The sequence below is a fragment of the Flavobacterium bizetiae genome, assembly GCF_024271895.1.
Taxonomy (GTDB): Bacteria; Bacteroidota; Bacteroidia; order Flavobacteriales; family Flavobacteriaceae; genus Flavobacterium; species Flavobacterium bizetiae.
The window spans coordinates 4115143-4172813 of the sequence record NZ_CP091861.1; the positions used below are offsets into that span (position 1 = coordinate 4115143).

The 57671-nt window shown below is 35.5% G+C and carries 43 protein-coding genes (2 of these 43 only partly in view); 18 read left to right on the forward strand and 25 right to left on the reverse strand.

Annotation, left to right across the window (positions count from 1 at the left end; all coding sequences use genetic code 11):
- On the reverse strand, positions 1-78 hold the 5' end (the start) of the coding sequence (locus tag L0669_RS17530; RefSeq protein ID WP_263759076.1) for a DUF1801 domain-containing protein. Its footprint begins 285 nt before the window's first position; only the first 78 of its 363 coding nucleotides appear in the window; its start codon is at positions 76-78; its stop codon lies beyond the left edge, outside the window.
- A 237-nt stretch (positions 79-315) separates the two neighbouring features.
- Positions 316-1266 carry a PhoH family protein gene (locus L0669_RS17535; protein ID WP_072958604.1) on the reverse strand — a complete coding sequence of 317 codons (951 nt, stop codon included), beginning with the start codon at positions 1264-1266 and terminating at the stop codon, positions 316-318.
- Between the two features lie 317 nt (positions 1267-1583).
- Between L0669_RS17535 and L0669_RS17540 the strand changes: the two genes are divergently transcribed.
- The 7 genes from L0669_RS17540 (at position 1584) to L0669_RS17570 (ending at position 8391) form a co-directional block, all read left to right on the forward strand.
- The gene (locus L0669_RS17540; protein ID WP_173972998.1) at positions 1584-2411 is read left to right on the forward strand and encodes an SAM hydrolase/SAM-dependent halogenase family protein; all 828 of its coding nucleotides are present in this window, start codon (positions 1584-1586) and stop codon (positions 2409-2411) included.
- A gap of 355 nt (positions 2412-2766) precedes the next feature.
- Positions 2767-3063, forward strand: a complete 297-nt coding sequence (locus L0669_RS17545; RefSeq protein WP_263759077.1) for a putative quinol monooxygenase — start codon at positions 2767-2769, stop codon at positions 3061-3063.
- A 132-nt stretch (positions 3064-3195) separates the two neighbouring features.
- A complete protein-coding gene (locus L0669_RS17550; protein ID WP_263759078.1) occupies positions 3196-3627 on the forward strand; it encodes a hypothetical protein in 432 nt (143 codons plus the stop codon).
- Positions 3628-3710: 83 nt separating this feature from the next.
- On the forward strand, positions 3711-4436 hold the full coding sequence (gldF, locus tag L0669_RS17555; RefSeq protein ID WP_263759079.1) for a gliding motility-associated ABC transporter permease subunit GldF: 726 nt from the start codon (positions 3711-3713) through the stop codon (positions 4434-4436).
- The gene (gldG, locus tag L0669_RS17560) at positions 4436-6121 is read left to right on the forward strand and encodes a gliding motility-associated ABC transporter substrate-binding protein GldG (protein ID WP_263759080.1); all 1686 of its coding nucleotides are present in this window, start codon (positions 4436-4438) and stop codon (positions 6119-6121) included. Before gldF ends, gldG begins: the two co-directional genes overlap by 1 nt.
- A gap of 106 nt (positions 6122-6227) precedes the next feature.
- Positions 6228-7346, forward strand: coding sequence for a DNA polymerase III subunit beta (dnaN, locus tag L0669_RS17565; protein WP_065448533.1), 1119 nt, complete (start codon positions 6228-6230; stop codon positions 7344-7346).
- A 415-nt stretch (positions 7347-7761) separates the two neighbouring features.
- Positions 7762-8391, forward strand: a complete 630-nt coding sequence (locus L0669_RS17570; RefSeq protein ID WP_263759081.1) for a DsbA family oxidoreductase — start codon at positions 7762-7764, stop codon at positions 8389-8391.
- A gap of 381 nt (positions 8392-8772) precedes the next feature.
- On the opposite strand, the gene L0669_RS17575 is transcribed toward L0669_RS17570, so the two are convergent.
- Together L0669_RS17575 and L0669_RS17580 are read right to left on the reverse strand one after the other, a co-directional pair.
- Complete coding sequence (locus L0669_RS17575; RefSeq protein ID WP_263759083.1) at positions 8773-10545, reverse strand: MutS-related protein; 1773 nt, start codon at positions 10543-10545, stop codon at positions 8773-8775.
- Between the two features lie 65 nt (positions 10546-10610).
- Positions 10611-11444 (reverse strand): universal stress protein, encoded by an 834-nt coding sequence (locus L0669_RS17580; RefSeq protein WP_263759085.1) that lies wholly within the window; start codon positions 11442-11444, stop codon positions 10611-10613.
- A 183-nt stretch (positions 11445-11627) separates the two neighbouring features.
- Between L0669_RS17580 and mnmE the strand changes: the two genes are divergently transcribed.
- Positions 11628-13028: a tRNA uridine-5-carboxymethylaminomethyl(34) synthesis GTPase MnmE gene (gene mnmE, locus L0669_RS17585; protein WP_263759086.1), complete on the forward strand. Its 1401-nt coding sequence runs from the start codon at positions 11628-11630 to the stop codon at positions 13026-13028.
- A gap of 75 nt (positions 13029-13103) precedes the next feature.
- Here the strand turns inward: mnmE and L0669_RS17590 are convergent, their stop codons facing one another.
- The 8 genes from L0669_RS17590 to L0669_RS17620 all read right to left on the reverse strand — a co-directional run bounded on the left by L0669_RS17590 (position 13104) and on the right by L0669_RS17620 (position 23052).
- A complete protein-coding gene (locus L0669_RS17590; RefSeq protein ID WP_263759087.1) occupies positions 13104-13814 on the reverse strand; it encodes a hypothetical protein in 711 nt (236 codons plus the stop codon).
- A gap of 135 nt (positions 13815-13949) precedes the next feature.
- Complete coding sequence (locus tag L0669_RS17595) at positions 13950-14939, reverse strand: TIGR03571 family LLM class oxidoreductase (protein ID WP_263759088.1); 990 nt, start codon at positions 14937-14939, stop codon at positions 13950-13952.
- Positions 14940-14981: 42 nt separating this feature from the next.
- Positions 14982-16205 carry an MFS transporter gene (locus L0669_RS17600; protein WP_263759089.1) on the reverse strand — a complete coding sequence of 408 codons (1224 nt, stop codon included), beginning with the start codon at positions 16203-16205 and terminating at the stop codon, positions 14982-14984.
- A 197-nt stretch (positions 16206-16402) separates the two neighbouring features.
- Positions 16403-16531 (reverse strand): hypothetical protein, encoded by a 129-nt coding sequence (locus L0669_RS23685; protein ID WP_302773258.1) that lies wholly within the window; start codon positions 16529-16531, stop codon positions 16403-16405.
- A 98-nt stretch (positions 16532-16629) separates the two neighbouring features.
- Positions 16630-17202 carry a Crp/Fnr family transcriptional regulator gene (locus tag L0669_RS17605; protein ID WP_263759090.1) on the reverse strand — a complete coding sequence of 191 codons (573 nt, stop codon included), beginning with the start codon at positions 17200-17202 and terminating at the stop codon, positions 16630-16632.
- 112 nt (positions 17203-17314) lie between these two features.
- Positions 17315-18727, reverse strand: coding sequence for a TolC family protein (locus L0669_RS17610; RefSeq protein WP_263759091.1), 1413 nt, complete (start codon positions 18725-18727; stop codon positions 17315-17317).
- Between the two features lies 1 nt (position 18728).
- Positions 18729-21896: an efflux RND transporter permease subunit gene (locus L0669_RS17615; protein ID WP_263759092.1), complete on the reverse strand. Its 3168-nt coding sequence runs from the start codon at positions 21894-21896 to the stop codon at positions 18729-18731.
- Positions 21897-21915: 19 nt separating this feature from the next.
- Entirely contained in the window at positions 21916-23052 is a 1137-nt protein-coding gene (locus tag L0669_RS17620; RefSeq protein WP_263759093.1) for an efflux RND transporter periplasmic adaptor subunit, read from the reverse strand.
- Between the two features lie 198 nt (positions 23053-23250).
- Here L0669_RS17620 and L0669_RS17625 point away from each other — a divergent pair, with 198 nt between their 5' ends.
- The 3 genes from L0669_RS17625 (at position 23251) to L0669_RS17635 (ending at position 25949) form a co-directional block, all read left to right on the forward strand.
- Complete coding sequence (locus L0669_RS17625) at positions 23251-24135, forward strand: LysR family transcriptional regulator (protein WP_263759094.1); 885 nt, start codon at positions 23251-23253, stop codon at positions 24133-24135.
- 171 nt (positions 24136-24306) lie between these two features.
- Complete coding sequence (locus L0669_RS17630) at positions 24307-24663, forward strand: hypothetical protein (protein WP_173971803.1); 357 nt, start codon at positions 24307-24309, stop codon at positions 24661-24663.
- A 236-nt stretch (positions 24664-24899) separates the two neighbouring features.
- Positions 24900-25949, forward strand: a complete 1050-nt coding sequence (locus tag L0669_RS17635) for a serine hydrolase domain-containing protein (protein ID WP_263759095.1) — start codon at positions 24900-24902, stop codon at positions 25947-25949.
- Positions 25950-26009: 60 nt separating this feature from the next.
- Here the strand turns inward: L0669_RS17635 and L0669_RS17640 are convergent, their stop codons facing one another.
- On the reverse strand, positions 26010-26468 hold the full coding sequence (locus L0669_RS17640) for an RNA methyltransferase (protein ID WP_173971802.1): 459 nt from the start codon (positions 26466-26468) through the stop codon (positions 26010-26012).
- A 588-nt stretch (positions 26469-27056) separates the two neighbouring features.
- Here L0669_RS17640 and L0669_RS17645 point away from each other — a divergent pair.
- From L0669_RS17645 to L0669_RS17670, 6 genes are all read left to right on the forward strand, one after another.
- A complete protein-coding gene (locus L0669_RS17645) occupies positions 27057-29441 on the forward strand; it encodes a TonB-dependent receptor (protein ID WP_263759096.1) in 2385 nt (794 codons plus the stop codon).
- Positions 29442-29469: 28 nt separating this feature from the next.
- Positions 29470-30189 carry an HmuY family protein gene (locus tag L0669_RS17650; RefSeq protein ID WP_263759098.1) on the forward strand — a complete coding sequence of 240 codons (720 nt, stop codon included), beginning with the start codon at positions 29470-29472 and terminating at the stop codon, positions 30187-30189.
- Positions 30190-30197: 8 nt separating this feature from the next.
- On the forward strand, positions 30198-31001 hold the full coding sequence (locus tag L0669_RS17655) for an HmuY family protein (protein WP_263759100.1): 804 nt from the start codon (positions 30198-30200) through the stop codon (positions 30999-31001).
- A gap of 16 nt (positions 31002-31017) precedes the next feature.
- Positions 31018-31755 carry a DUF5018 domain-containing protein gene (locus tag L0669_RS17660; RefSeq protein ID WP_263759101.1) on the forward strand — a complete coding sequence of 246 codons (738 nt, stop codon included), beginning with the start codon at positions 31018-31020 and terminating at the stop codon, positions 31753-31755.
- Positions 31756-31836: 81 nt separating this feature from the next.
- Complete coding sequence (locus L0669_RS17665; RefSeq protein ID WP_173969359.1) at positions 31837-32508, forward strand: hypothetical protein; 672 nt, start codon at positions 31837-31839, stop codon at positions 32506-32508.
- 244 nt (positions 32509-32752) lie between these two features.
- On the forward strand, positions 32753-33775 hold the full coding sequence (locus L0669_RS17670) for a hypothetical protein (protein ID WP_263759102.1): 1023 nt from the start codon (positions 32753-32755) through the stop codon (positions 33773-33775).
- A gap of 405 nt (positions 33776-34180) precedes the next feature.
- Here L0669_RS17670 and L0669_RS17675 read toward each other — a convergent pair whose 3' ends face one another.
- Positions 34181-34699: a ClbS/DfsB family four-helix bundle protein gene (locus L0669_RS17675; RefSeq protein ID WP_263759103.1), complete on the reverse strand. Its 519-nt coding sequence runs from the start codon at positions 34697-34699 to the stop codon at positions 34181-34183.
- A 71-nt stretch (positions 34700-34770) separates the two neighbouring features.
- Entirely contained in the window at positions 34771-36090 is a 1320-nt protein-coding gene (locus L0669_RS17680; RefSeq protein WP_263759104.1) for a sugar porter family MFS transporter, read from the reverse strand.
- A gap of 397 nt (positions 36091-36487) precedes the next feature.
- Here L0669_RS17680 and L0669_RS17685 point away from each other — a divergent pair, with 397 nt between their 5' ends.
- Positions 36488-39682 carry a glycoside hydrolase family 2 TIM barrel-domain containing protein gene (locus L0669_RS17685; protein ID WP_263759107.1) on the forward strand — a complete coding sequence of 1065 codons (3195 nt, stop codon included), beginning with the start codon at positions 36488-36490 and terminating at the stop codon, positions 39680-39682.
- A gap of 93 nt (positions 39683-39775) precedes the next feature.
- Here L0669_RS17685 and L0669_RS17690 read toward each other — a convergent pair whose 3' ends face one another.
- The 10 genes from L0669_RS17690 to L0669_RS17735 all read right to left on the reverse strand — a co-directional run.
- Positions 39776-42478 (reverse strand): glycoside hydrolase family 78 protein, encoded by a 2703-nt coding sequence (locus L0669_RS17690; protein ID WP_263759109.1) that lies wholly within the window; start codon positions 42476-42478, stop codon positions 39776-39778.
- A 729-nt stretch (positions 42479-43207) separates the two neighbouring features.
- Entirely contained in the window at positions 43208-45169 is a 1962-nt protein-coding gene (locus L0669_RS17695) for a glycoside hydrolase family 97 protein (RefSeq protein ID WP_263759110.1), read from the reverse strand.
- Positions 45170-45246: 77 nt separating this feature from the next.
- A complete protein-coding gene (locus L0669_RS17700) occupies positions 45247-47427 on the reverse strand; it encodes a GH92 family glycosyl hydrolase (protein WP_263759111.1) in 2181 nt (726 codons plus the stop codon).
- A 31-nt stretch (positions 47428-47458) separates the two neighbouring features.
- Complete coding sequence (locus tag L0669_RS17705) at positions 47459-48889, reverse strand: glycoside hydrolase family 125 protein (RefSeq protein WP_263759112.1); 1431 nt, start codon at positions 48887-48889, stop codon at positions 47459-47461.
- 35 nt (positions 48890-48924) lie between these two features.
- A complete protein-coding gene (locus L0669_RS17710; RefSeq protein ID WP_425250482.1) occupies positions 48925-51237 on the reverse strand; it encodes a GH92 family glycosyl hydrolase in 2313 nt (770 codons plus the stop codon).
- Complete coding sequence (locus L0669_RS17715; RefSeq protein WP_263759113.1) at positions 51233-53041, reverse strand: glycoside hydrolase family 2 protein; 1809 nt, start codon at positions 53039-53041, stop codon at positions 51233-51235. The genes L0669_RS17710 and L0669_RS17715 overlap by 5 nt, the downstream gene beginning before the upstream one ends.
- 179 nt (positions 53042-53220) lie before the next feature.
- Positions 53221-54402 (reverse strand): glycoside hydrolase family 76 protein, encoded by a 1182-nt coding sequence (locus L0669_RS17720; RefSeq protein ID WP_263759115.1) that lies wholly within the window; start codon positions 54400-54402, stop codon positions 53221-53223.
- A gap of 61 nt (positions 54403-54463) precedes the next feature.
- Positions 54464-55588 carry a SusE domain-containing protein gene (locus tag L0669_RS17725; protein WP_263759117.1) on the reverse strand — a complete coding sequence of 375 codons (1125 nt, stop codon included), beginning with the start codon at positions 55586-55588 and terminating at the stop codon, positions 54464-54466.
- A 29-nt stretch (positions 55589-55617) separates the two neighbouring features.
- Entirely contained in the window at positions 55618-57240 is a 1623-nt protein-coding gene (locus L0669_RS17730; protein WP_263759118.1) for a RagB/SusD family nutrient uptake outer membrane protein, read from the reverse strand.
- A gap of 11 nt (positions 57241-57251) precedes the next feature.
- Positions 57252-57671, reverse strand: partial view of a SusC/RagA family TonB-linked outer membrane protein gene (locus L0669_RS17735; protein WP_263759120.1) — the final stretch only. Its footprint extends 2628 nt past the window's final position; only the last 420 of its 3048 coding nucleotides appear in the window; the start codon falls outside the window, past its right edge; its stop codon occupies positions 57252-57254.

The window sequence follows — 57671 nt, forward strand, 5'->3', positions numbered from 1 at the left end:
AATAATTTGTTTCAATGCAAGAAATATTCCTTTTACAGGTTCTTCTTGTTTTAAGTAAAAATCATCTAATTGCTTCATTTTTAATACCTACGTCACACTAAAATTTACCTCAATTCATTTTTTTTTCTACCAATATTTAATGCCTAATGGCGCAGAGCATCTAAAACTATAATTCTTTTATAGATATCTTGTCTAACATTAATCAAAAAAATATTCGTTTTATACAATCCTTATAAAGATATGTATAAAACGAATATCATTAAACATCAAAACACATTTTACGATTTACATTTGACATTTACAAAAATTAAAAACTTAATCGTGATTTTCTATTTGTTTATAAGCATCGATTACCTTTTTCACTAATCTGTGACGTACAATATCTTTATCATCAAGATAAATAATACCAATACCATCAACGTCTTTCAAAACCAGAATTGCTTCTTTCAGACCAGAAATAGTTCTGCGTGGTAAATCGACCTGTCCCGGATCACCCGTAATCATGAATTTGGCATTTTTTCCCATACGGGTCAAAAACATTTTCATTTGCGAATGCGTCGTGTTTTGTGCTTCATCCAGAATTACGAAGGCATTATCAAGCGTACGACCACGCATAAAAGCCAATGGTGCAATTTGAATAATTCCTTTTAAAATGTAATCTTCGAGCTTTTCGTTGGGTAACATATCGCGCAAAGCATCATAAAGTGGCTGCATGTACGGATCAAGTTTTTCTTTCATATCACCAGGTAAAAAACCAAGATTTTCTCCTGCTTCTACTGCTGGTCGTGTTAATATGATCCTTTTTACTTCTTTATCTTTAAGTGCTTTAACGGCCATTGCGACACCCGTGTACGTTTTTCCGGTTCCTGCCGGACCAACTGCAAATACCATATCATTTTTTTTGATGGTATCTACCAATAACTGCTGGTTAGGCGTCATTGCTTTTATTATTTTACCGCCAACTCCATGAACTAATATTTTGTCATGGTCTAATGATTTTCTTTCATCCTGACCATCACTCATAATTACACGTTCAATTACATTATCGTCAATGTTGTTGTATCGGGTAAAGTGAAGCATAAGCCTCTGAAATCTTTTTTCGAATTCATCTAAAACTTCTTTTTCGCCAAATGCTTTCAAAGTCGTCCCTCTCGCTACTATTTTAAGCTTTGGGTAGTACTTTTTAATTATTTCAAGATGAGTGTCTTGAGCGCCCCAAAAGTCTTTTGGAGCGATGTCTATTAGCTCGATAATTCTTTCGTTCAAATGAGATAAATTTAAATTAAAAATAAATTTGTTTTGTAAATCTATTGCTGTCGGGTATTTTTTTAGTTTATCATTTACGATCGCAATCGCAGTTTTTAATATTGATTAAAATTTACTTAAAATTTTAAGTAAAATCAGGTTTTTATTAAAAGACTGAAAACTGAAACCGCAAACTGGGACTACTATATACGTTTACTATAATTTTATCGCAATTTGTCTTTTCTTTCTTTCAATTTGCATTTAGTATTCTTAGATTTGCATTTCTCAAATTTAATGAAAATTAGATTTATATACTACCAATAGTTATAAACAAAATTATGTCAATAATTACCCTTACTACCGATTACGGCTTAAAGGACCACTTTGTTGGTTCGCTTAAGGGTAAAATTTTATCTGAGTATCCAGAAGCTACAATTGTTGATATTTCGCACGACGTTGATCCTTTCAATAATGCAGAGGCAAGTTATATCGTTGGGGCATCTTATTTAAGTTTTCCTAAAGGTACCGTGCATTTAATTGGCGTAGATATTGAGCGCAATAAAGAAAATCAACACATTGCCATGCAATGGAACGATCATTACTTTATATGTGCCGATAATGGAATTTTAAGTATGCTTACGCAGAAAATTGTTCCGCAAAAAATTGTTGCCATCAACATACACGATCGTTTCCCTAAGGAATCAAGCGATCTGGATATTTTTATACAAGTTGCATGCCACATTTCTAAAGGCGGCTTACTAAATGTTATTGGAAAAGAAATCACAGAAATCAAACAAATTACCGAATTGCAACCTGTTATTGCAGCCGATGCCGGTTCGATAAAAGGATACGTGATTTACATTGATCATTTTGGAAACGTGGTGACTAATATTTCTAAAAAACAATTTTTAGAAATTTCCCGAGGACGCCCTTATGAAATCGTAATGAAACCAAGAAGCATCAAAACAATTTTACCTAATTATTCTGCTATTGCGAGTTCCGACAAGTATCCTATAAAAACTTATGAAGGAGAAAAACTGGCTATTTTTAATGAAGCCGGATTTCTTGAAATTGCCATTTTTAGAAGCAATCCTTCTAAAGTAGGTTCTGCGAATAGTTTATTGGGATTAAATTACCGAGATGTAATTACGATTAAATTCAACTAAAATTTTAGAATTTAGATTAAATAGCTCGCAGATTTCACAATTTTATACTCGCGTGATATTGTCTTTCCATTTAGAAATAAAAAAAATAATCAATTACATTATAAACATAGCTCGTGGTTTCAACCACGGGAACGTATTATATATAGCAACATATCTTAAGTACATTGCATCGTCGTGGTTGAAACCACGGACTATATTTGAATATTATATTTATTAGAATCTGAAAAAACGATGATTTTATAATATTTTACTTTTTCCTAAAAAGAACCGTCAATTTTGGTATTTTTGCGCACCTGAAGTAATTTTAGATTCAAAAAAAATCTAAAATCTAAAATCAGCAATCTAAAATTATAATATGTTTGTTAGAATAGTAAAAATGAGTTTTCACGAGGAAAAAATTCCGGACTTTCTGGAAAATTTCGAAAGTGTGAAAGACAAAATACGAAATGCAGAAGGAAATCGTTTTTTAGAATTGTATCAGGACAAAAATGACAAATGCATCTTTTTTACTTATAGTTATTGGGAAACCGAAGAAGATTTAGAAAATTACAGACAATCCGAGCTTTTTAATACGGTTTGGAGTTTTACAAAGCAATTTTTCAATGCAAAACCGGAAGCGTGGAGCGTGGATAAATTGGTCTCTTTAGCTTAAAATTAGTTATTGCTGAATCTGAAAATAGAAATGACTTAACCGCAAAGAACGCAAAGATAATATTCAAGCTTTTTGAAAAACAAAAAGTTCGCAAAGCTAAAAACCGAAACAAAAAACAATTAAACATTAAAAATGCCTTTAAAAAGATGTTCTAATCAAAGTGGTTCTTTAGAAGATTTCTATTCTGAAGTAGCATCTTCAAGCAATACAACTTTATCAAAAATTGGTAAATCGATGCTTGAAGTTGTTAACTTGATTGATAAAACATTCGTTGATACAAAAGTTTTTGGATTAACTTCTCATGAAAATCTTTTACTTTTTTCAGAAGACAACTGGATGTCTGATTGGTATATTGTAATTACTCCAAGCGGACTAGAAGAATATGACCTCGAATACAAAATGACAAAAGAGAGTCAGCCATGGGAAAATGCCTTCGTAAAAGGAGGGACAAAATCTCTTGAAAAGTTCAAAGATCTTATTATAATTGCCATGATTGAAAGCAAAGGATGGCACGAAAGTGAAGAGCTTAAGACATTACACAAACAAATTAAAATCAATCGATAATATTTTAAATAAAATAATCTTTTAAGTTATAAGTTTGCAAAAGAAACCTGAAACAAGAAAAACTTGAAACAAAAATAAGTTACATGAAATCAATCATTTTACGGGAAATAAAATCCTTTTTTGGCTCTCCTATTGGCTATTTGGTCATTGCTATTTTCTTAATTAGCAACGGACTATTTTTATGGGTATTCGAAGGAGACTATAATATACTAAATTCCGGTTACGCAGATCTGACTCCGTTTTTTACATTAGCGCCATGGATTTTAATTTTTCTGATTCCGGCGGTTACAATGAGGAGTTTCTCTGACGAAAAAAAGCAAGGAACATTAGAATTGCTTTTAACCAAACCATTATCAGTTTGGGAAATTGTAAACGGAAAATTCTTCGGTTCCCTCCTATTGATTATTTTGGCTATTATTCCAACATTTATATATGTAAAGGTAATTTCTAATTTGGGTTCTCCTGAAGGAAACATCGATATGGGAAGTACGATTGGTTCATATTTTGGGTTATTATTTCTTATTGCAGCCTATTCAGCAATTGGGATTTTCACTTCTACCCTGTCCGAAAATCAGATTGTCGCTTTTATCATCGCGGTTTTTCTATGTTTTATCTTTTATTTCGGATTCGAAGGTTTGGCAACATTAATTCCGGGATATTCTACTATTATTTCGGCTTTGGGTATGCAGGATCACTTTAAAAGTATGAGTCGGGGTGTGATTGATACTCGTGATGTTATTTATTTTCTAAGCATTACAGTATTATTCCTGTCTATTACCGTTTATCAATTAAAATCTTTTAAAGCGTAATGAAAGCATCTACTCAACAAAATATCAAAACGTTAGGTATAACCGTTTTTGTTTTAATCGTTTTAAATGTTCTAGGAAGTTTATTTTTCCACCGATTTGATTTAACCAAAGACAAACGATATACTTTATCCGAAACTTCTTTGCAGATCATAAAACAGGTTAAAAATCCGTTATCGATCAAGATTTACATGCAAGGCGATTTGCCGGCAGATTTTAAACGCCTGCAACAGGAAACGAGACAATTACTTGAAGAATTTCAGGCCTATAACCGTAATATTGTTTTTGAATTCGTGAATCCGCTAGAAAACGGAGAAGACAACATGGATGTTATAAAATCTCTGTATCAAAAAGGTCTTACCCCTATAAACATTACTGTTGACGATAAAGGAAAGCAATCTCAGGCAATGGTTTTCCCGTGGGCTATTGCGGTTTACAATAATAAAGAAGTTAATATTCCTTTATTGAAAAATATAATGGGCGCTTCGACTACACAAAAAGTTATCGGATCGATCCAGCATTTAGAATATTCTATTGCAGATGCTATCAATAAAATCAGCAAAGACAGGCAAAGAAAAGTTGCTATTATAAAAGGAAACGGAGAATTAAACGAAGTACATATTGCTAAAATGCTAATGCAAATTCGCGAAAGCTATTACATTGGGCCTTTTACTTTAGATTCTGTAGCGAAAAATCCAACAGGAACTTTAGATGCATTAAAAAAATACGATTTAGCGATTATTTCAAAGCCAACACAAACTTTTTCTGATGAAGAAAAACAAGTTCTGGATCAGTTTATCATGAACGGTGGAAAAACCTTATGGCTAATCGATCAGGTTGCGGCAGATATGGATAGCTTGTACAATCAATCAGGGGCGACATTAGCGTATCCGAGAGATTTGAATCTGAATGATATGTTCTTTAAATACGGATTCAGAATAAATCCTGATCTGGTAAAAGACGAACGTGGAAGCAAATTAAAACTAGCTACAGGAGAACAAGGAAGCGCAACACAATACCAGGAATTTATCTGGAAATTTGCTCCTGTTGTAGTGCCAACAAGCAATAATCCTATTGTGAAAAATTTAGGTGAAATTAAATTTGATTTTGCGAGTCCGATTGATACTTTGAAAAACGGAATTAAAAAAACAGTTTTATTGCAATCGTCTCAATATTCGAAAGTAGTTGGAACGCCAACCGAAATAAATTTAAATAGCGTAACCGAGAAAACTTCGCCTCAGGATTATATCAATAAAGGAAACATTCCTCTTTCAGTTTTATTAGAAGGCTCTTTCCATTCGGCTTTTGAGAATCGTGTTTTGCCTTTTAAAGAAAGTTCTTTTATTGCAAAAGGAAAGCCAAACAAGATGATTGTAATTGCAGATGGTGATTTGGCCAGAAATCAATTAGACAAAAATATGATGCCCGTAGAATTAGGTTACGATCAGCGTACAGGCAACTTATACGACAATAAAGATTTTATGATGAATTGCATTAATTATTTGTTGGATGATACCGGACTTATTAACATTAGAAGCAAAGATGTCAGCTTACCTTTATTAGACAGAGAGAAAGTTTACAACAATTACAGCCTGACTCAATTCATAACTATCGGACTTCCAATTCTAATATTATTAGTTTTTGGATTGGCTTTTACTTACATCCGAAAAAGAAAATACAGCAAATAGATGTTAATAAAAAAATTGCGAAACTAAGATTGTTTACGATATATTTGTAATCCGTATCTTTAGCGTCTAAATGCTGAGAAATACAACAAAAAATAAAACAAAAGAGATGAAATTTATAGTATCGAGTTCGTACTTATTAAAACAATTACAAGTTTTAGGTAGTGTAATCAACAGTAACAATACGTTGCCTATTTTAGATAACTTTTTATTTGAACTAGACAATAATGAGTTGACAGTTTCGGCTTCGGATCTTGAAACTACTATGTCTGCTACATTATCAATCGATTCTACAAGTAAAGGAAGCGTAGCTGTACCAGCAAAACTTTTGCTTGAAATTTTAAAAACGTTTCCTGAACAGCCTTTAACGTTTACGGTTGAAGAAAACAATACGGTTGAGATTAGTTCAAATTCTGGTAAATATGCTTTAGCGTATGCAGCAGGAGAAGAATTTCCTAAATCAGTAAATCTTGAAGATCCTTCTGTAACTTTAGTTCCTGCAGATGTTTTGGCAACTGCTGTAAGTAAAACTATTTTTGCTGCCGGAAATGACGATTTACGTCCGGTTATGTCCGGAGTTTTCTTTCAGTTCTCTCCTGAAGGTTTGACTTTTGTTGCTACAGATGCTCACAAATTAGTAAAATATGCCCGTACAGATGTAAAAGCATCTCAGGTTGCGGATTTTATTATGCCAAAGAAACCTTTGAATATCTTAAAAAGTATTTTAGGAAGTTCTGATGCTGAAGTAAAAATTGAATACAACGATTCGAATGCGACTTTCTCATTTGACAATTATATCTTAATGTGTCGTTTGATCGACGGAAAATACCCTAATTACGAAGCGGTAATTCCTAAAGAGAATCCGAATAAGTTAATGATCGACCGTTCTTTATTTTTAAGTTCAGTAAAACGTGTGGCGATTTTCTCTAACAAAACTACACACCAAATTCGTTTAAAAATTGCAGGAGCTGAATTAAACGTTTCTGCAGAAGATATCGATTACTCAAACAAAGCTGAAGAAAGATTGACTTGTGATTACCAAGGAGATGATCTTCAAATTGGTTTTAACTCTCGTTTCTTAACAGAGATGTTGACCAACTTACAATCGGATATGATTATGTTAGAAATGTCATTACCTAACAGAGCCGGGATTTTAACACCAGTAGATGGTTTAGAAGAAGGTGAAACTGTTACAATGTTGGTAATGCCTGTAATGTTAAATAGTTAACATCAAAACTTCTTTTTGTTACAGGGATTTTTTTTAGTTTCGAATTAAAGACATATCATTGTAAAAAAAAATATCGCTATTAACCAACCATTTTTTATACCTAGAAACCGCAATTCTTTTTTTAAGATTTGCGGTTTTTTATTTGGGGTATTTTTTTGTTTCAGGTTTTAGGTTGAAAGTTTTATGTTGAAATGTGATTACAGATTGGACTGATTTTTTTTTACCGCAAAGTGCGCAAGGTTTTTTTGACTTAGTTTGCGTTTACAAACGCAAAGTTCGCAAAGCTTTGTGTAAAAGCTTTGCGAACTTTGCGAAAAACCTTAGCGAGCTTTGCGGTAAAAAAAACACAATACGGGCAAACTTGAAACCTGAAACAAATACAAACCCGAAACAAACTTTTCCTTAACTTTGTAATATGAAAATAGAAATTTGGTCGGACATCATGTGTCCGTTTTGTTATATCGGAAAAAGACAACTGGAAACTGCTTTAGCTGAATTTCCAAGTGATGAATTTGAAATTGAGTGGAAAAGTTTTCAACTTGATCCTACTATTACGCCTCAGTCAGGCAAGGATGTTTTGACGTTTTTAGCCGAACGAAAAGGTATTTCGGTTGAGCAATCAATAGAAATGCATAAAGGTGTCACAGAACGCGCAAAAAGCGTTGGTTTAGACTATCACTTTGATAAAGCTGTTATTTCAAATTCTTTAACCTCGCATCGTATTATACAATTGGCTAAAAACAAAAAATTAGGCGATGCAATGGAGGAAATCTTCTTTAAAGCTTATTTTACTGAAGGAAGAGATTTAAATGATCCTGAAACTTTAACTGAATTAGCGGTTAAAGCTGGTTTAGATTCTAATGAAGTGAAAGAAGTTATCGAGAATGAAAATCTTTATTTAGATGACGTTCATTCTGATATTCATGAGGCGAATCAGATTGGTGTGCAAGGAGTTCCTTTTTTTGTTTTTGACAGGAAATATGCGGTTTCTGGTGCGCAGCCAGTAGAGGCTTTTGTGAATACCATTAAGGAAGGGTTGAAATAATAACATAATTTTGTCATCCTGACGAAGGAAGGATCACACTCGTAATTCGACAAAGTTTGCGGAGTTTCTAGTGTGATCCTTCCTTCGTCAGGATGACAAATTGAACGGAAAATTGGAACGCTCTTCGACTTCGCTCAGAGTGACAAGCTAATAAATCGTATTCATAATTGTAAAATAGTTTCTTCTAAATGAAAACGAATGCCATAGCCCTGATAGAAGTGGAAATCCTTTTGTGCCGGGGTTCGGCACAAAAGATTGGAACGGATAGCAGGAAATAGCTCCTAAATCAAAAATTAAATTCCAAATTTGAAAATTCCAAATTCCAAATTTCAGAAAATCTAAAATCTAAAATCTAAAATCTGAACTCTAAAATCTACAATCCTAAATAACTCCCATTTTTTGCATTAAGAAAGTGGCACTTTTATTTTTACAGATTCCGTTGCGGAGTTTGTAATCGAAATGGAGTTCGTTGTTTTGAATCTCTACTTCAAAACATTGATTGGTTAAAATATCCGGATATTCGTTTGTGGTTAAACATACTTCGATATCGTGTGTGGCAATGGCGCCAATGGCTTTTTTGGCAATGATTTTTTTCACTACTTCGATTGTTCCGTTACGTTTGTCGTCAGAGTTTGTTCCTCTTAAAATCTCATCTAATAAAACAAACGCGGGCTGATTGTCCAGAGCATCCATAATTTGTTTTAAACGCTTAATTTCGGCAAAGAAATACGATTCGCTATCGGCTAATGAATCAGACAAACGCATTGAAACTAAAACTGGAAGTGGATGAATGTTTGCTTTTGAGGCACAAACAACTGACCCTATTCCGCCAAGTACCATATTGATTCCTAAACTTCTTAAAAAAGTACTTTTTCCTGACATATTCGAACCTGTTAAAATCATAAACGATTCAGGATAAAAATGAGTGTCATTCCCTACTCTTGTCGCAGGATTTAGCAAAGGATGGCTTAGATCTGAAAATCCGATTTTGTATTCTGAATTGATCTCAGGGAAAACAAAATCAGGATTATTATAGGCAAGATTTGCTAAACTATTCAAGGCTTCAAATTCCCCAATAATCGCGATCCATTTTTCAAGTTCGGTAGAATAATTGTCTTTCCATTTTAAAAGAGCTTTTAAAACGTGCAGATTGAATAAAAAAGCCCCGTTGAACACAATGGCGGTTACCAGGTTGTTGATTGTATCCATTCTGGAGAACAATTCTGATAAATCTTTTAAGTGTTTGGTTGCGGTAGCATTTTTAAAAATAAGCTGTTTTTGCAGGTCGATTAATTTCTTTGACTGAAAGGTTTCAGTTTCGATTTTCTCAACCAGCAAGCTGTATTGTTTGATGATTTTATCGACGTTATCTGCTTTTGCAATTTCAGACTGAATTCGCTTAAAAGAACGTCCCATCACTATTAGATTTGCAATAAAAATATAAGAGAGATACGATAACAGGATTGTTTTTGATGTAATAAAATAAGCTGTTAAAAATCCTAAAAACAGGGTTGGAAGAATAATTGAAAGTGCAACTAAAACTTTAGGTAGGGAATTATTTTTAAATGAATTCCAATACAATAACGAATCATAAGATTCTTTCGAGTCGTTGCTGATCATGGCAAGAGCCAGGAAATCCTGACGCCAGTCGATTTTAGTTTTTAATTCGTTTATTGCTTCCTGATTTTCGAGAATAGTTTCGTTTGGAGAAAGGTTTAGTAACTGATTGGCTAATGTTTTTTTTCCGATAAAAGTTGCGGTTCTGTTGATATTTTGAAACAAGGAATGTTCTCCGAAAATATCCAGATCGTAAGCGTAGGGATGATGAAAATCATTAAATTCTATTCCGTTTTCAAAAGGAATTTTATCTCTTTTTAGATAAGTAATTTCGTTTTGATTAAGTTTTAAAATGGCTTTCGTAAGTTCTTTTTGAAAAGACAATTTTGAATGGATTCTCATTAAAAAAAGAAAACCAACAAAAGACAGAAAAGCAAATGCTACGTAAAGAATTTCGTTTGTTTTTATGTAATTAAACAGTAAGAATAAACAAAGAAAAATACTTAAAAGTCGCAGAATACTTATGCTATTGTATCTTTTGTTGATTTTATTAAAAATTGCTGTATAGTGCTCAACTTTATTTTGATATGCTTCCATTTTTTAAATTTAATGAAATACAAATATAGGTTTTACACTTACAAATATACTATCGAAGTAAAATTTTAGGTTTCATGCATTACTAAAACCGGCACAGAAACTTCTTTGGCTATTTTTTTAGTAAAACTAGAATCGAAAAGTCCTTCAAAAAATGATCGTTTGTGTGTTATGGTTGTAAGTACATCTATATCCTTATACAATATAAAATCAAGAATAGTTTCTTTTACTTCATCGCTTGGCAATACCAAAAACTCAATGTTTTCGTGTGCAAATTCTTTTTCCCATTCTTTAATGGTTACATCAGACACGTCTGAACTTGACGTTTTAACATAAAGACTTTTTACTTTTGCGTTTGTTTTTTTTGCGATATCCAAAACTTTTCTCAATTCGGCTTTGTCTTTATCGCGATAACGGGTTGTGAAACCAATGGTTTTTATTTTCTTGAATTTTGTATCGGCAGGAATACATAAAACGGGAACTTTAATTTCTGAAATCACTGCGCTGGTGTTTGATCCCAGGAAAAATTTGGTCCAGTCTGTAACTCCTGAAGAACCCATAATTACAAAATCGACATTATCTTCTTCGACTGCATTTCTTAGATTGTAAATCAAATCGCCATCCATCAAACGGTGTTTTATTACAATATCGCCTAAATTGCGTTCCTCTGCGATGGCTCTCAATTTTGGAATTTCATCTTTAAACACCTCAAATTTAGCCAATTCTATAGAGCTGTAGATTGCCGCATAGTTTTCCGGAAAAAACTGGCTATCGTATACAGGGATTTCAAACGTATGTAACAAAATAAGTTCGGCATTGACGAGTTTTGCAAATTCTAAAGCATGCACAAATGCATTTGTTGCACAGTCGGAAAAATCGGTGGGGAATAATATTTTTTTCATTTTGTTTGTGATTTAGAAGTTGTTCTCTCAAATTTAGTCATTCTAAAATCAAAATAGTCTGACAATTATCAGTATTTTAACATTTAATTTTATCTTATCAGATGTTTTTCAAATGACGAAAAGATGCTGCTTTCGGATAAGCTTGGAGGCAAAACTTTATAGCTTTTTTTATACCTTTGCGCCATGATAAATCAAGATTCTATAGTTGCATTAGCTACTCCATCCGGAGCCGGTGCTATTGCTATAATTCGAATTTCGGGTTCTGAAGCGATTGCGATTGGAAATTCGGTTTTTAAATCCATCAAAAACAAAGACTTAACCAAGCAAAAAACACATACTTTGCATTTGGGTCATATTGTCGATGATTCGAAAACACTTGACGAGGTATTGGTTTCTGTTTTTAAAGGACCAAATTCTTATACGGGAGAAAATACCATCGAAATTTCTTGCCATGGCTCTACTTATATTCAGCAGCAAATTATTCAGTTATTGTTGCGAAAAGGCTGTCGTATGGCTGATGCTGGTGAATTTACGTTAAGAGCTTTCCTGAACGGAAAACTTGATTTATCGCAGGCAGAAGCTGTTGCGGATTTGATTTCATCAGATAATGAAGCTTCGCATCAAATTGCTATGCAGCAAATGCGTGGTGGTTTTAGTAATGAAATTGCCAAATTGCGCGAGGAACTTTTAAACTTTGCTTCTTTGATCGAACTAGAATTGGATTTTGCAGAAGAAGATGTAGAATTTGCCGACAGAACTCAATTTCATGAATTATTAAACAGAATCGAATTTGTCTTAAAACGTCTGATTGATTCATTTGCGGTTGGAAACGTCATTAAAAACGGAATTCCGGTGGCAATTGTTGGTGAGCCTAATGTGGGTAAATCGACTTTACTGAATGCTTTATTGAATGAGGAACGTGCCATTGTTTCTGACATTGCCGGAACAACTCGTGATACTATCGAGGATGAATTGGTTATTGGAGGAATTGGTTTTAGATTTATCGATACGGCCGGAATTCGCGAAACCAAAGATGTTGTAGAAAGCATTGGAATTAAAAAAACTTTCGAAAAAATTGAACAGGCGCAGGTTGTAATTTATTTGTTTGATGGTTTAAAATTTCAGGTTTCAAGCTCTGAGTTTGTTTCTGAAATTGAACAAATCAAAAATAAATATCCGCTAAAACCTTTGGTAATTATAGTAAATAAAAAAGATATATTGTCTGCTGATGAAGTGGCAAACATCACGAATAAGCTTGAAAATCTGAATGCAAAATTGCTTTTAATTTCGGCTAAAGAAAAAATTGGAGTTGAGGATTTAAAGAATGAATTGCTTTCTTTTGTCAATACCGGTGCGCTCCGCAATAACGAAACAATTGTTACGAATACAAGACATTACGATTCTTTACTAAAAGCTTTGGATGAAATACAAAAAGTAAAATTTGGACTTGAAACAAATCTTTCAAGCGACCTGATTGCACTTGATATTCGTGAGGCTTTGTATCAATTTGGATTGATTACAGGTCAGGTTTCTAATGATGAATTGTTAGGGAATATTTTTGCTAATTTCTGTATCGGGAAATAGTAGAATAGAACAATAAAAAAACGAGTGGAAATATTGTTTATTAATATTTCCACTTTTTTTTTTATTTGAACATCCTTATTTTAAATCTCCAAACTCCAGATACAACTGCTTTAACAATACCATTGAATACTTTGTTTTGTTAAGCGATATTTCTATTTCGTTTCCACTGACTCCAAGAACTGAATTTTCGGTTGAATCAGTATCAATAAATACATTGTTCTTTCCTTTAAGTATACTGTCAAATGGTGCTTTCACTTCTATAATCTGATCAAAATCTGGTTTATTCGTCAGTAAATGAGCCATAAACTGCTCTTTTTCATTTCCAAATAAGATGAAAGTGCTCACAGTAGAACGTTTTTCATCACTTTTAAATTTGTTGTAAAACAAAACATCTTTGATTACAACTTTAATTTTTGAAGCTATTTTTTTTCCGCCTCTTTCAAAATGACCACGATACAAATCAACAGTAAAAGAATTTCCTTTTGCAATCATTTGTGGTAAAACAAAAGTTTCAGGCTCAATTGTATAAGTTACATATTCAGGATTGTTCTTCTGGTCTTCGATAAATAGGCTCTTTGCTGTATCAGTTAATTCAAGTTCTAAAATTATCTGATAATTGTGCGGACTATGAAACATCGGGAGATGATAAGCGTAAATTTTATTTTTTCCAAAAATCAACATTCCATGAGTGGAAGCTTTGTCAGTAGTCTGGATAACATGCTTTTCCTGTGAATTTGATACCATTGGAAATAAGAGAAACAACAAAAGAAGCTGAAGAAATTTCATCGATTTTGATTTTTTTTTGCGAAGGTAATAAATCCCATTAAATAGTATTAATCGAAATATACTCAGAAAAAAAGACTTAAAAATATCCTGTTTTCTGAGTATATAATTTCTATTCTAAAAGATAACTATACTATTTTATGCGTTTGAATTTTGTAAACTCAATGGGTAAAAATGCGGCAAAACTTCTTGCCCAATCAATTTTAAAGCTTCATCAACCGGAATTTCTGATTTTCTTAAATGAAGCGCCATGTGGTTTACTCCTGCAAATTCATACAATCGCATCAATTGTGTTAATCCATTAATGCCTACAGAGCCTCCAAAACGATGCGGTGTAAAAGGAGCATCGGCATCTTTTAAAAGGTTTAAATGAAAAGCCGATATATACGGTTTTGATGCCTGATTGTTATCATAAAGTGCATTTTTCCATTCTCTTACCAAAACTTCAGTATCTTTTACATCCCTCGGATAATTGAACCAGCCCTGCATGTTTTGAGCAATCCAGTCCATGCTTTGTTTTGCCCTTCCGGCTAAAATCCAAGGAATTTCATTTTTAGGTTTTGGATAAATCTGAATTTCATTAGATAAACCTTCATAATATTGATTCAGCTCGCTTTGCTCTTTCCATGCTTCTTTAATTATTTCATGATTTAATACAAATCGCTGCGCTCTGGTTTCAAAATCAAATCCAAACAAAGGAAATTCTACAGGACGATCGCCTAAACCAACACCAAAAAGATAACGGCTTTCGGATAAATTTTCGATAGTAGCAATCGCTTTTGCCAATTGCAGCGGATCATGTAAAGGCAGTACAACCGCGGCAGTTCCAATGGCAATAGAATCTGTAATGGCAGCCACATATCCCAGATACGACAAGGTGTCAAAAATTTGAGCGCCGTCGCCAAAACCCGGATCATATACCGGAACTTCCCTCATCCATAAAGCGGCAAAACCAAGTTTATCAGCCAATTTAATAAGTTCTGTGTGTTTACTTATATCAGGAATTCCAAAAGGACGTCCTTGTTTTTTTCTTTTTTTCTCTCCTTCAAGAGACCAGTCGTTGTCTAATGGAAATTCGAGTCCAAGAGTCATTCGGCCGGGTATATGTATTTTACAAATTGTTTTCATTTTAAAATTAAATTAACGGTTAACAAATTGCTGGTTATTTAATTATTTGCTGTTCTTTTTACCTGATAATTTTGAGCTCAATAAAGTTGCACCAATAGCAAGCACTACAAACAAAGCACCAACCCAGGGAGTAGATTCAAGTCCTAAAGTAGATTCTACTACTAATCCGCCTACATAAGCACCAATGGCAATTCCCACATTAAAAGCGGCAATGTTAAAAGCAGATGCTACATCTTCGGTTCCCGGCAGATAACGTTCTGCTAATTGAACCACGTACAATTGTAATCCCGGAACATTTGAAAAGGATAAAGCCCCCATGATAAACAAAGTAATAATTCCAAAAAGAGAATCACTTGCCGTGAATGTAAAAACTAATAAGGCAATCGCTTGTAAAACAAACATCCATAATAATGCTTTCAGCGGATTTTTATTTGCCGCTTTTCCTCCAATAAGATTCCCGAAAGCAATCGCTATTCCGTACAACACAAGAACTACATTCACCATTGATTCAGAAAGTCCCATGATTTTTTGAAGTATTGGAGACAAATAAGTAAAGGCTACAAAAGTTCCTCCGTAACCCAGAGTAGTCATTAAAAATGCCAAAAGTAATCGGCCGTTTGCTATAACTTTAAACTGGTCTTTTATGGCGATTGTTTTTTCATTTTCGATTTTATTTGGCAGTAAAATCCAGCCTGAAATCAAGCCGATTAATCCCAAAACAGCAACTCCAATAAAAGTAGCACGCCATCCAAATTCCTGGCCAATAAAGGTTCCAAAAGGTACTCCGGTAACAATAGCAACAGTTAAACCTGTAAACATAATAGAAATTGCCGATGCTCTTTTATCTGGCGGTACTAATGAAGCCGCAATGGTAGAACCTATAGAAAAGAAAACGCCATGAGCCAATCCTGTAATAATTCTTGCCATAACCAATGTTGTAAAACCAGGCGCTACTGAGGCAAGACCGTTTCCTATAATAAATACAATCATTAACCAGATCAGTAATTTTTTTCTTGGAATACTTCCTGTTAAAGCTGTTAATATGGGCGCTCCAATGGCAACACCAATGGCATATAAACTCACCAGCAATCCTGCCGATGGAATACTAATATTTAAATCTGTGGCAACTGTTGGCAATAAACCCACGATAACAAACTCTGTAGTACCAATTCCAAATGCGCTTATTGTTAATGCCCATAGCGCTGCAGGCAGTCTTTTTCTTGTTTTGACAGTTTGTTCTATAACTGCTGTTTCATTTGTTTTCATATCGTTGTTTCAAATAAAATTATAAATGATTTAGAAGGGAAAAGTTTAAAAAAGTGAAGAGAAATAAGAGAATGTCCCGAAGGACATCCTCCTACCCAACAACCAATTTAATCAATCTTAATGTGCCCTATGCGGGAAAAAAAATTACCCGAGAATGTTATTATTTAATCCCGCTGGGTTATGAGTTTCAATTCCAGCTATAGATGAGGAATGTTTCCCGGAATTACTTCCAGAGCTATTGACATTCTTTCTAATTTATTTTGTGCATTATTTGCAGCGCTTAAAAAAGCGGTAACTGCCTGCATAAAATAGTGGATCGTTTTCATCATTGCATTGTTTAAAATTAACAGTACAAAGTTCTAACGATAACACCAGATATGCGAGGATGAACATCACACATTTGAAGTGATGTAGATCACACTTTTTATCCCTTAAAGCGGCTGAGAGTTTCGCGGGTAACACCTAAATAAGAAGCTAAAAGCTTTTTAGGAACACGCTGAATTAATAAAGGAAGTTTTTTGATGAGATTATTATAACGTTCTTCGGCTGTTTGAGTCAGTAAAGACATAATGCGCTGCTGCAGGGCAATATAACCATAATGCGATTTAATTCTGAAGAAATTAGTCATTTTTGGAATTTCACTGCACAACTTTTCCCTGTTTTCTAAACGAAGACAAAAAAATTCTGAATCCTCAAGACAATCAATAAACAAAGTAGCCGGAACCTGATTCTGAAAAGCATGAAAATCGCTTGTCCAGTATTGTTCCATTGCAAACTGCAGGATATGTTCTTTGCCTTCATTATCAATAGCGTATGTTTTCAATAAGCCGCTTATAATCCAGTATTCAGAAGGAACAAGTTCATCTTTTTGTACTAAAAACTGATGCTTTCTTAATTTCTTATAAGTAAAACAAGCAGCAACAGTTTCCCATTCTTCATCAGTTAATGGACTTATTTCCTCTATATGTTTTCTTAATTGTAAATAATGGTTTTCCATAAACTGCAAATTCTTTTAGAACTACCTGATTTAATCCTTACGAAAGTAACAAAAAACTTTTACCGATGATGAAACAAAACTCACACACTTGGTGTGAGTTTTGAAAAACCGGTTACTGCCCTCCTCCCAAAGCTCTGTAAAACTCTATATAAGCCAAAGCTTCCTGCCTTTTTAAACTGGATAAATTCAGTTCATTTTCTATTAGATTTTGTTCTACCAGAATTACTTCTAAATAATTAGCCTGTCCGTTTGTAAACAAAAGACCGGCATTGTTTATCGCTGTTTGAAGTAAGTCATTTTTTGATGTCGTAATTGTAATTTTCTCTTTTAGTTTTTCGACTTTAATCATCGCATCCGAAACTTCTTTTGTGGCTTGCAAAACTGTTTTTCTAAATTCCTCAGTCTTTTGCTCGTAGGCAATTTTACTCACATTAAAAGCCGTTTTTAATTTTCGCTTATTAAAAATAGGTTCGGTAAGTCCGCCTGCTAAAGTTCCAAATAAAGAACCCGGAATATTTAACCAATTTGAGGATTGAAAAGAATTGAGACCACCCGAAGCTGTTATATTCAAGGCCGGATATAAACCCGTCTGAGCGACACCTATTCGCGCAGAAGCCGCTCGCAGTTCAAATTCTTTCTGTCGCACGTCCGGACGATTCGACATCAATGAGGCCGGAACTCCGGAAGTTAATTGCTGCGGAGCGATAAAATTGGCTTTGCTTTCTGATAATGCAATCTTATCTGGCTGATTTCCCATTAAAACGTTCAAAGCATTTTCCTGAATGAACTTTTCCTGTTCCAAATCGGGAATAATAGCTTGTGTCGATTTGTACTGCACTTCGGCTTGCTGTAACGCCAGTGCAGTTGCTTCGCCGTTTTCAAACTGAACCCGGATTAGTTTAACCGTATTATCGCTTAAAGCTAAATTTTTATGCGCTATTGCCAATTGTTCGTCCAGCATTAATAAAGTGTAATAAGACGAAGCTGCCGATGCAATCAATCTGGTCTGCAAAACTTTTCTGGCTTCAAGACTTTGCAGCCATTCGTTCAGCATTGCTTTTTTCTGGTTTTTTACTTTTCCCCAAATATCAATTTCCCAGCTTAAACCCGCATTCAGCGTATAGTCTTCTATTCTTTTTGTTCCGATGGTATTGCTTAAATTAAAGCCATTAACACCATTTAAACTATTATCAGAATAATAATTTCGGGAAGTTCCAATTCCTGTGGAAACTGATGGAAGCCAAGCCGTTTTTGACTCTTTCAGATATTCATCATTAATCTGAATCGTATTCAACGCCATTTTCATATCATAATTGCGCTGCAAAACATTGTCTATAATATTTTGCAAAGCAGGATCTGTAAAAAAACTTTTCCATGGCAGTAAAGTACTGTCCTTACTTTGCTGCAAAGCGTTATTTCTTCTAAATTCCTGAGGTATTGTAACGGTTGGGCGCACATAATCTTTCCCAATCTGACAGCTGGAAAACACGGCCAGAATAAGTATATAATATAGTATTTTCGTCATTTTAATGATTGGATTGAATTAAATGTTGATCTGTTACAGGTGTGATTTTTAAACCAAAAAAACGTTCGTGTAAAGATTGGAATACGATAAATAAAACCGGTATGATAAAAATTCCCAATACCACGCCAAAGAACATTCCTCCTATCGTTCCCGATGCAATAGAACGGTTTCCCTGCTCTGTAGCACCACCGGCAAAAAGCAACGGCAGTAATCCCGCAATAAAAGCAAAAGAAGTCATTAAGATTGGTCGCAATCGCAATGCCGAAGCCTGCAGCGCAGCCTCTACCAAAGATTTTCCTTTATGTCTCATTTGAACCGCAAACTCCACGATAAGAATGGCATTCTTGGCCAAAAGACCAATAAGCATAATCATACCAATTTGTACATAAATATTATTGGTAACGCCTATTAAATTGATAAAAACAAAGACACCAAATATTCCCGTTGGCAGAGACAAAATTACAGCCAGCGGTAAAAGATAACTTTCGTATTGAGCTGATAATAAGAAATACACAAACAAGATACAGATTCCGAATATAAATATGGTTTGGTTTCCTGCCTGCTGTTCTTCTCTTGCCATTCCGGTATATTCATGGGAATAACCTAACGGAAGCGTCTCAGCAACCTCATTTATTGCTTTCATGGCATCTCCGGTTGAATACCCTTTTTTAGCCTGAACATTCAAATTAATAGAAGTTGACTGGTTTAAATGGGTAACGACTTCGGGACCAAAAACACGTTTTAACTGCACTACCGATTTAAGCGGCACCATTTTACCCTGATCATTTTTAGAATATACTTCATTCAATGCATTTTCATCTACTCTAAAAGGCGCTTCGGCTTGTACTACGACACGATAGTATTTCCCAAATCGGTTAAAATCAGAAGAATAAATACTTCCAAAATAAGCCTGCATGGTTTCTAAAATTGTACTAACATCAAGTCCCAGTTGTTTCGCTTTAACCGCATCAACATCTAGCATGTATTGGGGGAATTTTGCATTAAACGATGTAAAAGCTGCTGCAATTTCTTTTCTCTCTTTCAGCGATTTTATAAACTCGTCATTTACCTGAGCCAGTTTATCGATTGAACCTCCGGCATTGTCTTTTAAAACAACATCTAAAGCATCAACATTTCCAAATCCCGGAACGGTTGGCATCGAATACGTAAACGAAGACCCTTCGGGCAAACCATCAAATACGGTTTTAATAGAATCCATAATTTTATTGATGTCCTTAACTTTTCCTCGTTCTTCGGGCTGTTTTAAAATGGTGTACGAAGCGGCGTAAGATGGCGAAACTGTATTAGCCAACAGATTACTTCCGTTAACTATCGCATTAAAATATACGCCTTCAAACTTACTCAGCTTTTTGCTTGCCTCAGTAGTTACTGTTTTCGTACGTTCCAAAGAAGTTCCCGGAGGCATGCTTAAAGCGGTCATTACAAAACTTTGGTCTTCTGTAGGAATAAAGGCCTGCGGTGTGTTGCGTGCCAATACTACCGTTAAAATGGTAACCAAAACTAATCCGCCCAAAGCCAGCCATTTTCTTTTAATTAGAAAAAGAACAGCATTTGTATATCTTTTTGTAGCCGCATGAAAACCAGTATTAAAGAGTTCATAGAATCTTTGTAAGCCTTTCTTATGTTTATCTTCATACAATTCAGCATGTTTGTTTTTAAGTAAAACAGCACATAAAGCAGGACTTAAGGTTAAGGCATTTACTGCAGAAATTACAATAGCAATAGCAAGTGTAAAAGCAAACTGTCTGTAAAACACACCAACCGGACCTTCGATTAAACCAATAGGTAAAAATACCGCCGACATTACTAAAGTAATTGATAAAATGGCTCCGGTAATTTCGCCCATAGCGCTGATTGTTGCTTTTTTGGCATCGGTAGAATGGTGTTCTAATTTATGATGAACGGCCTCGACGACGACAATCGCATCATCGACCACCACTCCAATCGCCAGAACGAGCGCAAAAAGTGTCAGTAAATTGATGGTGATGCCAAAAACTCCCATAAAAAAGAAGGTTCCAATAATCGCCACTGGTACTGATATGGCCGGAATAAGCGTAGAACGAAAGTCCTGAAGGAAAATAAAAACGACAATAAATACCAATATAAAAGCTTCAACCAATGTGTGTTCTACCTGATTGATAGAAGCGTCTAAAAAGCGTTTTGTACTATAAGTGGTTCTGTAACTAATTCCTTTTGGAAAACTCTTTTTGGCTTCTTCCATAAATTTCAGAATCTCAATCTGAATATCATTGGCATTCGAACCCGGCGTCTGGAAAATCGCAACTCCAATTCCCGGATGTCCATCCAGCGTTTGTGCCGATGCATACACATGATCCAGCGATCCTAATTCTATTTTGGCAACATCTTTTAAACGCAGTACAGAACCATCCGGATTTGCCCTTATTACAATATCTTCATAATCCGGTTCTTTATTTAGTTTTCCTTTGTATTTAATCGTGTATTCAAAAGCCGTTGCGCTTCCTTCTCCAAATTTACCCGGAGCAGCTTCAATGTTTTGATGATCAATGGCTTTCATGACTTCCTGTGCCGTCATTTGATAGCTTGCCAATTTTCCCGGATTCAGCCAGACACGCATGGCGTAATCCTTACTTCCAAATACCTGTGCTTTTCCAACTCCCTGAATACGCTGGATTCCCGGAACAATATTAATAAGATCGTAATTGTTCAGGAAAGCCGAATCGTAATTAGGATTGGTGCTTTCGAGATCAATAATCATGATCATACTGTTGTTTTGTTTGGAAGTATTAATACCCGTTTTTACGACTTCCTGAGGCAGTTGATTTGTAGCCTGCGAAACTCTGTTCTGTACGTTAATTGCCGCCTGATCCGGATTGGTTCCCAGTTTAAAATAAACAGTAATCGTTAATGTACCATCGTTTGAGGAAGACGATGTCATGTAGATCATATTTTCTACTCCGTTAATTACCTGTTCTAACGGCGTTGCTACAGAACGGGCAACGGCTTCGGCACTGGCTCCGGGGTAACGTGCGGTAACCACTACAGAGGGCGGTGCAATTTCCGGAAAGGTTTCCATAGGCAATTTTTCCAAAGCCAAAAAGCCTAAAATTACCAATATAAGTGAGATGACAGTAGCCGTGACGGGTCTGTCGATTATTTTCTTTAACATAATTTAAAAGGCTAGATTATTATTTTGAAACTTTTACCTGTATGCCTTCATGCAAGCGTTCAAGTCCTTTTGATACCAATATATCTCCAGGTTTTAATCCTTCGGAAATGATATAATTTAAAGCTGTTTTTTGTCCTATTTTTAAGGATACGCTTTTCAGCTTGTTGTTTTTTTCGACCACATAAGCCATGACTTTATTTTGCAATTCATAAGTAGCCGACTGCGGAATCTGAATTACATTTTTGTTGTATTGCGACATGATAATTTTGCCTGTATTTCCGGAACGTAAAAGCCCTCCGGCATTAGGAAATGAAGCTCTAAACGTAATAGATCCGGTAGATTTATCAAATTGTCCCTGAACAATATCTACTTTGCCCTGTTCGTCGTAAACTGAATTATCAGGAAGCATTAAACGAACAGAAGGAATTCTTTTGATTTTTTCTTCTATGGTTTTTCCGGGATATTGTTGTTTAAACTGTAAAAAAGCTTCTTCACTCATCGAAAAATAAGCATACATGGTATTGATGTCTGAAACCACAGATAAGGGTTCTGGTTCGTTATGCCCCACAAGACTCCCAACTCTATAAGGCAGTTTGCCTACATAACCATTTACAGGAGCTTTTATGAGCGTAAATCCTTTGCTTATAGCCGCACTTTTCTTTGCAGCTTCTGCTTGTCGAACAGCAGAATTTGCTGCGCTGAGTTCGGCTTGGGCATTTTTAAGCTGTACATCTGAAACTACTTTTCCGTCAACCAGTTTTTGTATTCTTGCGGCTTCAATTCTGGCTTTTTCTCTGTTAGCCAATGCGGTTTGCAAAGATGCTGTTGACTGGTTTAGTTTTTCGCTGTAAGGCGTATCGTTAATAAGAAATAACGATTGCCCTTTTCGTACATAAGCTCCTTCGTCTACAAATATTTTTTCCAGATATCCTTCAGCCTGAGGTCTTATTTCTATATTGCTGATTCCTTCAAGCATACCCGAAAATTCTAATTCTGTTGTAACCGATGTAGTATCAACTGTAACGGTTGACACTAAAGGCGTTACTGTTTTTTCTTTTTCTGCTTTGGATGAACATCCTTGTAAAACCAATAAGCAATAACCGACCATCGACGTTCGGAATATAGTACTAAGCAATGCTTTTAAATGTTGCTGCATGACAATAAATAATTTTTAATGGATTAATAATGAATTGGATGGAAATTTCAATGTTGTTGTTTTTAATTGAAGTTTCTCAAATTGCATGCAAAGGTGTATCGGAATTAATTATAAAGGAAATAGCATAATTTATAGATATCCATAAATCAATTTATACTTAATATTATAAGGAAAATAAAAAACAAGTAACTTTGCATCATGGTAGACATGGAATGGTACAGAACGTTTAAAACAATTTATCAGGTGGGTACGCTGACTGGCGCTGCACAGGAACTGCTTATTTCGCAGCCCAATGTAAGTCAGCATTTATCTGCTCTTGAAGCTCATGTAGGCAAGCAGTTATTCGAACGTAAACCACGCCGAATGGTGCCAACAGATTATGGCAAATTATTTTATACTCAGGTAATTGATGCCATTGAGAAATTAGAATATATTGAAGCCGAATTTCGATATACACGTTCTTCGAATATTCCGCTGACTTGTATTGGCACCTCTAAAGAGTTTTTCTACAGCATTCTGGCTTCAAACATAAGTCAGGCTCCTGCAAATCTTGTTTTTGAATTTTGTCCTACCAAAGAATTAATGCAAAAATTAAACTCAGGAAAACTGTATTTTGTCATTACTTCAAGCCGCAATGATGAAAAAGACATCGTTTATGAACCCATTCGTACTGCCAATTTACTTCTTGTTGGCAATAAAGAATTTGATACAACCGAATTTGATCTTTTTATAACGAATTCTGAATTTGATAAAGCCGAGAAATGGCTTTGCGATAAAGATTGGTATGCTTACAGCAGTGATCTGGCCATTATTAGACGGTTTTGGTTAGAAAATTTTAAAAAACGCCCCACTATAAAACCCCGATTTGTTATTCCTGATTATAATTCGATTCTAAAAGGAATTCGTTTTGGTTCGGGTATCACCATTGCATCCGATTATTTAGTGCAGGATGATATTGATCAACATCATATTAAAGAAATCTGGAAAGGCCATCATCCTACTCAAAACACAATTTACCTTGCCTACAATAAAAATAATGTTACTACAGATCAAATTGAAATGGTAAAAAAATTACTTCGATAAAAGAAACCATTATTAAATAAAATAAAGAATCCCGGTTAGGCGAAAGACGATAAAAACCGGCACAATCTCAAATAATTTTTACATATCTTTGATTCAACTATTGGATTAATGTGTTTTTGAAAATAAAACTTCATTATATACTCAACTGTTCATTTCTGCATCGTAAAATAAATGACTATACAAGATTTAATTGGTAATTACTCCATTTCCGGAAGCAACCAGGACGAAAGTAATCAGGTAACATACAAAGGTATTTTAAGTTTATCGCTTGACGAAAACAATCGGATTATTGCTCAATGGCTTATTAATAATACTCAGCAACAAAAAGGTCACGGTTTCTTTAAAGACAATATTCTGGTCATAAACTTTAGCTATAAAGGAGACGAGAATAAAACCTACAAAGGAGTTGCTGTTTATAAATGCATTACTGCAGATGTACTGGAAGGCTTTTGGTCGGAAAAACACGGAGATCCGCTCTATCTAGGAACGGAACATTGTTTACGTTTGAAAACTAAAAACTTAAATTAAACTACCTTTATACCATCTCTTAAAAACAAAGAAATCCTGAAACTCTCTGCTAAGCTTTTACTCTACCTCAAAAAGCTAGTTATAAATTTTAGTACTTTTCAAGGAAACTAAAACGGTATTAAAGAAAGATATCTATTTACGCCTTTGTGTAAAATTAAAAATCTTTTTTTTCAATATATTAGCCAAAATTATTATTCTTTGTAAAATCTAGTTTAGCACATATGAAACTAAAAACTATGACAATAAAATATTTAGCGGCATTTTTGATTTTTACCTTAGTTGGATGCAAAAGTAAACAACAAAGTAATACACAAAATATTGAAAATGCGATTACAAAAAATGCTCATCAGTTATTAGAAGACAAACGATTTCATTCTGTTTCCATATCAGTTTTTAAAGATGGAAAATCCACAATAAAACATTTTGGAGAATTATCTATCGGAAAAGGAAACACTCCAAACGATTCTACATTTTATGAATTGGCTTCTGTAACTAAAACTTTCACAGGTTATGTAGCGGCTAAAGCAGTACTTGATAAAAAAATAAATCTGGATGATGATATTAGAATTTATCTTAACGAACCTTATCCTAATTTAGAATTCAAAGGCGAACCTATAAGAATCAAACATCTTCTCACGCATACAAGCGGGTTTCCTAATTTCCCTATAAAAAGTGAAAATAAAACGGCTTTTTTTGAAGGATTGAAACTGATCAAAATTGAAACAGTACCTGGAGAAACATATACCTACTCCAATACAGCTCCGGAATTAACAGCTTATATACTTGAAAAAGTGTATCAAAAACCTTATGAAGAATTGGTAACTGAATTTATTTTGAAACCAACTAAAATGACCGAAACTAAATTTACATTAAATGATAATGAAAAACTGAGATTGGTAAAAGGTTACAATGATAAAAATGAGTTAATGCCCAACTTCAACAGGACTTTATGGGGGGGAATTTCGGGATTGCATTCTACTCCTGCAGATTTAGTAAAATATATGAAATTGCAACTTGACGAATCTAATCGTATTGTAAAAGAATCTCATAAAAAATTATATAAAGAAGGTGATGATTTTTGGGAAGGCTACCATTGGTACATCTTAGAAAATGGTAATGAATTAATTTACAGACATCACGGAGGTATCTACGGAATTCAGAATTGGTTTGTAATTTATCCTAAACAAAATATGGGAATCTCTATATTGACAAACACTAGTTTTAATGAAACCGGAGAGATTTTAGAAAAGGTAGTGGATCAATTGTATGCCGATATAAATCAATAACTAAAAAATAAATAGCAACCAGAACTAAATTTTCAGTCAAAAATCAATATCGGTTTTATTTTAAGATCTCGGTTTTGGCAAGTTTCTGTCGTACATTATGATAGTTCCGGCAACAGCCACATTCAGACTTTTCACTGATTTAAATTTTACTAAATTATGGCATTTATCCATTACTTTTCTGGATAAGCCATGATCTTCTGCACCTAATAAATATACGCAGCGTCTTGGATGTTCGAACGTCTCTAAGTCTGAGGCTTTTTCATCTAATTCAACACCAACTAATCTTGCTCCTTTAGGCAAATTCTCGAAAAAAGCTTCGAAAGTATCATAATGAAAATATGGAATTGCTTTTACAGCATCGTGCGTATCAGAGGCTTGTTTCGCATATCGATTGCCTATGGTAAATATAAAAGTAGCGCCTAAATTTTGAGCTGATCTCCACAATACACCCAAATTTTCAGGTGTTTTACCATTTTGGATCCCTATCCCGAAATATTCATTTATAAAATTATCATTCATAAGCGCAAAAGTACAAACTGAAAGCAAATAAATCAATTTTTATTACAGCGAAAGGATGAATCTTCTATTGACCTGCTTTTAGTTGTTTCGCGAAAGTCTCTCCTGTTTTGACTCTTTTAAACATTTTTTGTGGTTAACAATTACTGCTTTTTGAAATGAATAAAAATGAAATTGCAAACAAAACTTTTTTGCTGATTATTATACATTTTATCTCCTGTAATTTAAAATAAAATGTTAATTCGGGATGTTTTTCAATCATTTTTATGGTAAAAAGTGAACAAATAAAGAGGATTTTTCTTTCCAAAAACACTCATATTGATGTATAGTATTACAAAAATATTATGTTAAATTATTCTTAAAAATTTAAATACATAAATTTTATAGTTAAAATTTAAAACACTAATAATCAACATAAAATACAGCATCACATTATTTAAAAGTTTAACTACTTTATTTTTCATTATTTCTCTTCCACTTCAATTGTGTAAAAAAAATACTATTAGTAAATCTTTAATTACTATTTTTACACAGTCTAAATAAGAATAGTTGCTTTGTTTTTTCGAAATTGAAGCAATCGATAAACGATCAATGAGAAATACAAGTACCTACAGTTCTATACCAAAAATGATTATTACAGGTTTTATTCTGCTACAATGTAGTTTAATACAATCGCAAACAAATACAATAAAAGGAGTTATTTATCATTCAGAAGATCCATTGTCAAAGGCAATGATTGTATTAGAACCTGGTGATAAAATTGCAACATCTGACAGTAATGGTTCTTTCTCATTTTCCGGATTAGCAAACGGAAAATATACTTTAACGGTGACTAATATGGGATTTAAAGATTACATACACGAAATTACCTTAAACGGACATGCGCCTAAATCGCTACATATCAATATGGAAGCTGGTATTGACCTAAAAGAAGTAAGCGTAGTAAGCCGTGTTGTAAAAAATAACCCCGAAAACTTAATCAACGCCCAATACAGCGCAATGCCTGTAACTGTAATAGATCGAAAAACAATAGAATTAATGGGAAGCAGAAGGCTTGATGAAGTCTTAAAAGAACAAACAGGTATTGCGGTGGTTAACAATATAAGTGGCGGCGCAAGATCTGTTGGAGTGCAAATGCAGGGTTTTGGCAGCGAATACATAATGGTGCTTATTGACGGTCAGCCAATGGTGGGAAGAAATAACGGTAATTTTGATCTTTCAAGAATCAGCGTTTCAAACATCGAGCGTATCGAAATTATCAAAGGCGCTTCATCAAGTCTTTACGGCAGCGAAGCTCTTGGAGGTACAATTAATATCATTACAAGACACGGCGTTATCGATCCGCAAATGCAGGCTTCTTTAAGTTACGGATCACTTAATATCATAGATGCTGTAGTAGAAGGCGAAACTCCTTTTTTACAAAATAAAGGAACGGCAAATATCGCGGCTAACTATTACAGAACAGACGGTTATAATACGAATTCTAGATACATCAAAGGAAATACTTCTCCGCCCTACGACAATTACAGTTTGCAGGGAAAATCTCGTTATCAAGTCAATGAAAAGAGTTTTCTAAGTTTAAGCGGACGTTATGGTTTGCGTCGTTCTTTTATGCAAAAGGACTTTGGTTTAGGGCATATATCAGGCGACAATCAGGACGAGCAGGATCTTAATCTTTCGCTTTCTTTTGATCATCGTTTCAATAGTAATCTTAGAAGTATTACCAGATATTATCTCACTTACTACACTGCTGATATGAGTGTTGCCTGGCAACAAACAAACAGTTCAGTAAGTCAGGATGTTTTTAAACAAACACTACACCGATTCGAACAGCAATTTTCTTATAGCAATAACAATACTTATCAGCTTGTTGGAGGTATTGGCGGAAGCGTCGAAAACATGAATGATAATGCACTCAACAATGTAAACTCATTAGAAAATTTCTTCACTTTTGTTCAGGGCGAATGGACTCCTTTTCAGCAACTAAGAGCAGTTGGAGGACTTCGATACGATCATACGAATAATTTTGGAGGAAGGTTAAATCCTAGTTTTGGATTACAATACTTTATGACTCCAAAAATAACTTTTAAAGCCGGAATTGGTACAGGATTTAAAGCGCCTGATTTTAAAACCAATTATTTAGTGTTTTACAATTCCAGCAGTAATTATCTTGTAATTGGTAATGCTGTCCTCGCTCCTACTTTGCAGCAAATGCAGCAAGACGGACAAATAAGCGAAATTAGACAGTATGTTCTCAATCAAACTGCCGGAAATCTACAAGCCGAAAAAAGCACTTCGTACAATGCCGGATTTATTACAGAACCTGCTAAAACCCTGAAAATCGAAGGAAGTATATTTTATCACAAAATAACCAATCAAATCAACAGCATACAAGTTGCTACGGGAACCAACAATAGGATTATTTATACCTATCAGAATCTACCTGAAGCCGTAAACAAAGGTTTTGAAATTGGCTTAAAATACAGCCCAGCAAAAAATCTTGAAATAAGCGCCGGATATCAATACTTAATTGCGAAAGACCTTAGCGTAAAAGACAGCATTAGGTCAGGAAAATGGCCTTATAACCAAAACATACATGATCCTGCCACAGGGAACTCCTACAAACCACGTCCGTCTGATTATTGGGGAATTGAAAATCGTTCCCGTCATATGGCCAATGCGTCTGTTTTTTATAGTTATACGCCATGGAAACTTAATGCAAATGTAAGGGTAAACTTTAGAGGAAAATATCCTTTTGGAGATCGAAACGGGAATCAATTCATTGATAAATATGACATTTTTGTAAAAGAATATTTCCTTACGAATGCGAGTCTTGAAAAACGTCTTTTAAAAGATCATCTCAGCATCAGATTCACAGCAGACAATATCTTCAATTATACAGATCCGTTAATGCCCGGACAGCCCGGAAGAATACTTCTCGCCGGATTAAGTTATCGGTTCTTTAAAGATCAATAAAAACAAATTAAACATTAATACTTTCTAAATGATAACAAACAAAACAGTTAAAAAATACTGCACGCTGGTACTGCTTTTTACAGTAACCTTTTTTACATCATGCAGCAGTAATGAAGAGGATACAACGGCTTCTCTCACAGACGGGAAAAGTACAGTAATTAGTGATCTCGCGGGAGATACAGGAGCTTCTATGGGAGGCGGTACAGATGGTAAAGAACAAAGAAGTTTTCATACGTTTCTTTTCCGTTTTAGCGATCAGAAACAAATATGGCTTCATACAAAAGCAGATTCTCTGCAATACATGAAAACAGGCAATTGGGATCTGGCTTTTACAGGACCTTACAACAGTGAAGTTTTTATAAATAATGCCAAATACCAATACAATCCCGGTTTTGGCGGACCAGCCGAAAAAACAGCCGTGATTTTGGTTAATGATGATTATAAAAATGTAAATCAGGCACCTACAGATGCGAGTTTTGATGCTAGCGAAGTAACAAAAATTGGCTGGGCATCTTCTGAAAGTTCTGCGGGTTGGTTTTATTACAGTTTAAGCAGTCATATCATGCAGTCCATTCCAAACAGAACGTATGCGATCAGACTTCCAAACGGAAAATATGCCAAGTTACAACTTATCAATGCTTACAAAGGCAATCCGCCTGCGGTAACAGATCTTAACTGGCCTGCACCCTATTTCACCTTTAGATATTATGTTCAAAATGACGGAAGTAAAAATTTAAACACAAAATAATTATCCAAATGAAAAAAATTAAAACCCAAATAAAAATACCACAAAGTTTATTGACCGCTTTTCTTATTATCATTACACTAACAGCATGTTCATCAGACGATAAACCAGCTGAATCAGAAAATGAAAATGGCGGAAACCCGGGAACAGAAGTACCGGACACAGGACTTTTTAATAAAGTAATACATGTAAAAAATTATGAAGGCAGTACTTCTGATGCTAATCCTACTGCTCCATCAGCAACACTTTATTATAGTCTGGAAGAAAACAAAGCTGTAGATGGTTCTTTTAAAAAGACAAAAAAATGGGATCTTGCTTTTGGCGGACTTTATGCTAGTTTTTTATCAGGAAATAATGGCAGTAATTCACAAAACAATGGCGCTCTTGCCGGCGGTAAAGGTGGTATTACCATAGTAGAAAAACCTTTTAACGAAGTTGTTGATATTCCCGCAGACAGTCAATTTAAAACCGGTATAGATCTTATAGGAACAGATGATGCAGGTTCGTTTGGTAACGGAATTGGATGGTATTTATATGATTTTGGTGGCGAAGTGGTAACCGACGGAACTAATCCGCAAAAGGCCCACGTAGCTTATGCGCTTGGCGAACCTCTTAAAATTGCTAACGGAAAAGTTATTCCTGCCAGAACCATAATTCTTAAAACGGCAAATGGCAATTACGCTAAAATTAAAATGATATCAGTTTATAAAGATGTATATAATTCTGCCGAGTGGTTCAAGGATACTCCGCATATGTTCTACACTTTCGATTACGTAATGGTGCCGGCCGGAAGCACTAAATTTTCAATTAAATAACCCTATCCAAATTAACATGACTATTAAAATTACCCCTTTAAAAACAATGCTGTTTTTTTCTTCCTTCACCCTATTCAGTCTCTTAACTGCATGCAGCAGCGAAGAAGACAGATGGACCGATGTAAAAGGAGAAACAGTCAAAGAGATCGTAACCAATCTTGATGCTAAGCGCATTATATCATTTCGTGTGGTAAATCCGGGCGAAAGTCAGGCTTTATACAGCGCTGTCGATAATGTAAAAAAAACGATTACGGTTTATCTACCGTCCTTTTACGAATACCAATATCTGGAAACCGCTATAGCATTACCGGAAAAAACTACTATTACTCCTGCTGCTACAGAGTTATTACCCGTATTTAGCAAAACTCCCGTAACCTATACAACAAAAGCAGCTGACGGAACAACCGCTGTTTATACAGTAAAGATTATGATACAGCAAGCTGCATTAACTTTAAAAGAGTTATCAACCGAGACTTCTACTTTTACCGTTCAGGCAGGAGCTTCGATAAAAGTAACCGGCGAAAATTTTGTACCGTCATATGAAGTAACAAAACTTTTTATAGTAGACAAAGACGGAAACAAAAAATTGCAATTGAAGCAATACAATGACGGAGTCGATATTACAAGTTTTTATGTAATGTATTCTTTTGATGCTATCGAAACTGGTCTTCAAACCGATACTGATTACTGGCTGATGATGGAAAGCTATAATATTACTAAAACTATGAAATATCCGTTCAGGATAACTAATTAAAATTTAAGACAATAAAAAAATGCCTGTCTTCGTAGCCGGGGTAATGAAATAAGCCACTTAATCTATTTAATATAAAAAATTATGAAAAAATTAATTTTATCAATTGTAGCATTGGCTGCTATTTCAATTACATCTTGTAGCTCTGACGACCAAATTGCTGATTCACAAGCGCAAGCAAAAGAACAAGAAGTATCAAACAATCAAACGAAAAAAGCTTTACTTGATCTTTGTACTGTAACTTCAACATCTGTAACAGTAAACAGATGGCAAGCTCCATCATCAGTTGATGCAAACTGGACTCCGGTTGCTGCAACAATTGGCGGTGTAAACGTACAATGGGAAGGTATTTATGGTGCTTCTATTCGTCCTGTAGGTAATACAGGTAAATGGTATGTAGGTACAATAGACCTAACAGCAGCTTGTGATGAATGGGGAACATGGAAAACAGCCGTAGCTGTTAAAAATGCAGCTGCTAATCTTGGTACTGCCCCAACTGACAAATACAATGTACTAGGATATAACGGTACTATCTCAGGAACTAATTACGGTTTAGGATATTACTCATACAATATCACAACACACGTTATGACTCCTGCTAAAGCAATTGTAATCTGGAAAACAAATTCAGGAACAGATGCAACATCAGTTACCAGCCCTTCATCAGCTACAGAAGCTTATTTAGTAAAAGTAACAAGCGTTGCTCCAGGTACATCAAGCAGTACAATAAGCTATAACTGGACAAAAGTATTATAATTAATAACGGCGAAAAAAAAGAACATGGGATCACGAAATGTCTACAGGTTACTTGCAGTAAAAGCTGACCGGCGATCTCTGCATATTACCCCTACCATATCATTACCCCATGACTATCAAACGGCATTATAAATTACCGTAAGCATCGACAGTACAGGCATTTTAAAAATATAAAAGCAGACTAATCAATGCGCTGCAAAACTAATAAATAAAATCATTTAAAAATTAAATAACCCATATAATCATGGATAAAAGCAACAATACCGGTATATTTTTACATACGGTTATACTACTTTTCTTATCAACACTATTTTTTTCCTGCGATACAGAATATGTTGATAAAATAAATAACATTCCCGGCGATGTAATTAAGATTCCGGGATATACCCAAATTGAATCATTCACCTTTAAGGATACCGAAAACAATGCCATAAGCGCTGCTATAACAGAGGAGAATATTCTTTTTACCTGGAGCAGTTATATGGCAATTCCCGAAACGATAAAACCAGAAATTGTTCTCGGCACAGAAGCTACTATTAGTCCGGCATCAGGTGCTGAAGTTCCGTTTAAAGATGGTACCGTGTATACCGTTACTTCAAAAGCCGGTACTACAAAAAAATATACCATTAAAATCGATATTAGACAAAAAGAACCAAAAAGCTGGACATATAACAGTGGAGACTTTTTAAACAAAGGTTTTCTGCAAAGAATGATCAATAACGAATCCGGAAATGGTATCGATAATTTATGGTTAAGCCTTAAAGATACAAGAGTGTATTTTGTAGCAGCTACAGATCAAAAAACAGAATATACCGCAGAAATAGCCTATTTAGGTGTTGGAGGCTTGCCATTATTTCCTAATTATGGAGTATACTATTTTCTTCCTGAAAATATGCCTGAAGGCAAATACGATATGCGCATCAAAAATGGAGCGTTTATATTGCAAAACACCAGCGTAGACAACCGATTTAAAGTTGAGGTTGCAGAACCCGACTATTTTTCAGTTGAAAGATATGGCAGCCCTGTTGAGAAACAAATTGGCGAAACCTTCGAATTACGCGGAGGCATGATGAATACCATCACAGCCGCTGTCGTTTATAATAACAAAACCAAAACTCAAACCTATCCTCTCGAAATTGTAAGTATTACGCCGTACAGAGCTGTACTTAAAGTACCTACAGGAGTTCCGGCAGGACTCTACGATAGAATTAAACTTACTACTACCGATGGTTCTTCAATTTTAGCTTATACGGTAACAGTCAAATAATAGACTCTTACTTTTAGATAAAAAAGCCTTTAGAGAAGCAATTTTCTAAAGGCTTTTTTTCAGGAGCTAATCCCGCTATTCGTTCCACCCGAGCGATAGCGAACTGACGAAGTAATCTTTTGTGGCGAACACCGCCACAAAAGGATTTCCTCTGCTATCGGGGCTAGGGCAATCATTTTCATAATAATGTCTTTCCTACTATTTGTCACCCTGAGCGAAGTCGAAGGGCACACCAGAAACTCTGCAATCTATATCGCCAATCTTTGTAGAATCCCGCGTGTGATCCTTCGTTCCTCAGGAGGACAAGATTGCGGGTAGCTATTTGAGTAAAATAAAAAAATCGTTAATATCCGCGCTTTTGCGAAGCAAATCCGCATCATCCGCGTTCAAAATCATAATCCATCATTATTGATTTTTTTCATCCCTTTCCTTCTTCCACTTACGTATTCTCCATCGTGCATTTGTATAAGGCGAAGCAGTATTAAACTGAATCATTCTTCCCAATGTCCATTTTTCATACCAGGGTATTTCGTAAAGATCGTGATTCGATTTGCTTTTAATCAATGCTAAAATGGACGTTACTGTATTATCTAGTTTTACAACAAGTTCTTCAAAACTGTCATCTTCATAATCTTTGTAAAATTTCTGAGCCAGTTTTCCTAATTCATTCCATTTACATCCCGTTTCAGGAAAATCGACAGCCTCGTTATGCTCTTTTTTGTAATTCCATTTCAGGACTAACTCGCCCCATCCTACCAGATACGCGACCAGATTATCAATACTCATTAAAGTGCCTTTGCTGTGGCCTTCGAGTTCTTTTAATGAAGTTAAATCAGCAGGAATGCTTAAAAGTTCTTTTTTAAGTTTATCAAAATTTGTGATTATTGCCGCCAGCAATTCATCTTGGTTAACAGGAACAGCCATACTTTAGAATACTAATTTTTATATCCTCAAAAATACTATAAAGTATTAAAATACACCAGAATTACGAATTCCTAAATCTTAAAAATAGTCTCCTGAAGTTCTTCTAAAGACTTCCCTTTCGTTTCCGGCATCATAAAAATCACAAAAAGTAATTGGAACACCATCATTACAGCAAAAATCAAAAACACAGCTCCCGCTCCAATCGTCGAAAACAAAAACGGAACCATAGACGGAATAATAGCAGCAAGAACCCAATGTACCGATGAGCCAAAAGCCTGACCGCTGGCGCGCAAATGATTTGGGAAAATCTCTGAAATAAAAACCCAAATTACAGCACCTTGTCCTACGGCATGCGAAGCAATAAACAAAAACAAGAAAACCGGTACCTGCATTCCCTCCCATTTTAAAAAGAAGGCAATCGAAACTAATCCCAACGAAATAATATAACCAATCGATCCTATATACATCAGCACTTTTCGCCCCACAACATCAATTAAGAAAACGCCAATCAGCGTAAACACCAAATTAGTCAAACCAATACCAACGCTGCTCATTAAAGCTGCACTTTCGCCCAATCCTGCTTCTGCAAAAATTCTAGGAGCATAATACAAAAAGGCATTAATTCCTGAAAACTGATTGAACAACGAAATGAAAAACGCTAAAAGCAACGGAAATCTGTATTTCTTCAAAAAGATAGTTTCCCCTTTTTTATCTTCATTATCGTTTCCCAAATGCATTTCGTGCAATAAATCTTCAATTTTAGCCGTCGGATCTACTTTTTCTAAAACCGCTTTTGCCTCTGTAATTCTCGATTTCGAAAGCAGCCATCTCGGACTTTCCGGAATCGTAAATACTATAATCGTATAGAAAAATGCAGGAAAAGCCATGATTCCAATCATCCATCGCCACGCATTTTCACCCGCATCACGCAATAAATAATTAGACAAAAAAGCCATTAAAATTCCTAAAACAATATTAAACTGATAAAGCGAAACCAAACGTCCTCTGTCTTTTGCGGGAGCAATTTCAGAAACATAAGCCGGAGCTGCAATCGTAGACGCTCCAATTCCTAATCCGCCTAAAAACCTAAAAAAAGCAAAAGTCCACGGATCATTTGCAAATGAAGATCCAATTGCCGACAACAAAAACAAAATCCCAATCCAGATCAGTGTTTTTTTACGTCCAATTTTATTCGTCGGAATCCCACCAAAAATAGCGCCCACAACCGTGCCCCAAAGCGCCATTGCCATAACTACAGATCCGTGAAAAACATCTGATGTATGCCATAATTCCTGAAGTTTCGTATCAGCACCAGAAATTACAACCGTATCAAAACCAAATAAAAATCCAGCCAGAGCGGCAGTAACAGACCATAGTAGTATTTTGTTCATAAAAGCATTTATTACATTAATTATATCGACTTTATTCACGGATTACTACTTGCAGAAAACGATTGACATCACCAGCAATTTAAATTAAAAATTGAAGGAAATTTCAAAATTCAAAACAGTTAGTAAAACGTTTTAGTAAATTACAAATATATACTTTTTCACTATTCAAAAATGAATAAAAGAATATTTTACAAAAACAATAAGTGCAATATAAAGGGAGAATAAAATAAAATTATGTATTATTACTGATAAAAAACAAAGATTAACCAATGTATTTAAGTAATAGTTGAATAAACTGGTAGGCAAAATTTAGAAATACTAAATCGATTTAGTATGTTTGTAGTAATTTAATAATTTTCTAAACCAAAACTATTACTAATTATCTAAAACCACAGGTATGTTTCACCCATTATTAAAAAATCGAACTATTAAAATTTTACTTTTTATAGTTCTGATATTCCATCAAAACTCCATTTTTGCCTTTCAAAAATTAGAACAAAATCTTTCTGCTCAGGATACAGCAAAAGTTCCTAAAGAAATTGAAGATCCTGAAAATATTGGCATTAACAAAGAGCCTGCACACGCAACTTTAATGCCTTATGCTTCGCTAAAAGAAGCGCTTACTGCAAACAGACACGCTTCTACTTACAGTAAAAGTTTAAACGGAATGTGGAAATTCAATTGGGTTGACTGGCCTCAAAAACGTCCGGTAAATTTTTATAAAACAGATTACGATGTATCGAAATGGAAAGAAATAAAAGTACCATCGAACTGGCAAATTGAAGGTTACGGAACACCTTATTACAGCAATTTTAATTACATTTTTCAGAAAGATTTTCCGCGAGTGATGAGTACGCCTCCTGAAAATTTCACGGCATTTCACGAAAGAAATCCGGTAGGAAGTTATCGTCGTGATTTTACCGTTCCGGAAAACTGGAAAGGAAGACGCATTTTGATCACTTTTGATGGTGTCGACGCGGGATTCTTTATTTGGGTAAACGGAAAAAAAGTAGGTTATGGCGTAAACAGCAGAAATGCAGCAGAATTTGATCTGACAAAATATCTTGTTGCCGGAAAAAATACGCTGGCTGTAGAAGTCTATCGCTTCACCACCGGAAGTTATTTAGAAGATCAGGACATGTGGCGTTTGAGCGGTATTTTTAGAAACGTAACGCTTTGGAGTACTCCGCAACAACATATCAGGGATTATTTCATCAAAACCAATCTCGATAAAAATTATAAAGATGCCGAAGTTGTGGTAACAACCAAAATTAAAAACTACGCAAAAACAATTTCGAAACCACGATTGGTACAAGTCAATTTATATGATGGCAGCGCTATTGTGGGCAAAGCAACCGGAAAGAAAATTGTTCCGGCTTTAAAACCGGGTCAGGAAGTTTCGATAGATATAACATTTAACGTCACAAATCCTAAAAAATGGACAGCGGAAACCCCTACTCTTTACACCGCCGTAATTGATTTAAAAGAAGGAAAAAATACAATCGAAACTCTTTCGTCTAAAATTGGCTTTAGAAAAATAGAAATCAAAGGAAGATTGTTTACTGTAAATGGTGTTGCAATCAAACTAAAAGGAGTTAATCGCCACGAAAACTGGCCAGATGATGGTCACGCCGTTACAGAAGAACAAATGATCAAAGACATTTTGTTAATCAAACAAGCCAACTGTAATCATGTCAGAACAAGTCATTATTCTAATGATCCAAGATGGTATGAGTTATGCGACGAATATGGTCTTTATTTAGTTGCTGAAGCCAACGTAGAATGTCACGGAGCCATGAATGAATTTAATGATGATCCTCGTATAAAAGCCGCGATTGTAGATCGTAATGTGGCGAATACAGAGAATTTCAAAAACCATCCTTCAGTTTTAATCTGGTCATTAGGAAATGAAAACGGAACCGGTGGCGTCAACTTTAGAGCGGCATTAAAAGCAATTAAAGATATAGATCCAACACGACCTACCCATTACGAAGGTTTTGGCATTGCCTTAAACAACCCGGCCGATATTGACAGTCAGATGTATACAGATGTTTTTAACTTAGAAAAACATGCTAATGATACTTCTTTGACAAAACCATTTTATTTATGCGAATATGCCCATGCGATGTTCAATTCGATGGGATCTGTAGACATCTACAATGATTTATTCGATAAATATCCTGCCTTGCTTGGTGGTGCAATTTGGGAATGGCAGGATCAGGGAATTTACAATAATCGTGATCCAAAACATCCTATTACCGCTTTTGGTGGTGGTTTTGGCGAATTTCCAAACGATCAATACTTTATTCATAAAGGTGTTGTATTCTCTGACCGTTCTTTAAAACCGCATTATCCGGAATTAAAACATGCCTACCAATGGATTACAATTTCAGACAAAGACAGTAAAAACGGCATTTTCACGATCAAAAACCGTTATGAAACCAATAATTTAAATAGCCTTTCGGCAAAATGGGAATTGACTGAAAACGGAAAATCAATCGCTACTGGAGATATTGCCACAGGTTCTATAATTCCGGGTGAACAAAAAGACATTCAGATTCCTTTGAATATTACTCCAAAATCAGGTTCAGAATATTTCTTACGTATTTCATTTGCTCTTGCAGAAGATGAATTATGGGCCAATAAAGGTTACGAAGTAGCTTCGCAGCAATTCGAACTTCCGGTAAGTACTCCGCCTGTTTTGCAACATATACCTGAAGGTACTTTATCTGTAAAAAACAATAGAAACAGCATTCAGCTCATTGGTAACAATTTTAAAATTGAATTTGATAAAAACAAAGGAACATTTTCGAAAATAGAAAAAAACGGTAAAAACCTTTTACAGGAAAACGGAGGGCCACTATTGCATTTATGGCGTGCTCCACACAGAAAAGATGATATGTGGGCGTATGAAAATTGGGAGAAATACGGTCTAAAATCAATCAAATGGGTAGTGAGTGATCTCAAAACTCAAAAAATATCCGGTGGAAGTTTCGAAATTAAAGCCACATTAACCGGAACCGGAAAAGAAAATTTTAAAGTGGTGCACCGTGTTTTTTATACCATTAACGGAAACGGTACTATTAAGGTGACCAATGATATCAGTTTTAATGATCCGAAATTAATTTTAGCACGAATTGGTGTTCGAATGTTTTTGAGTAAAGATTTAGACCAATTTGATTACTTAGGACGCGGACCAATGGAAAACTATCCTGATCGTAAAAGTGGTTTTGACATTGGTCATTATTACAGCACTGTAAAAGAGCAAATAACACCTTACGAAAAGCCAATGGAATCCGGCAATCACGAAGATGTACGTTGGGCAAACCTAAAATCACAAAACGGTTTAGGATTAACCATTAAACAAGGTGATGATTTATTGCAAGTAGCCGCATTGCCTTACAGCGACGAAGAAATGGAAAATGTAGAATACAAAATAGATCTGCCACAAAGCAAAGGAACGGTATTGTGTGTTTCGCATAAAACCTTAGGAGTAGGTTCCTGGGGCTGCGGGCCGAAGCCATTAGAACAATATATGGTTTATGCAAAAGCAACTTCTTTTAATTACGAAATCGATCTGAATTCAAAATAAGAAGCTGATCTTTCCGCTTTAAAAAGCATCCAAAATAAAAAAAGTATTAGTAAATAATTACTAATGCTTTTTTATTTCAATAGAATGAAGGTCTTAATCCTGATTAATTTTAAAAGAATAAGAGCCTGACTTCAGCTGAATAACTTTATACAATCCTTCGTTGATAATGTTGATGTCTTTTGAATTGCAACTAAAAGTTTTGTCTTTTACTAAATAAAAACTCGCGCTGGAGTTGGGCGGAACCACAACATTATAAAGAATTTCTTTATTTTCTTTTTTCCAGTTCGAGACAATTTTCCCGTAAGGAGAACTATATTCCGACTCAAAATAAGTAAGATCTTTAACAAAATTTGGTCTCAAAATAATATGCTTAAAACCAGGCTGATTTTCATCCGGAAAAATTCCGCCCAATCCTTTGTACATCCACGCTCCTATTTCTCCAAACATAATATGATTCATTGAGGCGTCGTTTTTCTCGACATTCAATGGCCAGTTTTCAAACAAAGTCGTAGCGCCACTTTTTATCCAATAACCCCATGACGGAAAATCTTCCTGAGAAGCGATTTTATAAGCTGCGTCGGCATAACCATTTTCGCTCAATGCATTCAGCAAAGACTTTGTGCCCAATAAACCAACATTAAGATGAAAATTAGTTTCCTGTACTTTTTTGTACAAATTATCGGCTACTTTTTGCTTAAATTCATCAGGAACCAATCCCCAATACAACGGACCGGACAATTCTGTTTGTGTACCGCTGCAGTATAAATTTGTAGTCGAATTAAAAAATTCTTTATTGAATGCTGTTTTAATTTTTTCTCCCAGTTTAAAATAATGTTCCGCATCATTGGTGTTTCCAAGTAATTTTGCTGTCTTCGCTAAAATCATCACATCAGTATAATAATACATCGTCGAAGTTAGCGGTTTAGAACTTACGGTTTTTACAGGAACCCAATCGCCTAATCCCCAATCTGTAATCCCGCCTGGATATTTCTTATCAATTAAATCTACATACTTTTTTATGTTGGGATACATTTTAGTCAGCAAACTCGCGTCGCCGTAAAACTCATATATTTTCCACGGAATAATAGCAATCGAACTTGTCCAGTCCGGACCAGTTGCAAATTCATATCCAAATGCTCCCGGATTAGGAACAATGTTTGAAATTCCCCCATCCGGTTGTTGCTCGTCCTGATGGTCAGCAAGCCATTTTTCATAAATCGTGATTCCGTCAAAATTGTATAATCCCGTTTCTATATTCGTGTGTGCATCCCCTGTCCAACCGTTCTTTTCGCGTTGCGGACAATCTGTTGGATAACCAAATAAATTAGCCAGATAACTGCTGTTTGTCGCTTCCCAAATCTTATTAAAAACCGGATTCGACGTTTTAATTTTTCCCACGGCAGGAACATCGCTGTGCATTTCGAGAGCCAAAATACAATCATCATTCAACTTAAAAGGTCGGCTTGAAGTAACTTCTACAAATTGAAATCCTTTATAATTAAACTTTGGAGAGAAACTTTCCTTATCATTTCCTTTCACAATAAAAATATCCGTCTGAAAAGGATCTGAATTATCAGTTGGTCTGTAATGCAAATCGATATTCGAAAGATCGACCAGTCCGTTTTTATACAAACGTTCCGCATGTTTTATTCTAAAAACAGTTCCCACGACTGCATTTTTTATCGAAAAACGAACGGTTCCTGCAATATTTCTCGGAAACGAAAACACAGTCAAAGTATCGTTTACACGATTGATATTCGTCGGTTTTAGCTCAGCTACCACTTTAATAGGATGCAATTGCTGCGACACTAATTTTGATGATGGCGCTTTTACAATTATGGCTTTATTCCATTTAGCATCATTAAAATCAGGTTTGCTCCAGTTGGCAATTTCTTTACGCGCATCATAATGCTCACCCGTGTAAATACTATTAAAAACAACCGGACTATCCGCTGTTTTCCAGGTTTCATCTGTTACAATTGTTTCAGTCGAATTATCTGAATATGTAATTCTGATATTCACCAGACAACGAGGTCGGTTCCTCCAAATTGTTTTGTCAAAATGCCAAACAGCCGTCGATTGGTGATTGTACCAGCCGTTTCCTAACAAAATACCAAAAGCATTTTTCCCCTTTTGCAAATCGGCCGTGATGTCTAATGTGGCATACAAATTACGACTGTCGTATTTCGTAAACATAGGATCCAGCATTCGGTTTCCCGCTTTTTTTCCGTTCACATAAAATTCGTGCAATCCGCCGGCGGTAACATACACACGGGCTTCTTTGATCGTTTTTGTTGTCGTAAATTCTTTTCTGAAATAAGGAGCCGGTTTGTAATTCTTATCATGAGAATCAGAGATCCAACTTCCTTTCCAGTCGCTCGATTGCATCATGGCGGTTTCAAAACGCTGAATCTTCGAAATGTTCATTTTGCCATTTTCATCCCAAACTTTTACTCTCCAAAAATAAGTAGTAAAGGATTGTAGATACGCTCCTTTATAAGAAACTAAAATAGCGTCCGAAAGTACTTTTCCGGTATTCCAAACCGTTGCTTTTCCTTCTGTTAAAGCATTAGCTTCTTCCGCGATTTCTATCTGATAAGCGGTTTGTACTACATTGCGGCCGCTGCCATTCAATTGCCACGAAAGTCTTGGTTCCGGCACATCAATCCCTAATGGATCAACCAAATGTTCGCACTTTAGATTTACCGGAGCCTGACAATATCCTGCTATATTTATCAATAGAAAAAGGAAGAACAGGCAAATTGTTTTACTATTTTTTTTATGCTGTATAATCATTAGATTTTATTTTTTAATATTTGAATTGGCTTATAAAAGCAAATCATTTTTTTTAGGAGCTAATCCCGCTATCCGTTCCAATCTTTTTATTTTTTAAAGAAAAAAATAAAAAGGATTTCCACTTCTATCGGGGCTAGGGCAATTGTTTTTATAAGAACTTTTTTTGTCGTCCTGAGAAACGAAGAATCACACTTAGGATTCGACTATCATAATCAAAACTAATTTGAATATTGCACGCAGATGACACGGATTCGCTTCGCGAAAACGCAGATTTGCACAGATTTTTTTTTCTCGCAAAGTAAACACAATCTTGTCATCCTGAGGAACGAAGGATCTCACAAGAAACTCGACAAAGATTGGCGAATAACTAAACGGAAATACTAGTGTAATCTCTCCTTCGTCGAGATGACAAACTTTGTGGTTATTTGTTCATTGGATTTTTTTGTCATCCTGAGGAACGAAGGATCTCACAAGAAACTCGACAAAGATTGGCGAATACCTGAACGGAAAGACTAGTGTGATCTCTCCTTCGTCGAGATGACAAACTTTGTGGTTACTTGTTCATTGAGTTTTTTTGTCATCCTGAGGAACGAAGGATCTCACAAGAAACTCGACAAAGATTGGCGAATATCCGAACGGAAATATTAGTGTGATCCTTCGTTCCTCAGGATGACAAGCTTGTGTTTTCCAACCTAAAGCCAAAGGCTATTTAAACAATCACTTCAAAACCTAAATCTCTTCTAAAACTGCTGCCCATCCTCCATTTTTGACCATTTTCACATCAATAACATCTTTATTTGTAATCGTGTAATTCTTCTTTCTATAATCCATTGCCTGATATCCTGCGTTGATGCCGTCTTCAAACGACGTTACTTTATAGGTTTTTCCGGCTTTTAGAAAATCTAAATTGAGTTTAAATTTTCGTTGTTTTTCGGCATTATTCGTTATCCCGCCAATAAACCATTTTGTTCCTTTTCTTTTGGCAACAATAGCGTATTGCCCCGCTTTGGCTTCTAATGCTTTGGTTTCATCCCAAGTCGTAGGAACCGAAGTGATAAAATCAGTACATTCTTTCTCACGATAATAATTAGTTGGATTATCTGCCAGCATTTGTAAACCACTTTCGAAAACGACAAACAAAGCAAGCTGATAAGCTCTTGTACCAATACTTGCAGAATTTGGTCTCTCTGATCTGTAAACTTCCGGCTGCATGCTAATCATCGCGCCCGGCGTATAATCCATTGGGCCAACGGCATTTCGCATAAAAGGCAGGTACAAACTGTTGTCCGGTTTACAGCCGTCCATTTGTTCCATTCCCCTTACTCCTTCGTATGAAATTAAATTTGGGTATTTGTATTCTAAACCTGCAGGCTTAAAGGCGCCGTGAAAATCTACCAATATTTGATGCTTTGCGGCTTCTTTGGCTACATTTTCGTAATAATTGACCATTACCTGATCACTTCGATCCATGAAATCAATTTTTACACCCGCAATTCCCCATTCTTTAAAGGTTTTAAAAACACCCATATTTTTATCGACCGTAAGCCAGGTCAGCCACAATACGATACCTACATTTTTTTCTTTACCATATTTAATGAGCTCATGAACATTCACATTCGGATTTGGCGAATACGGATCTTCTGTCCTATTGGCCCAGCCTTCATCCATAATGATATATTTTATACCAAATTTCGAAGCAAAATCAATATAATATTTATAGGTATCCAGATTATAACCCGACACAAAATTAACTTCAGGGCCATAAGGCGTTGCTCCGTTCCACCATTCCCAGCTGGCTTGTCCGGGTTTTATCCATGTGGTATCTTTTAGTTCGCTTTTTGGAGCGAGTTTTAAAGTCATTGTGTTTTCTATAAGCTGTTTGTCATTTTTGGTAATGACAAAATAACGCCAAGGAAAATTTCTTGTTCCTTTTGTTTTGGCAATATAATTGGCTTCTTTCAAAATTTTAAGACTTCTGTCTCCGTCAGGGCCAAATTCTAAAGGCGTTTTAGGAAATACGGCAGTAATACTTTTTCCGGTTCCCTTTAAAAACATACACGGATAATCCGAAAGATCTGATTCACTTATGAGGATTTTGTATTGCTTTTGCGAATCGGCCAAAACAGGAAGTACAGACATTTTATCAGAAGGTTTCCAATCTTTTACCGTTGTTTGCGAATAAGCTTCTTCATAAGCTGTTTTAAAACCTCCCGGTTGTTGCACATGCAATAGATAATTATCAGGTAAATTAACGGCGAAATCTTCGTTTAATACTTCAATTTCTCCTTTTTTAGACGTTATAAAGCGATACGATATTCCGTCATCAAAAGCGCGAAATTCTACTGCATAATCTCCTTTAAAATTCAATACCAAATAATTGTAATGATTGGAAACAGTTGAAAATTTAAGCGGAACAACGGGTTTAATTTCTTCCTTTACTTTTCCTGTTTTGCTTCCTGTTATTTTTGGATTTAATCCTAAAGTTTCATTTTTAAGGGTTAATGCCAGATGATTTTTGGCGGCTATTTCTTCGTTTTGGATATTGATCGAATAATAGATTTTATCTTCTAAAGCAACCGAAACTTTTATTTCTCCGTTTGGTGACAGGAGTTCGAACTTTTTTTGCTGAGAATAGGCAGTAGAAATTCCCAACAATAAAAACAGGTACGTTACTAATTTAATTGTCTTCATTTAAAATTGTTTTTATATAAACAACGTCCCAAAAAAAGGGACGTTATTTTAATTTATACTTTACAAAGGCATTCTTATTATTTCGTTATAACTTGTATGTCTCCACCATTTTTAAACAAATCGTGAGAGATAAAATAGCCGTCGATTTTAGCACCGTTTACTTTTATGGTTTCCAGATTTCTTTTCCCATTCGGATTTTTGATGGTTACTTTTTTGCCTGCCGGTGTTGTCCATGCTACTTCTTTAAAAATAGGAACGGTTACAATATATTCAGGATCGGCAGGAGATAACGGGTAAAGTCCCAGTGCACCAAACACGTACCAGGACGACATTTCGCCCGCATCATCCATACCGGACATGGCCAGTTTTTCAGGCCCGATTCCGTACATTGTTTCTAATATTTCGTCGATTCTTTTTTGTGATTTCTCTGGTTTATTTACAAAATAATACGAAAACGGAGCTTCGTGATCCGGTTGGTTACCATGACAATATTGCCCGATAAAACCAGATATATTCCATGCGATATATTTAGGATTCCATGGTTTAGTAAAGAATTCGTCAAGCTTGGCTTCAAAAGGTTTGTCGCCTCCATAAAGTTTAACCAATCCCGGCATATCATGCGGCGCAAAGAAGGATAATTGCCATGCATTTGCTTCTCTGTACATGTATTCGTAATATGGAAACTCAGGATTAAATGGTGTCACCCATTTTCCATCTGCCAGTTTACCTCTCATAAAAGTGGTCGATTTATCAAATACATTGACGTAATTTTTAGAACGTTTTACCAAATCATTATAATGTTCTGTATCATTTAGTTCTTTGGCTAATAATGCCAATGCATGATCATCATAAGCATATTCCAGCGTTTTGGTCACGCCTGCATTTCCTTTCGTTTCTACTACAGGATTTTTGATATCCTGTTCCGGAACATACCCTTTCGCAATATATTCAGCTATATGAGGTCTTGTTCCGCCTTCTTTATAAGCGTTGTTCAGTAATAGTTCGTATGCTTTTTTAACGTCGTACTTTCTAATTCCTCTCATATAAGATCCTGCAATAAATGATGCTGCATGATCTCCGTGAAAGAATGTTGGCATAAAACCTTTAATTTCTCCTTCGTTGATCATCGAACTGATAATATCACTGGTTTCATCTGGTGAAAAAATACTTAGCAAAACCAATTTATTCCTGTAATCATCCCATAATGAAGGAAGTGTGTAATAGTGATAGTTTTCTTTTCGAACTTTTCCTGCTTCGTCTGTAAATTGTCCGTTGATGTCACTTCGCAAAGCCGGCCATAAAAACGATCTGTACAACATGCTGTAAAACATTACATTTTGTTGTTCACTTCCTCCTTTTACCTGAATTTTAGACAACATGTTTTCCCATTTTGTACTTCCTTCTTCAAAAACTTTGGTCAGGTTTTTATCGCCTACTTCGGCTTTTAAGTTTTCGATGGCATTGTCTACGCTTACAAAAGACAACGCTATTTTTACTGTTATAGGTTTTGTATCTACGTCTTTAATGTTTACTAAAGTATAACCGCCGCTTTTGGCAACATCTTTAGTATCTAACTTCTCTATCGGACTGCTTAATGTGGCATAAAAATATATTTTTTCGCCTCCGGTTCTCTGAAAACCGCTTACGGCATTTGAACCTTCTTGTTTAATCTGCCAGTCGTCTACATGATTATTGGCTTTGCCTAAATCAAAAAGTACTTTTCGGCCTTTGTTGTTTTTAAACGTGTATTCGTGTACGCCACAACGCAATGTCGAGCTTAGTTTTACCTGTACATCATAGTTTTTTAAATACACTTCGTAATAAGCCGGACTTGCTTTTTCCTGATCATGGCTAAAAGATGATTTGTACGGAAATGTTGCTCCATCCGGAACTGGTAAAAGCGGAATATGGCACAGATTCCAATGCCCTTTATTGGTATGGGTAAATCCTAAAATTTCTGTGTCTTCGTATTCGTATCCTGCACCTGATCTGTATTTTGTCATTGGGCTTAATTGCACCATTGCATTGGGTACAGATGAACCCGGAAATACTAATCCTGCCCAAACGCGCATATCTGCCGGTGGTGTGTAGCCAATTATTTTGGTATCTAATAATGGTGCGGTACCAATAAACGGATTGACCAGCGCTGTATATTTTCCTTTTGCAAGTCCTCCTCCTGGTTTCTGAGCTGTCGCATTGAAGCTAAAAATAGACATAGAAAGGGCTGCAAGAACGATATTCTTGTTGAATTTTATCATTTTATAAAAAATTAAAACTTGTTATAAATAGTTATAGTTCCAGCAATTTTGGGTGTTTTTGATAGGTATCCCACAATAATTCGCCAAATAATGTATTGGTCCAGGCAAACCATGATCTTGTGAAATTTTTAGCGTCGTCTTTATGAAAAGATTCGTGCATGAAACCGGTATCGCCATGTGATGCTTTCAGCATTTTGATACATTGTTTTATTTCGTTTTGGTCTGATGTTGTGTAGGCTCTCATCACCAAAGACATCGGCCAGATCATATCCATTCCTACGTGTGGGCCTCCAATTCCTTCGGCTACTTTTCCTTTAAAGAAAAACGGATTATCTTCTGATAACACAAATTTTCTGGTGTTTTGATACGTTGGATCATTCACATCAATAGCATCTAAATAAGGTAAACTCAGTAAACTTGGCACATTAGAATCATCCATAAGTAAATGACCTCCGAAACCATCAACTTCAAAAGCAAAAATGTTTCCGTATTTAGGGTGTTTTACAACTGCATGTTGTTTAATGGCTTGTTCTACTTCATTTCCTAAAGCGCGTAGTTCTTTTGCTGTAGCACTGTCTTTTTTAATGGTTTCTAACATTTCTGCAGCTTGTTTCATACTCGCTACAATAAAAAAGTTGGAAGGAATTAAAAAAGAAAAAACGGTTGCATCATCACTTGGTCGAAAGGCAGAACAAACTAAACCAACTGGTTTAACCGGATATCCGTAGCCTTTTAAGGGTCTTGTATCTGTAGCAAATTGCGTTGTTCTCTGAAATGTATACGGGTTTGTACCGTCTTTTTGCTGCTGATCTTTAAATACTTTTAGGGTTGCTTTAATTGCTTTTATCCAATTGTCATCAAATGGAGAAGTATCTCCTGTATTTTTCCAGTAATTGTAAGCCAGTCTTATTGGGTAGCACAACGAATCTATCTCGTATTTTCTTTCGTGAACTCCGGGTTTCATATCGGTATGATCTGTTGTCCACTCGCCTTTTTTGTTAGGATCGTTGTAAAACGCATTCGCATACGGATCTTTCAATATGTATTCTGTTTGCCTGTTGATTACTCCGGCAATCAGGTTTTTAAGTTTGGTGTCTTTTCCGGCAAAAGCCATATACGGCCATACTTGCGCAGAACTATCTCTTAGCCACATTGCATCAATATCTCCGGTAATTACGTACGTATCTGGTCTTCCGTTTTTTTGCGAATAGGTTACGGTGGTATCAAGTGTATTAGGGAAACAGTTATTGAACAACCATCCTAATTCTTTGTCTTTTACATTCTTTTGAAATTCGGTTATTGTTTTTTCTATGAAATCACTTTCAAAATTTCTTTTTCCTTTTGCAACCCTTACAATAGGGAAATCTTTTACCATTTTAGTTCCTGCAATTATTTCCATGGGATCGATAAGGGCTAAACTGCCAAATAAAGCAGCATTCTGGATAAATTTTCTTCTTTGCATTGTTGTATATTTTAATTTATAGGGAAATATCTTTTTTATTCGTTTGTTAAAGAGTACGGAGCATCTTCTTTTGCGGTTCCTCTTTTTAGATTTGGCGTGTTCGACATATCAAAATCTAATGTGGCACCTTTCATTAATTCTGAATGGCTTAACCAGTTTTTAGTATATGTTTTTCCATTCACTTTCAAATCTTTAACATATCTGTTCTGATCGTTGTTTTCGGGAGCATTGATTTCTACTTTACTTCCGTTTTCCAACTCGATTGTTACTTTTTTGAATAATGGTGCTCCTACAACATATTGATCTGAGGCCGGAGTAACCGGATAAAATCCTAAAGAAGAAAAAACATACCAGGCCGAAGTTTGTCCGTTATCTTCATCTCCGCAATAACCGTCCGGAGTTGCATGATACATTCTGTTCATGGTTTCTCTTACCCAATATTGCGCTTTCCAAGGTTCTGCGGCATAATTATACAGATAAATCATGTGCTGAATAGGCTGATTTCCGTGAGCATATTGTCCCATGTTGGCAATTTGCATTTCTCTCATTTCGTGAATCACTCCTCCTGTAAAATTGGAAGTAGCAAAAATTGGCGGTGAAGAAAAGACTTTGTCTAATTGTGAAATGAAAACCTGATTTCCTCCCATTAAATCAATTAAACCTTGTATGTCATGAAAAACAGACCATGAATAATGCCAGCTGTTTCCTTCGGTAAATCCGTTAAACCATTGAAAAGGATCAAAAGGCTCCATGAATTTTCCGTCACTGTTTTTAGGATGCATCAAATTATATTTAGGATCAAAAAGGTTTTTATAATTTAAACTTCTCTTTTTGTATAAATCAATTTCTGACTGCGGTTTGTTTAAGGCTTTCGCCAATTGGTAAATGGCAAAATCATCGTAGGCATATTCTAAAGTTCTTGCAGCGCTTTCATTTACAACATCGTGCGGCACGTAACCTAAAGTATTATATGAATCTACTCCGGCACGACCCACCGCTTTTAATGGACCTGCATTATTAGCGCCATGAATTACGGCTTTGTATAAATTTTCGATATCATACTTGTTTGCTTTTCCGCTTTTAAGGTAAGCTTCGGATACAATTGAGGCGGAATTATTCCCCACCATAATATCTCGTAATCCCGGACTTGACCATTCCGGCAACCATCCGCTTTCGTTAAATGCATTCGAAAGTCCTTCCTGCATTTGGGTATTCAGTTCTGGATACATTAAATTTAAAAATGGATATAAAGCTCTGAAAGTATCCCAGAATCCGGTGTCTACAAACATATAACCCGGCAAAACTTTTCCGTTGTACGGGCTGTAATGAACCGGTTTTTTATTTTTATCAAATTCGAAAAACTTTCTCGGGAAAAGAAGCGATCTGTACAACGAAGAATAAAAAGTTCCCGTTTGGTCTTGAGTTCCGCCTTCTACTTTAATTCGGCTTAATTCTTTGTTCCAGATTTCTTTTCCTTTTTCTTTAAGTTCATCAAAATTGTCTTTTCCTATTTCTTTCAGGTTTCTTTCTGCCTGATCATAGCTTATAAATGATGATGCTACCTGAGCATTTACTTTTTCTCCGGCTTTTGTTTTAAAACCAATTACGGCTCCGGCATGATCTGCCTGCATTTCAAGGGCATTTCCTAAAATATCTCCGTTAAAGGTAGAACGCACTTCAAAATCTTTATCGAAAATGATCACAAAATAGTTCTTGAAGTTTAAAGGAACTCCTCCGCTATTTTTAGTCGTGTACCCAATGATTTTTCTTTCTGACGGAATAATTTTCACATACGATCCTTTATCAAAAGCATCAATTACAACGTACGCTTTGTCTGTTTCAGGAAATGTAAATCGAAATCTGGCAGCTCTTTCTGTTGGCGTAATTTCGGTTGTAACGTTATGATCTGCCAAATAAACGCTGTAGTAATAAGGCGTCACAGTTTCTGCTTTATGAGAAAACCAGCTTTGTCTTTCTTCTTCCTTAAATTTTAAATCACCGGTTACGGGCATTATCGAAAACTGACCGTAATCGTTCATCCACGGCGAAGGCTGATGCGTTTGCTTGAAACCTTTAATTCTGTTTGATTTATAAGTATAAGCCCATCCATCACCCATTTTGCCCGTTTGTGGTGTCCAGAAATTCATTCCCCATGGCATTGCAATCGCGGGATACGTATTTCCGTTTGAGATTCCGTAATCAGAATCTGTACCTATTAAAGGATTTACCCAATCTACAGGAAGTTTCGATTCGCAAACTGTCGCGTTTTGTGCATTCATCGGAACAAATACAAGCAATGCGAATAAACTAAAAGCGATTTTATGTTTATTTTTTACCAAAATCTTAATTATTAATAGCGTTAATGACTTCTTTATTTATTTTACTAACCTCAGAAAAATTCATTTTATCAACCTTACGATCGTAGGTCATAAAACCGTTTACTTCGCCTTCAACATCTGTTGTCTGCGTATAAACTGCTGCAGAAAAACCTACTTTAGATAATGTTTTTAGCTGCTCTGCATACTCTTTGTATTTGGCTGTCGTTTCATCATTGTTCTTGAACTGCGTGTAACCCCAGTTTTTATCTGTTTGCCATAAATGTCCTGTAACCGGAAGACCAATTCCGCCGTATTCTCCTAAAACAGTGATTCTGCGTGCATCATACAATTTTAAATTTGGCTCAGGATAATGGTGAATGTCTAACATATCTCCTGTTTGAAAATGGTTTCCTCCACTTGACGAATTTACTAATCTGCTTGGATCATGATTCTTGGTCCATTCTGTAATTTCAACTGTTTTAAATTGTCCCCATGCTTCATTAAACGGAACCCAAACTACGATACTTGGATAAGAATACAAATGATCCATAATCTCTCTCCATTCTTTTTTGTATGTCGCTTCAGATTGTGCTGTTCTTTTTAATTCTGTACCTTCAAAATATTTATGCATTTGCCAGATTGGGCCATCATCACCATTTGGCATATCCTGCCATACCAAAAATCCCATTCTGTCGCAATGGGTATACCATCTTGCCGGTTCTACTTTTACGTGTTTACGAATCATGTTAAAACCTAATTCTTTTGTTCGTACAAGATCGTATTTTAAAGCTTCGTCTGTTGGCGCAGTATACAATCCGTCAGGCCACCATCCCTGATCCAGCGGGCCAAACTGAAAACAATCTTTGTTGTTCAGCTGGATTCTCACAATACCTTTATCGTCTCTTTTTGAAGAGATTTTACGCATTGCAAAATAGCTTTTTATTTCGTCTGTTACTTTGCCTCCGCTAATCAATTTTACTTTAATATCATATAAAAATGGTGTATCCGGCGACCATAATTTTGGATTATTCAATACAATGTCTAATGATTGCCCTGCTACGCCTTTTTCTGATGCAATTGTTTTTATACCATCAAATACGGTAATTTCTATAATATCTCCGGCAACGCTTCCTTCTACTTCCGGTACGATATTAATCGTGTTACGATCAATATCCGGAGTTGTTCTCAGGTTATTAATGTGCTTTTTGTTTACCGGCTCTAACCAAACGGTTTGCCAGATTCCTGTTACCGGTGTGTACCAGATGCTTTCAGGATTTTTTACTTGTTTTCCTCTTGGTTGTGTTCCGTCGCTCGTGGGATCCCATACTTTAACGACTAATTTTTGCGATTTTCCGTTTAGGTAAGGCGTTATATTAAAGCTAAAAGGAGTAAATCCGCCAGTATGTGTTCCTATTTTGACATTATTAATCCAAACTTCTGTTTTCCAGTCTACTGCTCCAAAATGTAATAAAATATCTTTGTTTTTCCAGTTGCTGTCGATGGTAAAATTGGTTTCGTACCATAATTCGTTTTCTGAACCTACTTTTTTCATTACGCCCGAAAGGCTTGATTCAACAGCAAAAGGAACGAGAATTTTTCCGTCGTAGCCTTTTGGCGCTGTTTGTCCTGCCGGTTGTATTGCGTAGTTCCATAAACCATTAAGGTTTTTCCACTGATCCCTTTCCATAATTGGTCGCGGATATTCCGGAAGTACATGATTTGGATCTACTTGTTCTGCCCATTTTGTTTTTATTTTATCCCCTTGTGGTTTCCATTGTGCAAAGGATACAAGGCTTGCAAAAAGAAAAAGTATAATTGTGATTTTATTCTTCATTATAATATTTTATTTTTTTGAAATTTCCGGAAAGTACTTTGATTGAATATGTATTTAAATCTTTGTTCTTTGCATGCAATTTCTGTTGAATTGATAAACATTATAAAACCTGAAGGCTGTTTATTTCCTTCAGGTATTACAAAAATTACTACTTAAACTAAACTACTTAAACTAATTAATTAATCAAAAAAGCCATCTTTATTCAGCTTGGCTGCTGCTTCTATTAACATTACTCCGCTCAATTGAGTTGTTAAATCTACTTTTCCGCCTGCTGCAGGAGCTACTTTCCAATTGTTTCCTGAAAGCATTGCGGGTCTTAAAATTCCTTTTTTATAAAATGACTGCGCATTAAATTTTAAGAATTTCGAAAAACTCTCTTTATCGGTAGAATTTATAGTTGGGTGCTCTATTAATTCTGTAAAATAACGTACCAAAATTCCTTTAAATAATCCTCCATCGCCCTGACCTTCATCTTTAAGAAGTCCTTCTGAAACTAATTTTGGATTTGTTAAAACGTTTCTTCCTGATTTTACTGCATCATCAAGATACGTTTGCTCGTTTGTGGCTTTGTACAATCTTAAACCTGCTCCTATCCATGTTCCCATATTATAGGTAAATACCCAGTCTTTGTTTGTAGTAACTGTTCCGTTTACTTCGGATATATTATCCCAAACTGCTCCTGAAACAGGATCTACCAGATTATTTTTTTGCCATGCATAAATTTTCTTCGCCCAGGCAAGATCATCAGCATCATTATCAATTTCATACAATCTCATGGCAAGAATTACTGCCGGACCGTTTGATACGGCATTTTTTTGTCTTGGTGAATCTTGTTTCCATGTAATTCCCCCGCCAAAAACATCACTCCAGCTTAGCTTTAATCTTTCCCATAAAAAATCGGCAACGTCTTTGTATTCCTGATCGTTTGTTGCTTTATAAGCGCGAAGACAAGAATTGGCCAGCCAAAGCATATCATCATTAAAAACATTATTGTAGGTATTTCCGTTTTTTACTTTAATTCCCTGAACCAATGCTTTCATTTTGGCTTTGTAATTGTCATTACCGGTTCTTAAATAACCGTCTACCAAAACATCAAGAACGTGAGCGTTTGGCCAGTAATGAAAGGTACTGTTACCAGTATTGTTCTCTACAAAAGTTCCGTTAGCTCCCAAATAATTGTTATAAGTAGAAAGCTGTAAAGAATCTGCTGTTTGTGCCCAGGTATATTTAAATTCCGGACCGGTTGTGGTATTAGGATCACGCAACGGAACAGCTTCATCATCACATGAAGTAGTCAATAACCCTAATCCTATTACGCAAAGCAACATGACACTATAACGTGTTGAAAATAATTTTTTCATAATATAATTTCATTTAATACAACGTCTCTTAAAGATCGCCTTTAAGAGACGTCAGGGTTATTTATAGAATGGTGAAACTGTGTGTGTAAGCTGGTACGCTTGCGCTAAAATTGATTACAGCGTTTACACTTTTGTTATCGACTGCGCCTGCAAATTTGAAACTATTTGCCCAAACATCGCTTGATACAGGAACCATATACCAGAACGATGCAGGAGTATTCGCGTCAGGTCTGTTATTATCTCCGTTAGTACTTCCGTACCATTCTTCGCTTGTAGTAGCGCCATTTACAACAGTAAATTTAAATTTGTAACGCTCGTCTCTACCCCATGATTCTTGTTTAAAAACAATCGTTTTATTATCTGCTTTCCAGATTCCTTTTCCTGCATAAGTATATTCGAATAAATATTGGCTAAGTGGAGGAAACCATAATTCGATTTTTTTAATTTCTGTCATCGTTGTAGAACCATCACTAAAATCTACTTTAATTTTATACACTTTAGCATCTCCTGCATAAGTTGTCGCACCGTCTTGTTTTAATTTAGCTTCGCTGATGTAGAAAACTTCAGGAGTACCATTTTTTCTTGTAATGAATTTATAGCTTCCTGCTTGTAACTTCGTATAGATTTCGAATGTTGTAGCGCCTGTTTTCTTGAAAGCCTGTGCGTCTGCCACTGTTTCTCCTGTTTCAGAACCTGCTCCTGTAATAAACAACTGATCCGGAGTTGGGAAACCGCCTGGTCTTTGTACTTCGATAATACCTGAAACACTCGATTTTTGAACATTCACTCCTTTAGAAGAATATACTGTCCATTTTAATTTTCCGATAGTTTCAGATGCAATACCTGCCAGTCCTGCAATTTTGTTCAATTCTGTAAAGGAAAGATTTAATGTTTTCTGAAATCCATTTCCGTCAGAAGGTTTTACATAAATCGGTTTAGAAAAATCTCCATCTGCGCGATCAAAAACAACATCGTATAATACTACTCCGTTATCTTCTGCTTTAGCTCCTTCCCATTCAAATACTGCCGAACTCTGTGCTCCAAGATCATAGAATTTATTATTCGCAGGAGAATAAAGGGCGTTAACAGCACTTACATTAGTATGGCTCATGGTATCGTCATTGTCACAACTTGCAACAAAAATTGCGCATACTATTAATAATAATTTTGAATATATATTTTTCATTTTATTTATTTTTAGGTTGTTAGTTAGTTTTACCAGTTTGGATTTTGAGATAAATTAGTATTAATCAAACGCTCATCTCTTGGTATTGGCCATAAATAATGTTTCTTAGGATCAAAAGTTCTTAGGTTTACTCTCAAGTAACCATTGTCTACCGATGATACACCAAATTTTGCTCCGTGTGCATAACCGTTCAAAACAATTTCGGCAGTTTTCCATCTTCTAATATCAAAGATTCTTAAACCTTCCATTGCGAATTCTGTACGACGCTCATTTCTTACTACTTCTCTAAGTCCAGTTTGCCCTAATGTATTATTAAAAGATAAAGCCGCTGTATCTGAAAAACCTGCACGGGTTCTTAATGGTTTAATGGTCTGATCCCATACTGCACTTGTCATTTGATTTAGCTCATTTTTAGCTTCAGCGTACATCAATAAAATATCTGCATAGCGAAACAACATTAGATTTAAACCTGATTGTAAAGAGGTTAAGTGTTGTGTATCATAATATTTACGAGTATAATAACCTGTAGGAGTCGATGATGATCCTTGTACAAATTCGTCTGTTGGGTTTCCTACTGATGTACCAGGTTTTATGTAAATAATATGTGAACTTCCGTCTCCTTCTTTCCAGTTGTATTTATCATAAACTACAGTATTGGTAAGTCTTGGATCTCTGTTGATATAAGGATCGTTTTCGTTATATCCTGATCCGGCTTCGTTAATTCTTTTTCCGTTAAGCATTAAATAACTGTCTACTAATTCCTGAGTTGGAGCCAAAGCATTTAATCTTGCACCTGCAGAAAGCGGAGCCATATCAAAAAACTCTCCCCACATTCTAAATTGTGGTACATATTGTAAGCTTAAAATATCTTCGCTATTGTACTCGTTTTGTTGTTGAAACAATCCTTCGTAAGACGGAAACAAACTATAGGTTCCGTAACTCATTGCAATAAATGGTTCTACTGTTTTTACAACATCATCCCATTTACCTTCATACAAAAGAACTCTTGCTTTTAGAGCTACTGCAGCTCCCATAGTGATCTTTCCTCTGTCTGCAGTGGCAAGTTGTGTGTTTTTTGGTAGTGCCGGAATAATGGCATCTAACTCACTCAGAATAAAAGCGATAACTTCTGCATGCGACGTTCTGCTTACTGTTGTTGCTTCTGTAAGAGAAGGATCTTTCGCTATTAAAGGAATATCTCCAAACCAGGTCGTTAATTGAAAATGCTGAAACGCTCTTAAAAAACGAGCTTCGGCTTTCATTCTTGCAATTACAGTGGCATCTGCATTAGGAACACGGTCTATATTTTCTAATAAAAGGTTACAGGTTTTAATACCCGCATATCTGTTGTTCCATTCGTCTTTTATTCTTCCTAAAGAAGGATCATAAATTCCGGCACCAATCGATGCAGCTCCTGCGTTATCTCCTCTTCCGTTAAAAGCATTATCAGATAAAGCTTCATTATAAAAGAAATACTGACTAGTTTGCATTTGCGAATAAGCCGTGTTCAGAAAAGTCTGGGCTTTATCTACACTTGTCCAATAATTAGAATCTGTAAATTGATTTTCAGGCGCAAGGTCCAGATCTTCACAGCTTACCAATAGTAAGAGTACCACCGGTATGAATTTTATGTGTTTAAGTATATTTTTCATTTTCATTTTTTTTAAAAGGTAATATCGATACCCATTCCATAATAAACCTGCGTTGGATAAGCTCTTCCGCTGTTAGCGCCTGAAGGTGTCATGCTATTGTTGAATTCAGAAAGTTCCGGATCAACAAATTTCACTTTAGATAGTGTAAGTAAATTTTGTCCTGAAACATAGACATGAAATTTGCTCATTCCTAATCTTTGCGCCACATCATTTGATAATGAATACCCTATTTGCACATTTTTTAACCTTGCATAAGCACCATCATACAAATACATATCAGAACCTCTTCTGAAGTTGTTTGTATTCGATTGTGTACCATTGTTTGCCAATCTCGGATATCTTGCATCCGGATTTTGAGGCGTCCAATAATCCAATTGGTGCGTGTACATTGTCATACCATAATTGTAGTGAAAAGGCTCTACAAGCTCACC

Excerpts from the sequence above, each read along its gene's own strand:
- L0669_RS17540 (WP_173972998.1), top strand. The coding sequence starts at position 1,584 with ATGTCAATAATTACCCTTACTACCGATTACGGCTTAAAGGACCACTTT.
- L0669_RS17545 (WP_263759077.1), top strand. The coding sequence starts at position 2,767 with ATGTTTGTTAGAATAGTAAAAATGAGTTTTCACGAGGAAAAAATTCCG.
- L0669_RS17550 (WP_263759078.1), top strand. The coding sequence starts at position 3,196 with ATGCCTTTAAAAAGATGTTCTAATCAAAGTGGTTCTTTAGAAGATTTC.
- gldF (WP_263759079.1), top strand. The coding sequence starts at position 3,711 with ATGAAATCAATCATTTTACGGGAAATAAAATCCTTTTTTGGCTCTCCT.
- gldG (WP_263759080.1), top strand. The coding sequence starts at position 4,436 with ATGAAAGCATCTACTCAACAAAATATCAAAACGTTAGGTATAACCGTT.
- dnaN (WP_065448533.1), top strand. The coding sequence starts at position 6,228 with ATGAAATTTATAGTATCGAGTTCGTACTTATTAAAACAATTACAAGTT.
- L0669_RS17570 (WP_263759081.1), top strand. The coding sequence starts at position 7,762 with ATGAAAATAGAAATTTGGTCGGACATCATGTGTCCGTTTTGTTATATC.
- L0669_RS17575 (WP_263759083.1), bottom strand. The coding sequence starts at position 10,545 with ATGGAAGCATATCAAAATAAAGTTGAGCACTATACAGCAATTTTTAAT.
- L0669_RS17580 (WP_263759085.1), bottom strand. The coding sequence starts at position 11,444 with ATGAAAAAAATATTATTCCCCACCGATTTTTCCGACTGTGCAACAAAT.
- mnmE (WP_263759086.1), top strand. The coding sequence starts at position 11,628 with ATGATAAATCAAGATTCTATAGTTGCATTAGCTACTCCATCCGGAGCC.
- L0669_RS17590 (WP_263759087.1), bottom strand. The coding sequence starts at position 13,814 with ATGAAATTTCTTCAGCTTCTTTTGTTGTTTCTCTTATTTCCAATGGTA.
- L0669_RS17595 (WP_263759088.1), bottom strand. The coding sequence starts at position 14,939 with ATGAAAACAATTTGTAAAATACATATACCCGGCCGAATGACTCTTGGA.
- L0669_RS17600 (WP_263759089.1), bottom strand. The coding sequence starts at position 16,205 with ATGAAAACAAATGAAACAGCAGTTATAGAACAAACTGTCAAAACAAGA.
- L0669_RS23685 (WP_302773258.1), bottom strand. The coding sequence starts at position 16,531 with ATGAAAACGATCCACTATTTTATGCAGGCAGTTACCGCTTTTTTAAGC.
- L0669_RS17605 (WP_263759090.1), bottom strand. The coding sequence starts at position 17,202 with ATGGAAAACCATTATTTACAATTAAGAAAACATATAGAGGAAATAAGT.
- L0669_RS17610 (WP_263759091.1), bottom strand. The coding sequence starts at position 18,727 with ATGACGAAAATACTATATTATATACTTATTCTGGCCGTGTTTTCCAGC.
- L0669_RS17615 (WP_263759092.1), bottom strand. The coding sequence starts at position 21,896 with ATGTTAAAGAAAATAATCGACAGACCCGTCACGGCTACTGTCATCTCA.
- L0669_RS17620 (WP_263759093.1), bottom strand. The coding sequence starts at position 23,052 with ATGCAGCAACATTTAAAAGCATTGCTTAGTACTATATTCCGAACGTCG.
- L0669_RS17625 (WP_263759094.1), top strand. The coding sequence starts at position 23,251 with ATGGTAGACATGGAATGGTACAGAACGTTTAAAACAATTTATCAGGTG.
- L0669_RS17630 (WP_173971803.1), top strand. The coding sequence starts at position 24,307 with ATGACTATACAAGATTTAATTGGTAATTACTCCATTTCCGGAAGCAAC.
- L0669_RS17635 (WP_263759095.1), top strand. The coding sequence starts at position 24,900 with ATGACAATAAAATATTTAGCGGCATTTTTGATTTTTACCTTAGTTGGA.
- L0669_RS17640 (WP_173971802.1), bottom strand. The coding sequence starts at position 26,468 with ATGAATGATAATTTTATAAATGAATATTTCGGGATAGGGATCCAAAAT.
- L0669_RS17645 (WP_263759096.1), top strand. The coding sequence starts at position 27,057 with ATGAGAAATACAAGTACCTACAGTTCTATACCAAAAATGATTATTACA.
- L0669_RS17650 (WP_263759098.1), top strand. The coding sequence starts at position 29,470 with ATGATAACAAACAAAACAGTTAAAAAATACTGCACGCTGGTACTGCTT.
- L0669_RS17655 (WP_263759100.1), top strand. The coding sequence starts at position 30,198 with ATGAAAAAAATTAAAACCCAAATAAAAATACCACAAAGTTTATTGACC.
- L0669_RS17660 (WP_263759101.1), top strand. The coding sequence starts at position 31,018 with ATGACTATTAAAATTACCCCTTTAAAAACAATGCTGTTTTTTTCTTCC.
- L0669_RS17665 (WP_173969359.1), top strand. The coding sequence starts at position 31,837 with ATGAAAAAATTAATTTTATCAATTGTAGCATTGGCTGCTATTTCAATT.
- L0669_RS17670 (WP_263759102.1), top strand. The coding sequence starts at position 32,753 with ATGGATAAAAGCAACAATACCGGTATATTTTTACATACGGTTATACTA.
- L0669_RS17675 (WP_263759103.1), bottom strand. The coding sequence starts at position 34,699 with ATGGCTGTTCCTGTTAACCAAGATGAATTGCTGGCGGCAATAATCACA.
- L0669_RS17680 (WP_263759104.1), bottom strand. The coding sequence starts at position 36,090 with ATGAACAAAATACTACTATGGTCTGTTACTGCCGCTCTGGCTGGATTT.
- L0669_RS17685 (WP_263759107.1), top strand. The coding sequence starts at position 36,488 with ATGTTTCACCCATTATTAAAAAATCGAACTATTAAAATTTTACTTTTT.
- L0669_RS17690 (WP_263759109.1), bottom strand. The coding sequence starts at position 42,478 with ATGATTATACAGCATAAAAAAAATAGTAAAACAATTTGCCTGTTCTTC.
- L0669_RS17695 (WP_263759110.1), bottom strand. The coding sequence starts at position 45,169 with ATGAAGACAATTAAATTAGTAACGTACCTGTTTTTATTGTTGGGAATT.
- L0669_RS17700 (WP_263759111.1), bottom strand. The coding sequence starts at position 47,427 with ATGATAAAATTCAACAAGAATATCGTTCTTGCAGCCCTTTCTATGTCT.
- L0669_RS17705 (WP_263759112.1), bottom strand. The coding sequence starts at position 48,889 with ATGCAAAGAAGAAAATTTATCCAGAATGCTGCTTTATTTGGCAGTTTA.
- L0669_RS17715 (WP_263759113.1), bottom strand. The coding sequence starts at position 53,041 with ATGAAGAATAAAATCACAATTATACTTTTTCTTTTTGCAAGCCTTGTA.
- L0669_RS17720 (WP_263759115.1), bottom strand. The coding sequence starts at position 54,402 with ATGAAAAAATTATTTTCAACACGTTATAGTGTCATGTTGCTTTGCGTA.
- L0669_RS17725 (WP_263759117.1), bottom strand. The coding sequence starts at position 55,588 with ATGAAAAATATATATTCAAAATTATTATTAATAGTATGCGCAATTTTT.
- L0669_RS17730 (WP_263759118.1), bottom strand. The coding sequence starts at position 57,240 with ATGAAAAATATACTTAAACACATAAAATTCATACCGGTGGTACTCTTA.